The organism is Microtetraspora sp. NBRC 16547 (assembly GCF_030268965.1).
Classification (GTDB): domain Bacteria; phylum Actinomycetota; class Actinomycetes; order Streptosporangiales; family Streptosporangiaceae; genus Microtetraspora.
The window spans coordinates 1-57,115 of the sequence record NZ_BSSE01000039.1 but is presented as its reverse complement, the minus strand read 5'-3'; the positions used below and the strand labels follow the sequence as shown (position 1 = coordinate 57,115).

The 57,115-nt window shown below is 69.8% G+C and carries 48 protein-coding genes, 3 tRNA genes and 2 pseudogenes; 23 read left to right on the top strand and 30 right to left on the bottom strand.

Going from position 1 to position 57,115, the window contains the following annotated elements:
- On the bottom strand, nucleotides 1-2,007 hold a 2,007-nt coding region (locus QSK17_RS32925), incomplete at its 3' end, for a DUF222 domain-containing protein (RefSeq protein WP_285709944.1).
- A 741-nt stretch (nucleotides 2,008-2,748) separates the two neighbouring features.
- On the opposite strand from QSK17_RS32925, the pseudogene QSK17_RS32920 reads away from it, so the two are divergent.
- Nucleotides 2,749-3,052: pseudogene (locus tag QSK17_RS32920) on the top strand (transposase family protein); the annotation flags it as partial.
- A 1-nt stretch (nucleotide 3,053) separates the two neighbouring features.
- Here the strand turns inward: QSK17_RS32920 and QSK17_RS32915 are convergent.
- Complete coding sequence (locus tag QSK17_RS32915) at nucleotides 3,054-3,506, bottom strand: MarR family winged helix-turn-helix transcriptional regulator (RefSeq protein ID WP_285709943.1); 453 nt, start codon at nucleotides 3,504-3,506, stop codon at nucleotides 3,054-3,056.
- Nucleotides 3,507-3,568: 62 nt separating this feature from the next.
- On the opposite strand from QSK17_RS32915, the gene QSK17_RS32910 reads away from it, so the two are divergent.
- Nucleotides 3,569-4,702 carry an FAD-dependent oxidoreductase gene (locus QSK17_RS32910; protein ID WP_285709940.1) on the top strand — a complete coding sequence of 378 codons (1,134 nt, stop codon included), beginning with the start codon at nucleotides 3,569-3,571 and terminating at the stop codon, nucleotides 4,700-4,702.
- 142 nt (nucleotides 4,703-4,844) lie between these two features.
- Nucleotides 4,845-5,123: a hypothetical protein gene (locus QSK17_RS32905; RefSeq protein ID WP_285709938.1), complete on the top strand. Its 279-nt coding sequence runs from the start codon at nucleotides 4,845-4,847 to the stop codon at nucleotides 5,121-5,123.
- On the opposite strand, the gene QSK17_RS32900 is transcribed toward QSK17_RS32905, so the two are convergent.
- From QSK17_RS32900 to QSK17_RS32880, 5 genes are all read right to left on the bottom strand, one after another.
- On the bottom strand, nucleotides 5,101-5,916 hold the full coding sequence (locus tag QSK17_RS32900; protein WP_285709936.1) for an NUDIX hydrolase: 816 nt from the start codon (nucleotides 5,914-5,916) through the stop codon (nucleotides 5,101-5,103). The genes QSK17_RS32905 and QSK17_RS32900 overlap by 23 nt on opposite strands.
- A complete protein-coding gene (locus QSK17_RS32895; RefSeq protein WP_285709935.1) occupies nucleotides 5,913-7,025 on the bottom strand; it encodes a leucine-rich repeat domain-containing protein in 1,113 nt (370 codons plus the stop codon). The genes QSK17_RS32900 and QSK17_RS32895 overlap by 4 nt, the downstream gene beginning before the upstream one ends.
- Nucleotides 7,022-8,359 carry an SDR family NAD(P)-dependent oxidoreductase gene (locus QSK17_RS32890; protein ID WP_285709931.1) on the bottom strand — a complete coding sequence of 446 codons (1,338 nt, stop codon included), beginning with the start codon at nucleotides 8,357-8,359 and terminating at the stop codon, nucleotides 7,022-7,024. The genes QSK17_RS32895 and QSK17_RS32890 overlap by 4 nt, the downstream gene beginning before the upstream one ends.
- 26 nt (nucleotides 8,360-8,385) lie before the next feature.
- Nucleotides 8,386-8,458, bottom strand: a tRNA-Glu gene (locus QSK17_RS32885).
- Nucleotides 8,459-8,470: 12 nt separating this feature from the next.
- Nucleotides 8,471-8,543 (bottom strand) — tRNA-Ala (locus QSK17_RS32880).
- A gap of 83 nt (nucleotides 8,544-8,626) precedes the next feature.
- Between QSK17_RS32880 and QSK17_RS32875 the strand changes: the two genes are divergently transcribed.
- Nucleotides 8,627-9,250, top strand: a complete 624-nt coding sequence (locus QSK17_RS32875; protein ID WP_285709928.1) for an alpha-ketoglutarate-dependent dioxygenase AlkB — start codon at nucleotides 8,627-8,629, stop codon at nucleotides 9,248-9,250.
- 130 nt (nucleotides 9,251-9,380) lie between these two features.
- Here the strand turns inward: QSK17_RS32875 and QSK17_RS32870 are convergent, their stop codons facing one another.
- Entirely contained in the window at nucleotides 9,381-10,394 is a 1,014-nt protein-coding gene (locus QSK17_RS32870; protein WP_285709926.1) for a hypothetical protein, read from the bottom strand.
- A gap of 310 nt (nucleotides 10,395-10,704) precedes the next feature.
- Between QSK17_RS32870 and ybiA the strand changes: the two genes are divergently transcribed.
- Together ybiA and QSK17_RS32860 are read left to right on the top strand one after the other, a co-directional pair.
- Nucleotides 10,705-11,343, top strand: a complete 639-nt coding sequence (ybiA, locus tag QSK17_RS32865; protein WP_285709922.1) for a riboflavin biosynthesis intermediates N-glycosidase — start codon at nucleotides 10,705-10,707, stop codon at nucleotides 11,341-11,343.
- A 104-nt stretch (nucleotides 11,344-11,447) separates the two neighbouring features.
- The gene (locus QSK17_RS32860) at nucleotides 11,448-11,903 is read left to right on the top strand and encodes an RDD family protein (RefSeq protein ID WP_285709920.1); all 456 of its coding nucleotides are present in this window, start codon (nucleotides 11,448-11,450) and stop codon (nucleotides 11,901-11,903) included.
- Nucleotides 11,904-11,957: 54 nt separating this feature from the next.
- Here the strand turns inward: QSK17_RS32860 and QSK17_RS32855 are convergent, their stop codons facing one another.
- The 3 genes from QSK17_RS32855 to QSK17_RS32845 form a co-directional block, all read right to left on the bottom strand.
- Nucleotides 11,958-13,085 (bottom strand): terpene synthase family protein, encoded by a 1,128-nt coding sequence (locus tag QSK17_RS32855; protein ID WP_285709918.1) that lies wholly within the window; start codon nucleotides 13,083-13,085, stop codon nucleotides 11,958-11,960.
- A 550-nt stretch (nucleotides 13,086-13,635) separates the two neighbouring features.
- On the bottom strand, nucleotides 13,636-14,937 hold the full coding sequence (locus tag QSK17_RS32850) for an FAD-dependent oxidoreductase (RefSeq protein WP_285709916.1): 1,302 nt from the start codon (nucleotides 14,935-14,937) through the stop codon (nucleotides 13,636-13,638).
- A gap of 140 nt (nucleotides 14,938-15,077) precedes the next feature.
- Nucleotides 15,078-15,401, bottom strand: coding sequence for a carotenoid oxygenase family protein (locus QSK17_RS32845; protein WP_285709914.1), 324 nt, complete (start codon nucleotides 15,399-15,401; stop codon nucleotides 15,078-15,080).
- A gap of 109 nt (nucleotides 15,402-15,510) precedes the next feature.
- On the opposite strand from QSK17_RS32845, the gene QSK17_RS32840 reads away from it, so the two are divergent.
- The 4 genes and pseudogenes from QSK17_RS32840 (at nucleotide 15,511) to QSK17_RS32825 (ending at nucleotide 19,649) form a co-directional block, all read left to right on the top strand.
- Complete coding sequence (locus QSK17_RS32840; protein WP_285709912.1) at nucleotides 15,511-16,089, top strand: dienelactone hydrolase family protein; 579 nt, start codon at nucleotides 15,511-15,513, stop codon at nucleotides 16,087-16,089.
- 357 nt (nucleotides 16,090-16,446) lie between these two features.
- Nucleotides 16,447-16,575: pseudogene (locus QSK17_RS32835) on the top strand (AAA family ATPase); the annotation flags it as partial.
- A gap of 149 nt (nucleotides 16,576-16,724) precedes the next feature.
- Entirely contained in the window at nucleotides 16,725-18,653 is a 1,929-nt protein-coding gene (locus QSK17_RS32830) for a Xaa-Pro dipeptidyl-peptidase (RefSeq protein WP_285709910.1), read from the top strand.
- Nucleotides 18,654-18,923: 270 nt separating this feature from the next.
- On the top strand, nucleotides 18,924-19,649 hold the full coding sequence (locus tag QSK17_RS32825; RefSeq protein WP_285709907.1) for an HAD family hydrolase: 726 nt from the start codon (nucleotides 18,924-18,926) through the stop codon (nucleotides 19,647-19,649).
- A gap of 38 nt (nucleotides 19,650-19,687) precedes the next feature.
- On the opposite strand, the gene QSK17_RS32820 is transcribed toward QSK17_RS32825, so the two are convergent.
- Both QSK17_RS32820 and QSK17_RS32815 read right to left on the bottom strand, forming a co-directional pair.
- Nucleotides 19,688-20,800 carry a winged helix DNA-binding domain-containing protein gene (locus QSK17_RS32820; protein WP_285709904.1) on the bottom strand — a complete coding sequence of 371 codons (1,113 nt, stop codon included), beginning with the start codon at nucleotides 20,798-20,800 and terminating at the stop codon, nucleotides 19,688-19,690.
- Between the two features lie 159 nt (nucleotides 20,801-20,959).
- Nucleotides 20,960-21,976 (bottom strand): RNA polymerase sigma-70 factor, encoded by a 1,017-nt coding sequence (locus tag QSK17_RS32815; RefSeq protein WP_285709903.1) that lies wholly within the window; start codon nucleotides 21,974-21,976, stop codon nucleotides 20,960-20,962.
- Nucleotides 21,977-22,151: 175 nt separating this feature from the next.
- Here QSK17_RS32815 and QSK17_RS32810 point away from each other — a divergent pair, with 175 nt between their 5' ends.
- On the top strand, nucleotides 22,152-22,649 hold the full coding sequence (locus QSK17_RS32810) for a carboxymuconolactone decarboxylase family protein (protein ID WP_285709901.1): 498 nt from the start codon (nucleotides 22,152-22,154) through the stop codon (nucleotides 22,647-22,649).
- A 14-nt stretch (nucleotides 22,650-22,663) separates the two neighbouring features.
- Complete coding sequence (locus tag QSK17_RS32805; protein WP_285709899.1) at nucleotides 22,664-23,431, top strand: SDR family oxidoreductase; 768 nt, start codon at nucleotides 22,664-22,666, stop codon at nucleotides 23,429-23,431.
- Nucleotides 23,432-24,132: 701 nt separating this feature from the next.
- Here the strand turns inward: QSK17_RS32805 and QSK17_RS32800 are convergent.
- The 3 genes from QSK17_RS32800 to QSK17_RS32790 all read right to left on the bottom strand — a co-directional run bounded on the left by QSK17_RS32800 (nucleotide 24,133) and on the right by QSK17_RS32790 (nucleotide 29,572).
- Nucleotides 24,133-25,236 carry a 3'-5' exonuclease gene (locus QSK17_RS32800; protein ID WP_285709897.1) on the bottom strand — a complete coding sequence of 368 codons (1,104 nt, stop codon included), beginning with the start codon at nucleotides 25,234-25,236 and terminating at the stop codon, nucleotides 24,133-24,135.
- A 283-nt stretch (nucleotides 25,237-25,519) separates the two neighbouring features.
- Nucleotides 25,520-27,952 carry an RICIN domain-containing protein gene (locus QSK17_RS32795; protein WP_285709946.1) on the bottom strand — a complete coding sequence of 811 codons (2,433 nt, stop codon included), beginning with the start codon at nucleotides 27,950-27,952 and terminating at the stop codon, nucleotides 25,520-25,522.
- 723 nt (nucleotides 27,953-28,675) lie between these two features.
- Nucleotides 28,676-29,572, bottom strand: a complete 897-nt coding sequence (locus tag QSK17_RS32790; protein ID WP_285709896.1) for an IS1380 family transposase — start codon at nucleotides 29,570-29,572, stop codon at nucleotides 28,676-28,678.
- Between QSK17_RS32790 and QSK17_RS32785 the strand changes: the two genes are divergently transcribed.
- On the top strand, nucleotides 29,566-30,552 hold the full coding sequence (locus QSK17_RS32785) for a tyrosine-type recombinase/integrase (RefSeq protein ID WP_285709893.1): 987 nt from the start codon (nucleotides 29,566-29,568) through the stop codon (nucleotides 30,550-30,552). The genes QSK17_RS32790 and QSK17_RS32785 overlap by 7 nt on opposite strands.
- Before the next feature lie 25 nt (nucleotides 30,553-30,577).
- Here QSK17_RS32785 and QSK17_RS32780 read toward each other — a convergent pair whose 3' ends face one another.
- Together QSK17_RS32780 and QSK17_RS32775 are read right to left on the bottom strand one after the other, a co-directional pair.
- The gene (locus tag QSK17_RS32780) at nucleotides 30,578-31,195 is read right to left on the bottom strand and encodes a hypothetical protein (protein ID WP_285709891.1); all 618 of its coding nucleotides are present in this window, start codon (nucleotides 31,193-31,195) and stop codon (nucleotides 30,578-30,580) included.
- 215 nt (nucleotides 31,196-31,410) lie between these two features.
- Nucleotides 31,411-31,487, bottom strand: a tRNA-Lys gene (locus QSK17_RS32775).
- Between the two features lie 88 nt (nucleotides 31,488-31,575).
- Here QSK17_RS32775 and QSK17_RS32770 point away from each other — a divergent pair.
- Nucleotides 31,576-32,421, top strand: a complete 846-nt coding sequence (locus tag QSK17_RS32770; protein ID WP_285709889.1) for an AAA family ATPase — start codon at nucleotides 31,576-31,578, stop codon at nucleotides 32,419-32,421.
- Between the two features lie 64 nt (nucleotides 32,422-32,485).
- A complete protein-coding gene (locus QSK17_RS32765) occupies nucleotides 32,486-33,895 on the top strand; it encodes a vWA domain-containing protein (RefSeq protein WP_285709887.1) in 1,410 nt (469 codons plus the stop codon).
- 70 nt (nucleotides 33,896-33,965) lie between these two features.
- Here QSK17_RS32765 and QSK17_RS32760 read toward each other — a convergent pair whose 3' ends face one another.
- Nucleotides 33,966-34,745, bottom strand: a complete 780-nt coding sequence (locus QSK17_RS32760) for a nuclease-related domain-containing protein (protein ID WP_285709884.1) — start codon at nucleotides 34,743-34,745, stop codon at nucleotides 33,966-33,968.
- A gap of 182 nt (nucleotides 34,746-34,927) precedes the next feature.
- Here QSK17_RS32760 and QSK17_RS32755 point away from each other — a divergent pair, with 182 nt between their 5' ends.
- The gene (locus QSK17_RS32755) at nucleotides 34,928-35,527 is read left to right on the top strand and encodes a TetR/AcrR family transcriptional regulator (protein WP_285709882.1); all 600 of its coding nucleotides are present in this window, start codon (nucleotides 34,928-34,930) and stop codon (nucleotides 35,525-35,527) included.
- Between the two features lie 35 nt (nucleotides 35,528-35,562).
- On the opposite strand, the gene QSK17_RS32750 is transcribed toward QSK17_RS32755, so the two are convergent.
- From QSK17_RS32750 to QSK17_RS32735, 4 genes are all read right to left on the bottom strand, one after another.
- Nucleotides 35,563-36,786: an acyl-CoA dehydrogenase family protein gene (locus QSK17_RS32750; RefSeq protein ID WP_285709880.1), complete on the bottom strand. Its 1,224-nt coding sequence runs from the start codon at nucleotides 36,784-36,786 to the stop codon at nucleotides 35,563-35,565.
- Entirely contained in the window at nucleotides 36,783-37,955 is a 1,173-nt protein-coding gene (locus QSK17_RS32745) for an acyl-CoA dehydrogenase family protein (RefSeq protein ID WP_285709878.1), read from the bottom strand. The genes QSK17_RS32750 and QSK17_RS32745 overlap by 4 nt, the downstream gene beginning before the upstream one ends.
- Nucleotides 37,956-38,159: 204 nt before the next feature.
- Nucleotides 38,160-39,371: an acyl-CoA dehydrogenase family protein gene (locus QSK17_RS32740; RefSeq protein WP_285709876.1), complete on the bottom strand. Its 1,212-nt coding sequence runs from the start codon at nucleotides 39,369-39,371 to the stop codon at nucleotides 38,160-38,162.
- A gap of 3 nt (nucleotides 39,372-39,374) precedes the next feature.
- Nucleotides 39,375-40,373, bottom strand: a complete 999-nt coding sequence (locus QSK17_RS32735) for a phosphotransferase family protein (RefSeq protein WP_285709873.1) — start codon at nucleotides 40,371-40,373, stop codon at nucleotides 39,375-39,377.
- A 94-nt stretch (nucleotides 40,374-40,467) separates the two neighbouring features.
- Here QSK17_RS32735 and QSK17_RS32730 point away from each other — a divergent pair, with 94 nt between their 5' ends.
- Complete coding sequence (locus QSK17_RS32730) at nucleotides 40,468-41,049, top strand: GNAT family N-acetyltransferase (RefSeq protein ID WP_285709871.1); 582 nt, start codon at nucleotides 40,468-40,470, stop codon at nucleotides 41,047-41,049.
- 16 nt (nucleotides 41,050-41,065) lie between these two features.
- Here the strand turns inward: QSK17_RS32730 and QSK17_RS32725 are convergent, their stop codons facing one another.
- Entirely contained in the window at nucleotides 41,066-41,743 is a 678-nt protein-coding gene (locus tag QSK17_RS32725) for a TetR/AcrR family transcriptional regulator (protein ID WP_285709869.1), read from the bottom strand.
- Nucleotides 41,744-41,824: 81 nt separating this feature from the next.
- Here QSK17_RS32725 and QSK17_RS32720 point away from each other — a divergent pair, with 81 nt between their 5' ends.
- Nucleotides 41,825-42,970 (top strand): FAD-dependent monooxygenase, encoded by a 1,146-nt coding sequence (locus QSK17_RS32720; protein WP_285709866.1) that lies wholly within the window; start codon nucleotides 41,825-41,827, stop codon nucleotides 42,968-42,970.
- Here the strand turns inward: QSK17_RS32720 and QSK17_RS32715 are convergent.
- Nucleotides 42,945-43,799, bottom strand: a complete 855-nt coding sequence (locus QSK17_RS32715; RefSeq protein ID WP_285709864.1) for a DMT family transporter — start codon at nucleotides 43,797-43,799, stop codon at nucleotides 42,945-42,947. The two genes, QSK17_RS32720 and QSK17_RS32715, sit on opposite strands and share 26 nt — an antisense overlap.
- A gap of 105 nt (nucleotides 43,800-43,904) precedes the next feature.
- Nucleotides 43,905-44,264, bottom strand: a complete 360-nt coding sequence (locus QSK17_RS32710; RefSeq protein ID WP_285709862.1) for a VOC family protein — start codon at nucleotides 44,262-44,264, stop codon at nucleotides 43,905-43,907.
- 151 nt (nucleotides 44,265-44,415) lie between these two features.
- On the opposite strand from QSK17_RS32710, the gene secA2 reads away from it, so the two are divergent.
- The gene (gene secA2 / locus QSK17_RS32705; protein ID WP_502889336.1) at nucleotides 44,416-46,674 is read left to right on the top strand and encodes an accessory Sec system translocase SecA2; all 2,259 of its coding nucleotides are present in this window, start codon (nucleotides 44,416-44,418) and stop codon (nucleotides 46,672-46,674) included.
- Between the two features lie 3 nt (nucleotides 46,675-46,677).
- On the opposite strand, the gene QSK17_RS32700 is transcribed toward secA2, so the two are convergent.
- Nucleotides 46,678-48,474 (bottom strand): SulP family inorganic anion transporter, encoded by a 1,797-nt coding sequence (locus QSK17_RS32700; protein ID WP_285709857.1) that lies wholly within the window; start codon nucleotides 48,472-48,474, stop codon nucleotides 46,678-46,680.
- Between the two features lie 180 nt (nucleotides 48,475-48,654).
- Here QSK17_RS32700 and QSK17_RS32695 point away from each other — a divergent pair, with 180 nt between their 5' ends.
- Together QSK17_RS32695 and QSK17_RS32690 are read left to right on the top strand one after the other, a co-directional pair.
- Entirely contained in the window at nucleotides 48,655-49,206 is a 552-nt protein-coding gene (locus QSK17_RS32695; protein ID WP_285709855.1) for an MFS transporter, read from the top strand.
- A 113-nt stretch (nucleotides 49,207-49,319) separates the two neighbouring features.
- A complete protein-coding gene (locus QSK17_RS32690; protein ID WP_285709853.1) occupies nucleotides 49,320-50,063 on the top strand; it encodes a YcnI family copper-binding membrane protein in 744 nt (247 codons plus the stop codon).
- Nucleotides 50,064-50,163: 100 nt separating this feature from the next.
- Here QSK17_RS32690 and QSK17_RS32685 read toward each other — a convergent pair whose 3' ends face one another.
- The 3 genes from QSK17_RS32685 to QSK17_RS32675 form a co-directional block, all read right to left on the bottom strand.
- A complete protein-coding gene (locus QSK17_RS32685) occupies nucleotides 50,164-52,446 on the bottom strand; it encodes an FdhF/YdeP family oxidoreductase (RefSeq protein ID WP_285709849.1) in 2,283 nt (760 codons plus the stop codon).
- 98 nt (nucleotides 52,447-52,544) lie between these two features.
- The gene (locus QSK17_RS32680) at nucleotides 52,545-53,252 is read right to left on the bottom strand and encodes a nucleoside/nucleotide kinase family protein (protein WP_285709846.1); all 708 of its coding nucleotides are present in this window, start codon (nucleotides 53,250-53,252) and stop codon (nucleotides 52,545-52,547) included.
- Nucleotides 53,253-53,331: 79 nt separating this feature from the next.
- A complete protein-coding gene (locus QSK17_RS32675; protein WP_285709844.1) occupies nucleotides 53,332-53,868 on the bottom strand; it encodes a 2'-5' RNA ligase family protein in 537 nt (178 codons plus the stop codon).
- A 117-nt stretch (nucleotides 53,869-53,985) separates the two neighbouring features.
- Between QSK17_RS32675 and QSK17_RS32670 the strand changes: the two genes are divergently transcribed.
- Together QSK17_RS32670 and QSK17_RS32665 are read left to right on the top strand one after the other, a co-directional pair.
- A complete protein-coding gene (locus QSK17_RS32670; RefSeq protein WP_285709842.1) occupies nucleotides 53,986-54,615 on the top strand; it encodes a GNAT family N-acetyltransferase in 630 nt (209 codons plus the stop codon).
- Nucleotides 54,616-55,084: 469 nt separating this feature from the next.
- A partial coding sequence (locus QSK17_RS32665; protein WP_285709840.1) for a DUF222 domain-containing protein occupies nucleotides 55,085-57,115 on the top strand: 2,031 nt, incomplete at its 3' end.

The window sequence follows — 57,115 nt, the reverse complement described above, 5'->3', positions numbered from 1 at the left end:
AGCGATCACACCGGCCCAGCCGCCCTGGGCGTAGATGTCGGCGTACAGCGCCCGCAGCAGCGACAACGGGAACTGCAACTCGACGATCCCACGACGACGAACCGACGCTGTTTTCGCGCGGGGATCCTCTTCCGGCCCGCTGTCCGACTTCTGGGCAGGATCCACCGCCGTCCCCCGCACGCCCGCGGGACCGGTTTCGGCCGCAGGACCGGGTGCGGAAGAAAGAGCAGGCGTGGAGACCACGCCGTGCGTGGCAGAAGTATCGGCAGCGGGAGGCACTCCCGATACGGGGTCGACAACGGGCAGGGGACCCGGGTCGTGTTCTCGATCGGGGCAGGTGTCCGGGCGCGGGACATCAGCGGGCGAGGCGTTGGCGAGGCGGGGTGTCGGGGCGAGTCCCGGGGCAGGCGTGCGGGATACAGGGGCGGATGCTGGATGGCGAGGCCATCCGGCGGGGCGGCGTCGGGTGATCCCGGCGTAGAGGAGGTGACCGTCCTCATCGCAAATGGCGAACCGCCACTCACCGCCGATCTGTCGTTTGGCAAGCCTGCGGGCCAGATGAGCGTGGATCGGCCCCCACCCGGCAAGCTCGGCGGGCAGGTCGTCCAAGTGCATGAGCGTGGACACCCGAACCCGCAGCTCACCCGCCGCAAACCCCACCGGCTCCACCACGCCCGCGCTCGACTTCACGCTGCTGCCCTGAGCACTCCCAGCGCCACCGTCACCACGGCTACGGCTACGGCTGTGGCCACCATGGCCGCTGTCTCCATCGCCGTCGTCCTTGCTGCCGTCCCGGTCGCCGTCGCCGTCGCCACTCCCACCACAGCCACCGCCGCCACCGTCGCCGTCATCAGGGGCGCCCGCGTGGCTATCGCCACAACCGCCGTCGTCGTCGCCGTCACCGTCGCCGTCATTGGGGTCGTTCGCGCGGCCGTCGCCACAACCGCCAGGCCCACCGTCGCCACCATGGCCACCGCCGTCGCCGTCGCCGTCGCCGTCGAAGTCGTCGCCGGTGTGGTCGGGGTCGTCCCCGCCGCGGGAGTCGGGGTCGTCCCCGCCGTGGGAGTCGGGGTCCGCGCCGTGGGGGTCGGGGTCCGCGCCGTGGGGGCCGGGGTCCGCGCCTTGGGAGTCGGGGTCGTCGAAGGGGGCGTCGGAGAGCTGGTCATCGTAGTCGTCCTCCTCACCGGCCGCCTTGCGGGCGGCGTTGGCGAACAGGACAGCGATGATCGCGTCGTCGTCCAGGCCGGACATGCTCCCCTCAAGCAAGCCGAGAAACACATCCGCCCGGACATGATCGATCGGGGCGTGCAGGCCACTCTTCTTCGCCCGCACCGCGATCGCATCCACCCGCGCGATCGCAGCGGCCGCCTGATCCACCGGCAACTGCTCGCCGGTGATACTCGCCGAACCATCGGCATGCCGCACCCCGATCACCCGCCGCTGGTGAACAGCCCGCTCGTACTTACGGCGCGCCCAGGCCGGATCCGCGGCGATCAACAACTTCTTGATCTTCTCCCGCAGCTCACTCGTCGTCCACTTACCCGCCTTGGGCAGCAGATGATCGGCGACAGCGCGGGCGAGCTCGACGGGGACGTCTTCCAGCCAGTCGCAGAACACCACCGCCCGCGCCTTGTCGATCAAACCCGCCGACAAGGCGTCCCGCACCCGAGGGAGACGGACTTTCAGGTCGTAGGCGAACCCGTATTCCCGCTCGGCAGCCCGGCGGGTGAGCCCCAACGCCGACCTGACCTCATCGGGTGAGTTCTTGTCCGGCTCCGCCATTTTCTCCATGCCGGAGACGGAAATCTCATACAGGCCGACTTCGGCCATCACGGTGGCTTTCCGGGCTTGCATGTGCGCTTCGAGGCGGGCATATGCCTGCATCACGATCACGGCGTCGAAGCCGTCCAGCCTGGCGATATCGATCCCATCCAGCACGGCGGCCAGCTCCACGCCGGGGGCCATCAGCTCCAGGCCCTCGGGGATCGGCTGCCGTTCGATAATCACACCGGAACGCTAACAACCCCCACCGACAAAAACGCTTCCCAGACGACCCCGATAAAGCGCCGGAAAGAATTCACCTGGAATCACAGTTCCACTCCAATAATTATTGGACGCGGCATCCTGCGGGTGCGGGGCAGAGCGGGCGAATCGGCGGTTTGAGGGCCGATCGTGTTGGGGCGGCTTCTCGAATCGGGTTTCTTGGGGGGGGTCGCTGCGCCTGCCGGAACCTCCGGTCCACGCAAAGCCCGCTTCGCTGGGCCTTCGCTGCGGTCCTCGCCCCGCCTGCTCCGCTCTCCTCCGAGCCGGGCGCCACACAATGTGCCGAGAAAGCACAGCCAAGGCCAGCGGCCGGTCCGTGCCCGCCGAGGCGACCGGCGGGTTCCGTGCCGGAGACGGTCCCACCGGAGACGGTCCGCGCCGGAGTTCGCGACCAGCACACCGCCAACCACTGGCGCGACCGCAGACGGCGGAGTGACCGGATGGCCCTGGCAGAGATGGCCGCAGGCGAGAACGGCGGTAAAGCCGCCCGATATGGAGGAGCGCAGAGCCGATGCGAGGGCGGCGGGAAGCGGAGCGGAGGTGGGTGGTTGTGGAGGCGCGCGTAGGACCGTGCCGGCAACCACCGCGCCCGCGAACGCCGCGACAGCGGCTCACCAGAGGCCCGCTATCACGGCGCGCCGGAACAATCACCCACCGCAGCGCAGCGACCCACAACTACGGCGAATCAGACATCTGCCGTAGTGCCACGGGATCAACGTGCAGGTACTCGCTTACCTCATGGGCCGGCCGGTGTGGGCCTCGCCTGCCCTGCCCGGCGCCGTCCACGATGTAACCGCAGCCCGGACGGTCGGCCTGATCGACACCTTGACCGGCGTCGGCGTGATGACCTTCGCCGACAACGGTTACAAGGAGCGGGCGGCAGATCCGCCCCCGTTCAAGGGCCACCGCCCCTGGTTGTCTCGCGCACAGAAGGACGTTCAACCGCTCCCACGCCCGCATCCGGGTAATCGGTGAGCGCGCCGTCGCGACATCGGAAGTGTCGGGATGGTTCAGGTCGCGCCCTCTCGCAGCTCCTTGGTCGCCGATCGATAGGCCTCGGCGACGCGGGTGAACATATCCAACAGCACCGGCACCTGTTCCGGCCCGTAGTGCATGCCGAGCGCCCCCAAGTGCCGCCTGGACGCCTCGCAGGCGGCGTCGTAATCGCCCATGCCGCCTTCGACCAGCTCCACGGTGACCATGCGCCGATCACGTTCGCCGCGCACCCGTCGCACGTAGCCGGCCTTCTCCAGCCTGTCGATCAGCCGGGTCGTCGAAGCGGATGGCAGCCCGAGCTTCTCGGAGATCGCCCCTACCGCGAGTGGTCCGCGCATTTCCAGCAGCATGGCGGCGGCGACGTCGACCGGTTGCAGACCGAGACGGTCGGCGAGCGCCTCGTTGTACAGAAGGACCGCGATCAGGAACTCACGGAAAACAGCCTCTTCTGGATGCTTGTCGACCACCTTCCCAATCTACTCCACCGCGATGTATCTTCGAATTGAAGATACTCCGATCTGGAGGAGATATGGAGATTCTTGTCGTAGGCGCCGGGGTGGGCGGCCTGGCTGTCGCACGCGGGCTGCTGGCCGCAGGTCACCGGGTGCGGGTTTATGAGCAGGCTCCGGCCCGGCGGACGGGCGGTAAGGCGGTGCTCATCTGGAGCAACGGCAATGCCGTATTGAACAATCTCGGCATCAGCCTGGACGGCGTCGGCACCCACATCGACAGGATCGACGCGCTGACCGCCGACGGCCGGCTGCGCACCAGCATGAACATTGCCCACGCGGCCGACCGTTACGGCTTCCCGACCAAGGCGATCCCCCGCCGTCACCTGCTGGAACGCCTGGCCGACGGGCTGCCCGACGACCTCATCCGCTACGACATGAGCTGCCGGAGCGTAACTCAGGACAATGGCCGGGTCACGGCGACCTTCAGCGACGGGTCGACGGCCACAGGAGACCTGCTCATCGGAGCCGACGGCCACCACTCGGCTGTACGGCGCTGCCTGTGGGGCGACGGTGCCGTCCGACCGGCGACCTTCGGCACATGGCAGGGCCTCAGTCCGATCGACATCGACCTCACCCCCACCCATCACCACCTCATGATCACGGGACGAGAGGGCGCGTGCGGGCTCATGCCCGCCGGGGACGGCCTGCTGCAGTGGTGGTTCGACGTGCGCTGGTCACCTACCGATACGCGACCCACCGCACCGCTGACCGAGCTGAGGCACCGGTTCGGGCGGTGGGCGTCGCCTGTCCCCGAGGTACTCGCCGCCGCCTCCGAGGACGACCTCGAGTTCTTCGGGCACCACTGGAACAAGGTCCGCCCGGTATGGGGGGAGGGCCGTATCACCCTCGTCGGCGACGCCGCCCACACCATGCCACCGACCCTGGGGCAGGGCGCCAACCAGACCCTCGAGGACGCGTGGGTGCTCGGGCGCGAGCTCGCCAAGAACGGCAACGATCCGGCGGTACGGCTGCGCGCCTACGAGAAGGCCCGCTACCCGCACATATCTCTGGTTTCCCGGCTGGCCAAGCGCAATCCCGCCAACTGGCGCATCCCACCGCTGATTGGCCGGCTGTTCCCCGAAACGTCCCAGACCACCATGCTCGCCCGCTTCAGCAACCGCCTTACCGCGCCTGCTGTGCAATCCCTCTGACCGCAGCCCCCAAGGAACCCTCATACCGTTCCTACGAGCGGTGATGATCTCCTGGTCCTCGGTACCCAAACCAACTCAGGATGAAAAGGGTTCGCTGATCACATCCAGCATTTTGTCGTAGGCGATCTCTACTCTCGCCGCCATGACGAATGCCGTGCAGGCGTATTCCTACGCCGGACCTTCCACGCTCACCGAGGGCCACCTGGGGTTTTCGACGTCCGGGGGCAGGACCACGCGGGGACTGCTCGAGCATCCCCGGTTCTTCAGTGGGCTGGTCACGCAGGCGGCGCCGGCCGCGTGCGGGCTCCTGGCGGTGGCGGACGTGGCGCTGACCCGCTATCACCAGCCGCGTCCGGGGTGGACCCGCGACCCGGTGGTGACGTGCGACGGCGACCGGCTCAGGTTCGAGTCGAGGATCTGACCGGGCCGAGATCGGCGGCGCCGTCCCAGGCGTGCAGCGCGAAGGGCTCGCCCGCCGCGATCGCCCGTACGGCCGCCGCCGGATAGTCGATCATGTCGGGCGGGAGGGCGTCGAGCGGCCACCAGGCGATCTCCGAGCACTTGTCCGGCTCCGCGTTGTACGGCTCGGGCTCCCAGGCGGCGGCCGTGAAGAACAGGCCGACCCGGTCCGGCGCCCGGTGCATGACATGGGCGAAGGTCAGGTCATCGAGGCGGATCGCCACGCCGATCTCCTCGGCGGCCTCGCGTACGGCGGCGTCGACGACCGACTCCCCCGCCTCCAGGTGGCCGCTCGGCAGGTGCCACATGCCGTCGCCATACCCGGTGCCGGCCCGGCGCGCGAGCAGCACGGCGCCGTCCCGGACGAGCAGCAGGTGCACGTCGACGATGGCGCGGAACCGGGTCCTGTCCACCGCGTGCCCCGGGGACGGAGCGCGCCGGTCGATCGCCTGGATCCACTTGGCGGCCACCGCGGCCACCTGGACCAACTCGGCGCGCAGCGCGGCCTGGTCGTCCTCGGCGAAGGCCTCAAGCACTTCCTCCAGCAGGATGTGCCGCCAGGTCAGCACGCCACGCTCGGTCGCCTCCGCCGTGTCGCGCTTGGCCGCGTCGGCGGCGGCCGTGCGTTCCGGCCCGGTCCCGTCGGGGTGTTCGCCCAGCCCCCACTGCTCGTCCTGGGCGGCCCGCTCCGCGCGGACGTCGGCGAACACCCGGTCCAGCGACCCGGGCACGCCGAAGTCGCCATCGGCTGTCATCTTCCGCTCTCCTCTCGACGTGATGTGCGGTGGACGCTCCGGACCGCGGCGACCTCGGGATGCGGCCGCAGCTCCGGTACGGCCTCCGCCAGCGCGCCGAGCTCGCGCTTCACCCTGGAGGCGATGCCCCCTCCCAGCACGAAACGCGTCGGGACGGCAGCGTTCCGCGCCCCGGCGAGGAGGTGCAACGCTCCCCTGCTGCCGATCCCCGTATGGCGGAGGTTCAGATGGGCCGGCCGGTGCGTGGACGCCGCCAGCGCCTGGGCGACGGCCGCTGCCCCGTCGTCGCCGACATGGTTGTCCTGGGCACCGAGCACGCCTGCGGCGCGAACCCTGCCGAGATCGACCATCTCGGCACCCGCCGCGACGGCGGCGGCGATCAAGGCGGCCGCGGCCACCGGGCCGATGCCGTTGCTCGCCAACGACAACCGGCGCAGCCGCCCGCCTCGCAGGGCCCCGGTGAGGAACTCCGCCCCTCTGTCGCCCAGACCCGCCGCGGAGGCGTAGAGCTCCTCAACACCGTCGGCCGCGATCAGCCGGGCCAGCTCCTCCGCGCCCGAGGGGCCGAGCGGATTGCCGCTGACGAACAGCCGCCCGATCCCTCCGGCGGCGACGATGTGATCGACCAGCGCCGCCAGGCCGCCGGCGTCCAGGCGGGTCTGCACCAGGTCGATCGTGGTCAAGCCCGTGCCGACGACTTCCCCGATGATCAGCCCGCCGTCGGGACCGACGGGGTTGCGCTTGAGCCACAGGCCGCGTACGACGCCGGGCGAGGCGACGAGCCGATCGGCGATCAGGCAGGCACCGGCCCCGCCGATGCCGTTGCATCCGAGGTAGAGGGTCGAAGCGCTGGACGCCGTCGCCGCGTCGGCGGCCGTACCGGCCCCCGCGTCACCGAGCTCGTCCGTGCCCAGCAGCAGGTGGCGCGTCGGCCCGGCGGACGGGAGCGCCTCGGCGACCAGCCTGGCCCCCATCGGGCCGAGCGCCTGCTTGCACAGGTCGAGCCGGCCGTCCGGCATCGCCGTGCCCACCGCGAAGTCGGTGCGGCGCTCGACCGGGCGGCCGGTACGCAACCAGGCGAGCAGCGAGTAGAGATCGCCGGGGGTCACCACGGCGACTCCGCGTAGTCCTTGAGGAAGACTCCGTGCACCGGATCACCGGACTCGCCGCGCACGATCGGGTCGTAGACGCGCGCCGCCCCGTCGATCACGTCGAGTGGAGTCCTGCGGTTCAGCCGCTCGCGTGTCGGGAGGGGGTTCTCGTCAGTGATCCACCCCGTGTCCACGCTGCAGAGGTAGATCCCCTGCTTCGCGAGGTCGGCGGCGCTGGTGCGGGTCAGCATGTTGAGCCCGGCCTTGGCCATGTTGGTGTGGGGGTGCCGTCCGGTCTTGTTGGCGACCGTGAACTGCCCCTCAACCGCCGACACGTTGACGACGTAGCGGCGCGGGGAACGCGTGGCCCGCAGCAGCGGCAGCAGGCGGTCGATCAGCAGGAACGGCGCCACCGCGTTGACGAGCTGGACCTCCAGCACCTCGGCGGCGTCGATCTCGCCGATCCGCGCCGACCACGAGTTGCCCGCCGAGAGGTCGGGGAGCAGGCCGGACACGTCCGGGAGGTGCGGATCCCCATCCAGGGGAACCGGCTCGCCGCCGGGTAGAGCTCCGGCCCGCACCGGAGAGAACCCGGGCGCCGACCACGCGCCCGCCGGGAGCCCGAGCCGCTCCCCCTCCAGCAGGGCCGCGTACGCCGAGGGAGGGCGGCGGAGCGTCTGCGCGGCGTTGTTGATCAAGATGTCCAGTGGGTCGCCCCCCTCCAGGAGGTGGTCGGTGAGGGCGATGACCTGGCGGGGGTCGCGCAGGTCGATGCCGACGATCCGCAGGCGGTCGGCCCAGTCCGCCCGGTCCCCGGCCTCGGCGAAGCGCCGGGCCGCGTCCCGGGGAAAGCGGGTGGTCACCGTGACGTGCGCGCCGTCGCCGAGCATCTTCAGCGCGACGTGATGGCCGATCTTGGTGCGCCCGCCGGTGACCAGCGCCCGCCGTCCGGACAGGTCGGCGCGAGCCGTGCGGCGGGCCCTGTTGAGAGCGGCGCAGGAGGGACAGAGCAGATGGTAGAAGCCGTCCACGTGGACGAACCCGCTCTTGCAGATGTAGCACCTGCGCGTCCGGCGCAGCCGTCCCCCGGCATCTGGACCGGCGTCAGCACCAGGACCGGGACCGACGGGGGCGTCGATCACCCGGTCCACCGCGCCCATCGCGGTCGCCGCGAGCACCGAGGCATCGGCCGCGGCGGCGTCCCGCCGGCGCTCCCGCCTGCGCCGGCGCTGGCCGTCCCGTACGAGGGCGAGGGCGGCGTGCTCGATCCGGAGCCGGTCGGGGTCGCCCAGCGGAAGGTCTCGCGCCTCTCCGATCAGTCGCAGCAGGGCGGCGGCCCCCTCGCGGTCCATTCCCCCTCCTTCTCGTGCTCCTTCCGCGGGCCCGGCCGGATTCGAACCGGCGTCCTCCTTCGTGAGAGGAAGGCGCGACAGCCACTGCGCTACAGGCCCACGCCGAGGGGTGGGGTCCAGCCGGATTCGAACCGACGTCCTCCTCTTTGCCAAAGAGGCGCGACGACCACTGCGCTATGAACCCCGCGCGGCGTAGATCAGCAACCTACCCGACAGATCATCACACCGGAAGCCATGATCGAACACGCGTTTGATTAAGCTGGACGAGTGATTTTCCAGAGCTCACTGCTGGACTGCGGCGACGAGATCGGGCCCGGCCCTCTCGGAGCGTCGGTGAAGCGGACGGTCCTGGACCACGGGGCGTGGATCGACGTCCGGCCGGGCTGGATCTCCGGCGCCGACACCCTGTTCGAGCGGCTGCTCCAGGTCGTGCCGTGGCATGCCGAGAGGCGGCACATGTACGACCGGGTCGTCGACGTGCCCCGGCTGCTGTGCTTCTACGACGAGGACAGTCCCCTACCCGATCCCGCGCTCGACGAGGCGAGGAAGGCACTGGACACGCACTACGCCGCCGAGCTGGGCGAGCCGTTCCGCACCGCCGGGCTGTGCCTGTACCGCGACGGCAGGGACAGCGTGGCATGGCACGGCGACACCATCGGGCGCGGGCGCACCGAGGACACGATGGTCGCGATCATCTCGATCGGGACGCCGCGCGCCCTGCTGCTCCGCCCGCGCGGCGGCGGGCCGGCGCTGCGCCACGACCTCGGCCACGGCGACCTCATCGTGATGGGCGGCAGTTGCCAGCGCACGTGGGAGCACGCGATCCCGAAGACCGCGCGGGCGGTCGGCCCCCGGATCAGCGTCCAGTTCCGCCCGCGCGGGGTCCGCTGACTCGGCTGTTCAGGGGGTTCGGTCCGCAGGACAAACCGTGGACGCGGGCCGGGTGAGGTCGGTCAGATAGGCCACGGCCGCCGCCATGGCGCAGCGGTTGTGCATCGGCAGCGCGGCGTGCCCGTCGCCGTCACGCTGCTCGACCAGCGCCGATCCATTCGATGAGCATGAGGACGATCTTCTGTTCGGAACGGAACGCCAGCCCCTCCACCGCCTCGGCGAACATGTCGGCGGCCAGGCGGCCCTCCGCCTCCAGGCGGCCCTCCGCCTCCAGGCGGCCCTCCGCCTCCAGTCGCCGTACCGACGCCAGCGCCGTCTCGGCCACCGCGAGCGGCACGGAGGAGAGCATCCGGACGTAGTCGGTGACCCGCTCCTCCACCTCATCGAGAGTGGGATCGAGCCGGTCGTGCAACTCGGCCAGCGCCGGGAGGGCCGAAGGCCCGTCGCGCAGCAGCCGCCCCACGACCCGATCCAGGACCTCGGCCCGATCGAGCGCGCCCGCGTCGACCATCCGGGCGATGACGTCGATCTGCGTCCCGAAGAGGGCCGATCCCAGGCCGTCGCTTTCGAAGACGGACGGCATGAGCCGGGCGAACAGCGGATCGTCGATGATCCGCTCCAGACCGCCGCGTTCCAGGTCGCGACCGTAGGCGGCCACACCGAGGGAACGCATCCAGCCGACCACGAAGGCGTCGTTCGGCGGCGGCTCGATCCCCGTCTCCCGGACCAGGCTCGCCACGATCCGCCAGTTCGGAATCTCCGCGCGCACCTGCGGAGCCCGCAGCCGCTCCGCCATGCGGCGGGCCAGATCGGCGCGCCACGGCTCCGGCCGCCGCCGCAGCAGTCCGAGGACGCGCCCGGCGTCGGCCACGTGGTCGGCTCGCCAGCCGAAATCGCGCCGGAACAGCCAGTTGGCCACCGCGGCCGTTCCCGGCAGGCACTCGGCTCCCGCCACGCGCAGGGCCGGGATCTGGTTGTGCCACTCCCACCAGCCGTCCCGCACGCGCTTGAGCTCCGCCAGATGGCGGGGCAGCTCGGCCGCCACGGCCCTCCTACCGATCGCGTCGAGCGCGGTCACGAGGCGCAGGGTGCCGGCGGCGTCACCGGCCTCGATGCGCCCGAGGATCTCCTGCCAGGGAGTCACGCGGTCACCTCCGGCCGGTGGCGAACGTGGGACGCCTCCGGCCGCTGTCTCGTCATGCCGCCCGGAACCCGTGAACTCACGTGGCCCGACGTCAGGTCGAACCCGGAAGAACGGGCGTACGACCGCGCCCGAACCGCACCAGCCATGCCCCGGAACATAGTGATCGACTCCGACAAATCTGATCGGACGCGTTTGATCGGACCGCGAGGCGTGGCCCCTGCCGCACCGCCTCGCCATACGGAATTCCCTTTGACTTCGCGGACTCCGGCAGTGAGGATCGGCGCAGCCGCCGGGAGTGAGGAGGACGGACATGCCAAGCAGAACGGAACGCACGGACGAGGCCGCGTTGCCGCGCTCGGTCGAGGAGGCGGTCGCCGCTGAGCTGGCCGGCCGGCCGGGGCGTTATCTGTTCTTCTGGGGCCACCGTCCCCGGCCGGACGGCACCGCCGGACCCGGCTGCCTCAGCCAGTGGTGGGAGGCGGCGCCGTTCACCGCCGAGGGACACGTCTTCCGGTCGGCGGAGCACTACATGATGGCCCACAAGGCATGGCTGTTCGGGGACGACGCGACGGCGGAGCGCATCCTGGCCGCCGCGCATCCGGGCGAGGCCAAGGCTCTCGGCCGCACGGTCCGCGGCTTCGATGACACGTTGTGGAAGGCGCGGCGTTTCGCGATCGTGGTGCGCGGCAACATCGCCAAGTTCGACGCTCATCCGGAGCTGAAGGAGTTCCTGCTGGGCACCCGGGCCAGGGTGCTCGTCGAGGCCAGTCCCCACGACAGGATCTGGGGCATCGGGCTGACCGCGGACGATGAGCGGGCCCCCAGCGCGTCCACCTGGCGGGGGCTGAACCTGCTCGGGTTCGCCCTGATGGAGGCCCGCGACGCCTTGGCCGCCCGGTACCGGTCGCCACGCGCGCTCGTCCACAGCCGGGTTCGTCCTCGACGGTGAGGTCCCCAGGCCGAGCGTGGCAGTTCGATCGGGTATCGGGGGAACTATCGCTGCTTGTCGCGGATCCTGGCCGGAATGTCGGACGTCACCGCCACAATCGTCGGGTGACCGAAACCCCCCGTCGCGTGGTCCGCCTGTGGATCGCGGCGCCGCATCTCCGTCTCGGAGCCGCCGCCATCGACCTCCTCATCCTGTATGCGATCGCATGGGTCACCGAATCATCGGCGGAGCTGTTCAACACGCGCGGGGATGAGGTGCTCGCGGTGCTGCCGGGCTTCCTCTATTTCTGGCTGCTCCACGCGCGCTGGGGCCAGACCGTCGGCAAGCGCATCGTCGGCATCATGGTGGTCTCGCCGCACACCGGCCTGCCGCCGTCCCTCCGGAGTTCGGCGATCCGAGCCGGTTTCTCTGTGGGAATCCCGCTGATCCCCATGTTCGGCTGGCTCATTGGGTTGATCGACAAGTTTCACCTGTTCCTGAACGGCCGGCGCCAGTGCTACCACGACAAGTTCGCGGACACCGTCGTCGTGCTCGTCCCGCCCAAGGCCGCCACGACCTGATGGCCGACCGGTGGAGCACCCACGACCTCGAGGTGCCACGGCATATTGCACAAACTACCGAGGGGGTACTTCTGGGCGGCTCCCGAAATCGCGGAGAAACGCGTCCCGTTCCCACGTGGACAGCAGGCTCGAAGGGATCGTGAGGTCCCGCGCGGAATCCTGGCGGTGGGAGCCGGCGGCGGGCCGGTACCGATCGGTGTCCCTGTGCCAGCGGTACGAGCCGGCAGCCCAGCCCTGGATGGCCTGGGCATGCCGCAGGACGGCACGCTGAGTCTCAGGATCCGCATGCAGGTCATGCAGCACTTGCGGGAGGTCCGTCTCGACGTTCTCTTCGAGTGTCTTGACTCGACCCGTCAGGATGCGGTCAACGAAGGAGACCGCATCCTTGAGGGAGACACCGAGGAGTTCCTGGGCCACGTGCACGATGTTGTTCCTCGCGACGCCCTCGCGGACTTCCTTGGGATAGGACACGATGTCGTTGTGCAGATCGACCGTGTCCCGGAATGAGTCGATCAGTACAGTGAACGGCCGGGTGCCCCGGATGTCATCGGGGATCTCCCAACCGAGCGAGTGCTCCATCAGTAGTGCGCTGCACCCGGCCGCCCCGTAGTCGCGGCGCATCTCGGCCTGCTCGATGAGGTCGGGAAACCGGTGGCGTTCGAGGTTCTCTGTCTCCCACAACGATGCCTCCAGGAACTGCCGTACGGACCTGGTGTACAGCAGGCGCCACGGAATCGATGCCGAGGGCGCCGTGCGGCGCCACAGGTCGGCCAGGGCACGTTCCACAGGATGCTCGGGGGGTGGCACCAAGCCGGGTGTCATGATCGGCATGAATGCCATCAGCCGCTCGATACGTTGCAGGATCTGCTCCCGGTTATCGAGAGCTTCACACCCGGCGCTGAAGACGTCGTCCAGGCACCAGATGAGGCTGTGCCAGCCAGACAACAGCTCCAGCTCCTCGGCGCAGGCATGGGGATAGGTCCAGGCGGTGAACCGGGTGAAGTCCGCCCTGTCGAAGGTCTCCGCACTCCAGCCGCCGTGGTATGAGTCGGTGCCCAGCGGCTCAAGCAGACCCACAGCGCATGCCCAGGCGCGAACTCGCGGACGGACGGCCTCCAGGTGCGGATTCACCCTGGCCTGGAACGGCATATAGAACAAGGGGAGCTGGAAGGCGTCCGTCAACTCGGCCTCCTGGATGGTGCGTCAGTTCGAGGTCACGCCCGCTGGGGCGTGGAGCGGTGGATTGCCGGCCACTCGGCGGATCAAGGAGCGCGATATCGCCCGTGAGGGTACGGTCGGTCGAGCGCAGGAACTCCAGGTACCGCTCGATCGGTTCGACGACTCGATAGTCCTCACCAGCACGGTTCACGTCGCCCTCCTCCGGGGCGGCAACCCGTTGTGTGAACGCCAAATCACCCTCTGTCGCAGTTCTCGGCGGCAGCACCCTACGGCATCGGATATCTCTCCGCTGACGAACACGGAACTCAGTCAAGATGGCCTGTCGCTCATGTCAGCGGCGCTCCTTTTCTATACGGGATAACAAACGCTTCCGCTCGTGGACGCGTGGTGAGCCGCAGGCGGAGTGGCGGGCAGCCAGTGCCGCCGGCTCCTGGCGTTCACCTGGCTGATCATGTTCCTTAACGAGGATCACGCCCGCCCGCGCAACCCTCCCGGAACTCTGGAACGCCAGGCGGTCCGGCTGCTCGCCCTCCTCGATACGCCATAGAGGCGCTCAACCGCGCAGGATGCGCCACATCACGGCGGGGCGGACCAGAGCCGAGGGCGGGTCGATCAGACCGCTCACCCGGCTGAAGGCGACCGCGACCCGCGAGTCGCGCGCGGCGACCCGCTGCAGCCTGCTGAGGTACGCGTTGAGGACGCGGCTCGCCACGGTCCGCTGATCCTTGGCCTCGCGCAGGGCCAGATCCGCGCCGGTGGACATCTGCCAGGCGGAGTCGAGCGCTCTGGCTACTGCGGCGAAGTAGCGGCCCGCCAGATCACGGGTCCCGTCGCGCAGGCTGTCGCGCAGCGCGAGCGCGTCAAGCGCCCCCACCGTCATGCCCTGGCCGTAGACCGGGTTGAAGTTGCAGACGGCGTCCCCGGTGACGAGGAGCCCTTCCGGGAACCGGTCCAGCCTCTCGTATCTGCGCCGCACGCTCGTCGGAATCCTGGCCACGCCGATCTCGCCGAGCGGCTCGCCCCGGCGTACGGCGGCGGCCACGTCGGCCGGAGCGACCTCGTCCAGCCAGGCCAGGAAGCCCTCGGGGTCGGCGGGCGGGCGCACGCCCGCGCTGCCGCCCAGGGTCACCAGCCAGCGGTCCCCCTCCACCGCGCAGAGCGCCGCGCCCTTGAGCCTGCCCGGGTAGGTGCCGACGATGATCATCCGGTCGCCGGCGACCTCCGCCTCGGGAAGCCGCAGGTACCAGGTGGCGTACGCGACCTCGACCTTGACCGTCTCCTCCTGGGGGCGGTCGAACCCCATCGCCTCCAGCCACGCGGGCGTCCGCCCGCCCCGGCCCATCGCGTCGACGACGAGATCGGCGCGCAGTTCCCGCGGCCCGTCCTCCCCCGCGACACCGACCCCGACGACCCTGTTCTCCTCGGTGAGCAGGCCGGTGACCTGGCTGCGGTCCGCGATCACGAGACGATCGAGCTCCCGCGCCCGGCGGAGGATGTGACTCTCCAGGAAGGGCCTGGTCGCGGACACCCCGCTCTCGCCGGTCGGTATCCGCGCGAACTCGAAGCCTCCCATGATCATTCGGACGTGCACGATCATCTCGTACGGCACGGCACCGCCGGCGATCATGCCCTCGGTCAGGCCGGGGTACAGCTCCTCCATGATCTGGAGTCCGCGGGGCAGCAGCGCGTGCCCGTGAAACCCCTGCGGCACGCCCTTGCGGGGCTTGTCACCGTTCAGCACGTCGCGCTCGATCAGGGTCACCTGGTCGTAGAAGTCCGTCAGCACGCGGGCGGCCAGCAGCCCGCTGATTCCCGCCCCCAAAACGATGGCATGTTCACCGACCCGTCGCGTCACGGGACGAGTTTGCCGGAAAAATCATGAAAGATCGAGATTCTTAATCCGCCGCCACGACCACACGCGGACGTGAATGACCGGCGATCGTCAAGCCGGTCGCATAACGCAGAAAACCCGGCCCGGTGACTCCGACCTGGGCGTCATCGGTCCTCCATCCAGGAACCGTGAAAACCGGCCGGAACCCGACGCTGCAGCCGTACGGACGCCACGTGGGACAGGTCCGCCGCGTCGAGGACCAGCAACTCCGCCCGCGATCCCACGATCGTGAGCAGCCAGCCGTCATCCTCGACGCCGCCCGCCTCGGGGTCTCTGGGCACGAAGACCGCCTCGCCCGGGGAACCCTCAGTCCGGTACGTACGGCTCACTCCGGTGACGACGTCGTACTTCACGATCTCCTCACCGGTCACCGCGTACAGGTGCCGGTTGGCCAGGCCGGTGCGCCGGTCGTCGATCGTCGTAACCACTCGAACCTCTTAAGGATCTTTGCGGCGCTGCACTAGGCACATCAAGAGCGGCGGATTGCCGGGAAAGCGGCATCTGGTCAGAGCTTAGGCCCGGTGGTAGACAAACCGCATGACTGAGATCGTCCTGTTCCACTCCGCTCAGGGCCTTCGACCCGGCGTCTCCGCCGCCGCCGACATCCTCCGGTCGGCGGGCCACACCGTACGCACGCCTGACTACTACGACGGAGAGATCTTCGACGACATCGAGGGCGGCCTGCGCAAGCGCGACGCGCTGGGCTTCGCCGAGATCGAGCGCCGGGCGCGGGAGATCCGCGCGGACATCCGGGGGCCGGCGGTTTTCGCCGGGTTCTCCCTCGGCGCGTACGCCGCCCAACTCCTGGCCGCCACCCATCCCGCGGCACGCGGCGCGGTCCTGCTGCATGGCGGTGTGACCGCGGACGAGGTCACCTCCGGGCCGTGGCCGTCGACCGTTCCGGTCCAGGTCCACTACATGGAGCGCGATCCATGGATCGACGCCGCCGAGATCGCCGAGCTGGGCCGCGCGGTCACCGCCGCCGGCGCCCACTTCGAGGCGCACGTCTATCCCGGCGAGACGCACCTGTTCACCGACCCGGACCTCCCCGGATACGACCCCGACGCCGCGGCGCTCGCCTGGAAGCGGGTCATCGATTTTGTCAAATCACTATGACTTGACATCACAAAGCGAGTCATTGCAATTACTTCGAGTATTTGGGTCACGCTTTCCGGTACTCCTCCCCCTAAACCCTCGCCCGACCGGAGGAATCGGCGAAAGGGGTTTCCCATGAAGATCGAGATCAAGAAGGTCGAAGAAGTCGAGACCACAGGAAACAGCAACAGCTGCTGACTGTCCCGTGGGGCCGCCGATGCGGTGGCCCCACACCGTCTTCTTCCAGGAGCCCAGCCGATGTCTCGGGTTCAGGTGAATCCGGCTTTCCCTCTATTTCTCGACGATTTCCAAGGACGGGCCAGGCTCGGAGACTTTCCTCCGACCGGCCCGAACATCCTCTTCGACAAAACCCCGGCCGCCGCGGATCTGATCGTGATCGACGAGGCGTCCATGCTTGACCTGCACCTGGCCACCCGGCTCTGCTCGGCCGTCCCCTCGGGCAGCCACCTGCTGCTCGTGGGCGACCAGGACCAGCTTCCGAGCATCGCCCCCGCCCCAGACTCGCCGGGCCGTCCCCGCTGAGCTATGTCACATAGCAGAACCAAGGTGATGTCAAACACATAAAGGGATCTTGTCGCATATGCGGACACTCCTGGAGATTTACGGATGATTCCCCCAGTCTCTGGAGGCTCTCCGTGCCGCACTTACGAGCAGCCCTCGTCGCCGTCGCCGTGGTCGTGATCGGCGCCACCCCGGCCCACGCGACCACCGACCCCGCCGTCACCATCGAACAGGGGCGCAGCCAGCCCGTCTTCTCCTACACCGACGCCATCCGCGAGCACGTCTACGTCGAGTCGAGCGTCGACAGCGACTCCGACGGGCGGCTGGACCGGGTCCGCGTCGACATCATCAGGCCCAAGGAGTCGGGTTCCGGGCTCAAGGTGCCGACGATCATCGATGAAAGCCCGTACTACGACAACTCCGGCCGAGGCAACGAGTCCGAGCGCAAGGTCTACGACTCGGCCGGAAACCTCGCCAAGTTCCCCCTGTTCTACGACAACTACTTCGTGCCCCGCGGGTACGCGGTGCTCAACGTCGACATGATCGGCACCACCAAGTCCGACGGCTGTCCCGACGTCGGCGGGCGGGCCGACGTGCTGGGCGGCAAGGCCGTCATCGACTGGCTGAACGGCCGCGCCACCGCCTACCACGCCGACGGCACGCAGGCGTTCGCCGACTGGAGCACCGGCAAGGCCGCGATGATCGGCAAGTCGTACGACGGCACGCTGGCCAACGCGGTCGCGGCGACCGGCGTGGAGGGCCTGGAGACCATCGTCCCGATCTCCGCGATCAGCTCCTGGTACAAGTACCAGCGCTCCAACGGCGTGGTCTACAACTACAACTACATGTCCTACCTGGCGAGGGTCATCGACACCGACCCCGTCGCCAAGTGCGCCGCCGTACGGGCGCGCCTGGACGCCGAGGCCGACGACAGCACCGGCAACTACAACGCCTTCTGGGCCGAGCGCGACTACATCGCCGGCACGCTGGGCGACGCGTCCAAGGTGCGGGCCAGCGTCTTCGCCGTGCACACGGTCAACGACCTGAACGTCAAGCCCGACCACTTCTCCACGTGGTGGGAGGCGCTGGCAGACAGGAACGTGCCGCGCAAGGTCTGGATCGGCCAGTACCAGCACGTGGACCCCTTCGACTTCGAGGGGCGCCGCGATCTGTGGGTCGACACGCTGCACCGCTGGTTCGACCGCTGGCTGCTCGGCGTGCAGAACGGCATCATGGACGAGCCCCGCGCCGACGTCCAGGTCAGCCCGACCAACTGGATCACTCAGCGCGACTGGCCGACGCCGTCCGCGTCGACCAAGTTCTTCCGCCCGGCGATCGACGGCTCGTTGAACCTCAGCCCGGGCAAGAACGGCGAGACCGCGACCTTCACCGACGTCCGCCAGTCCGAGGACGCGATGGTGGCCGACGTCGGCACGACCAAGCCGGGAAGGGTGGCCTTCACCACCGGCGAGCTGCCCCGGGACCTGCGCATGTCCGGCACGCCTGAAGTGGACCTGCGGGTCGCGCTCGACAAGCCCACCTCGAACCTGACCGCGCTCCTCGTCGACTTCGGCACGGACACCAGGGTCGACTGGCGGCGCGGACAGGGCATCACCACCCTCACCGAGAGGAGCTGTCACGGTGAGAGCACGCCCGAGGACAGCGCCTGTTACAAGAAGGTCGTCACCAACCTGGCCACCCGGCCACTCGAGATCGTGGCCCGCGGCTGGATCGACGCGCAGAACCGCGACTCGCTCAGCGAGTCCTCGCCACTTACCCCGGGTACGTACGCCCAGGTCAAGTGGAAGACACTGCCGCAGGACTACGTCTTCAAGAAGGGACACCGGATCGGCCTGGTGATCGCCGGAACCGACTCGACGTACAGCGGTGAGAAGGCCACCGGCACGCAGGTCACCATCGACCTGCACAAGAGCAGGGTGCAGATCCCGCTCGTGCTCGGCGTCGGCCACTCGCTGAGCGACGGTGACATCCCGAAGGACAAGGGCAAGTGGCACGGCCCGCAGCAGATCGACCTGCCGGTGCCGGAGAGCAACCTTTACTGATCCGTTGAACCGCGCCGGGATCTTCCTGGCGCCGTATCCGGGCCCGGCGGCATCCCCGCCGGGCCCGCCCGCCTATGTACGCCTCAGACGGACGAGACGACGTACAGGCTCCACGAGCTCGCATTCGACGTTCAACGGCTGCGAGAAACCGGAGGTGTTGTACAACCGAAAGGCCGACACCGTTGACCGACTGATCGGGACGCACCGCCAATCGTCTCTGGAGCCAGTGGTGCTTGCGCATGGCTTTCCAGCCAGGCGAGGATCGCAGACATGATCAAGGGTGCCATGTTCGACTTCTCCGGAACCCTCTTCCGTGTCGAGCCAACCGAGACCTGGCTCCGCATGGTGGTCACGGAAGCCGGCTACGACATGCCGGAGGACGATCTCACCGCCTGCGCCGCCCGGCTCGAAGAGGCCGGAGCACTTCCCGGCGGCCCTCTTCCGCGCCGCGTTCCCCCGGACCTGGCCACGCTGTGGAGGGAACGCGACCTGAGCGCCGAACGGCATCGTGCCGCATATACCGCGCTCGCGCGGGAGGCGGCTCTCCCCTGTCCGGACCTGGCCGATGCGCTCTATGACCGCACTCTCACACCGGCAGCCTGGCAGCCCTATCCCGACACCGAGAGCACGCTCAAGGAGCTGCGCGGACGAGGGATTCCCGTCGCCGTCGTCAGCAACATCGGCTGGGACCTGCGTCGCGTCTTCCGCCACCACGGAGTGGACGACCTCATCACGCACTACCTGCTCTCCTGCGAACAGGGAACCAAGAAGCCCGACCCGGCGATCTTTCAAGCCGCTTGCACCCTGCTCGGCCTCGCACCCGACGAGGTCGTCATGGTAGGTGACGACCGCGCTGCCGACGGCGGCGCAGCGGCCCTGGGCTGTGCGGTCCACCTGGTCGACCACCTACCGGTGGACCAACGTCCGGCAGCCCTGACCGCCGTCCTCGACCTCCTCGATCCCTCTGCCACCGAAAGCGCCCTGCCGCCAGCATGAACCACCCGCGACGCGGCGAAGCCCGCATGCTTCGCTGGTCACGGCCAGCGCACCTCCGGGGTGCGTTCCACGAACTGCGCGTACTGCTCGAACGCCCGCTCAACCTCCGCCCGGTCGCTTCTGTGGAGCGGTACGAGCGGCTGAACGGCGATCCGTACCTGGCTCTTCGCGAGGGTGCGTTTCCAGGTGGCCACGACCCGGCCGGCGCGTACCACGGTGGACTGGAAGACCCCGTTGTTACCGGGGATGATGGCCGCCTTGTGCTCGTCGGCGACCATGAGCGAGCGGTCCTTGTAGCCCAGCAGGTATTCGTCGAACCCCGGCAGCACGAGCACCTCGTCGTCGCCGGCCGGGGGAGGGGCGGTGTCGAGGAGCGCGGCGTCGAGGTACGTCTCCACCCCGTGGACGGTCACCCGGGCCAGCGCGTCGCCGGCCACGGCGATGCCGCGTTTGGCATCGGCCGCGGTCAGGCCGGTCCAGCCCGCGAAGTCGTGCCGGGTGGTCGGCCCGCGGCCGCGGAAGTAACGCAGGGCGACGGTGCCCAGCGCCTCGTCGCGCTCTGGCCGGTGCGGGTCGGGAACCCACTCGTCGAGCAGCACGAAGCTCTGCTCGTTGCCGATGTTGGGGGCGATGCACAGCAGACCCCGCTGGCTGGCGTACCACAGCAGGTGGTAGCCGCGCTGGCCACCGGTGTCGATGCCCTTGCCGGCCAGCAGGGCCAGGCACTCCGACCGGCTCAGCCGCCCGCCGCCGGCCAGGGCCGCGCCCAGCACCTCCATGGCCGCAACGGCGGTCTCCTCCGAGAGGCCGAGTTGTTCGCGCCGCCTCGCCGCGCCGTTCAGCACCCGGACGCCCATCAATTCGAGCATCCAGCGGGCGTCGCGGGACGGGACAAAATGGATGGTGCCGCGCATCGGCCACGTGCGCAGCGCCTCACGCCGCTCCAGCGCGGCGGTGACGTCGGCGGCGGTGGATCCGGGCAGTCGCGCGCCGAACGACCACAGACCGCTGGCCAGGTCTTGCGCTTGCATCGCCCCGAGCCAGGTCACCACCTCGGCCACGCCCGTCGCCCGGCCGGCGCCGCCGGGCGACGCTCGTAGCAGCAGGCTGGATATCCGCAGGCCGAGCACCTGTTGGGGGGTGAGTTCCACTGATTATCGCCTCCTCGCGGTCACCGTAGCCTTCGCCGCCGACAATCCCGCCGATGTGATCGCCTGCTGGTGAGCCCGGGTGGGCCGGGCGCTTCGAACTCCTAACAAAAAGGCTCCCCGCTCGACGACGAGTCCTTGAACCCTTCGGTGCCTCGACTCTCACCAGCCAGGTCGTTCCTTGGCATGGTGGCTCGTGGCAGTGGCCGCGTGTGATCTCCGGGGCGCACCGGGCTGTTGGTCGTTCCGGCCTGAGCGGCTCACGGCGGTCTCCTGTTCCATACGCGACAGCTTCTCGGGATTGCGCACGTGGTAAGCGCCGGTGACGTAGCCGTTCTCCACTCGCACCGCCACCACGCCGTCGATCTCCCCATTGACGCGGACGAGCAGCCCCGGGCCGCCATTGATCTGCACCAGCTCGACCGACCTTTCTGCGTCGCGCTTCCACCAGCCGACGGCCAGCAAGCGAGCAACGTTGTCAGCCCCCACAATGGGCCGCAGCAGGGCATGCTTGACACCGCCGCCGTCGCTGAGGGCGACGACGTCCGGCGCGAGGATGTCGAGCAGGCTCTGCAGCTCGCCGGTCTCGACCGCTCGCTGGAAGGCCTGGAGTGCGGCTCGGTGCTCGGCGGGGGAGCCGGTGCCGCGTGGCCGGCGCGCGGCGACGTGTGCCCGTGCTCGGTGGGCGATCTGGCGTACGGTAGCGGGGGTCTTGTCGACGGCTTGGGCGATCTCGTCGTAGTCCAGTTCGAACACCTCGCGCAGCACGAACACGGCCCGCTCGGTCGGCGTGAGCGTCTCCAGCACCAGCAGCATCGCCATCGAGACGCTGTCGGCCAGTTCGACGTCCTCGGCCACATCCGGGGTGGTCAGCAGCGGCTCGGGTAGCCACGGCCCGACGTAGGTCTCCTTGCGCCGGTCCAGTGTGCGAAGTCGTTTCAGCGCTTGCCTGGTGGCGATCCGGATCAGGTACGCGCGCTGGTCCAGCACCGGGCCCAGGTCGACGCCCACCCACCGCAGCCAGGTCTCCTGCAGGACGTCCTCGGCGTCGGCGGCGGAACCGAGCATCTCGTAGGCGAGGGTGAACAGCAGGTTGCGGTGGGCGACGAACGCCTCGGTGGCCGAGTCCATGCGACTGCCACGAGCTGTGGCCGTCGGTTGCTCAGTTCGTTCGCTCATCGCTGGTTCCTGCCTGTTCGTTCGCGACTGCCATATCCGTACGATCCCGGTCCCCGCCGCTTTGTGACACCGACGATCGGTGGGCTATGTCACATAGGTCCCGCTGTCACAAGGAGCGGGTCGCCGGGATCTCTTGCTCGTAATGACGCAACACCACGAGTAAGGAAGTCCCAGCATGTCCACACCCACGACGACCAACCTCCGGTCGCGCATGCCCAACCCCCTCCCGTTCGTCCCCGAGATGGCGGTAGTCGGCGAAGGCCTGCACAAGGTCATCAAGAACGGCTCGATTCCGCAGGTCACCATCCACCTGCTGCAGCTGCGCGCCGGGCAGATGCTCGGCAGCACGTACTTCACCATCAGGGAAACCGGCAACCTCCGCCAGGCAGGGGAATCAGAGGCGCGCATCACCGCCGTGGCGACCTGGCGGGACGCCACCTACTTCACCGAGGCCGAACAGGTCGCGCTGGAGCTGGTGGAGGCCGTCCTGTCCCCGAACCCGTCCGGGGAGCGAGTCCCCGACGAGCTGTACGCCAAGGCGTCCGCGCACTACGACGACAAGGCGCTCTGGACGCTCATCATGGCGATCGCCCACATCGGCTTCTTCACCCCCGCCGCTCTCATCGCCAAGCCGATCCCCGGCATGCCCCCCGGCCAGAACTACAGCGAGTAAGAAAGGGATAAAGCATGAGCATCACCAAGTTCGCGGTGGCAGGAGCGACCGGGCGGCTGGGACGCCACGTCGTCGACGTCCTCACCGAACGGGGGCACCAGGTCGTGCCGATGTCACGAGCCACCGGCGTGGACATCATCACCGGTGAGGGCCTGGCCGAGGCGCTCACCGAGGTGGATGTCATCATCGACGTCGCCTCGTGGCACGCCTCCGAGCAGGAAGCGGCGACGGAGTTCTTCCGCACGTCGGCCCGCAATCTGCACGAGTACGGCCAGAAGGCAGGAGTCGGCCAGATCGTCGTCGTATCCATCATCGGCACCGACAAGGCCACCGCCGGTTTCATCGCCGCCCAGCAGGTGCACGAGGAGGCCAACCTGTCCGGCCCGCTGCCCGCTCGTATTCTGCGGGCTGCGCAGTTCCACGAATTCGTCGGTCAGCTCCTGGACTGGCAGCAGGGCGACGTCGCCTACATCCCAGCCTTGCCCACCCAGCTCGTGGCCTGCCGCACCGTGGCCGAGGAACTGGTCGACCTGGCCACCGACCCCGACGCGCCCGCCCAGCCCGCTCCCGGAACACCGATCCCCGAGATCGCCGGACCCCGCAAGGAGACCATGGCCGAGGCGGCCACACTCCTCGGTGCCCGCCGAGGCATCAAGGTCGTCGGCGTCGACGGCTCCGGCATGCCCGATGCCGAGACCGCCGCCAGCGGCGGGTTCCTGCCCAGCCCTCACGCCAAGCTCGCCGGCCCCACCTTCCAGGAGTGGCTCGACACCCAACCCTGACACGGTCGTACGACCCGCCATCGAGTGCCAGACTGCAGCACGAGAGCAGCCCGACAATCGAGCTGTTCCGCCACGATCTCGATCCATCGGACGGGTAGACCGTCCAGCATCCTCGCGCACTCGCTCCGGCTGACGCTCGGCATGGGCCACATTGATGGCCGGCCAGCCGGTCAGCTTGTCCGGCGTCCGCGACCGAGCACTCCCGAAACAGCCTGTCGTGAAGGGAAACGTCACCCAGGTACACGCCCCGGTTCTCGGAAGTGCTGAGCTGGCCGTATGTCACGGCCTGGCCCTCGTTCTCGGAAGCTCACGGCCCGGGAGCTTCCGAGAACACGGTCTTCTCGGAACCTCGCCGACCTCGCCCAACGCCACATGATGCGCCGTGAGGAGATCGCGGACGAGCACATCGACCGCCTGCTCGACGAGGTTCTCTGATGCCCGGCCTCACCCGTCTCAACCGGCGCTGAGCGGCAACGCCGCCGCCGACGCGCCGCACCGTGCCGCGCAGGTCCCGACCATGTGGGGCCCGAGTCCGGCCCCGGCCCTTCTCCGGTGCCGGGGTCAGTACTTGGACCCCACATGCGCATCCATGAGTGGGACCGAGAGCACCAAGACGGACCTCCAGAACGGGCTCCCAGCCCACCGCATATTCCGCGGAAGCCTCTGTCCAGCCTCCGCGCGCAGAGGAATGCCCGGCGTGGTCAGCATGGATCCGGCCAGACGCCCCGCTCGGACAGGTGGAGAACGAGGGCGGCGATGTTCCAGGCGTCGTCCTCGCCACGGTGGTGACGGCCTTCGAGCCGCTGTCCGGCGATCTCCAATGCCTGTGCCATGCCAGGGCGTTTGCGCAGGCCGTATGCCTCGGTGAAGGCCGCTTTGGCGTTGGTGTGGTGCCGGCCGAAGGGATAGGGCGCCCGGCTGGCCTGGCACTGCCGGGTGAACTGGTGGCGGTCGTAGTCGCCCCAGCTGGCCCACGGGCGCGTCCCGGCGTGGTGTTCGGCCGCCAGCAGCCGACACGCCTCGGCGAAGCCGACGCCTCCGTCGACCTCGTGCTGGGTGAGGCCGGTCAGCTCCGTGCAGAACTCACTGACCGTGGACCGGACGGGCCGCACCAGGATCCGATGGCGGGCGAGGCGCTCCCCCATGTCCAGATCGACGACGGTCAGCCCGATCTCGATGATCTCGCTGACCATGCTCGGCGGTTGGTAGCCGGCCCAGCAGGTGGCTTCGACGTCCACGACGTTCAGGAGGCGCTCGGCCCCGGTGCTGTCCATGGCGGGAAGCGTAGGGAGGAGCGGCAGCTCAAGCACCTGGTTTTGCCTGGGGGTGCGAGCGGCTCGCCCACCAAGCCGACCTCCGTGGACGAGTGCCAGATCGTTGTCATCCTCGTGACGGCAGCCATACAGGCCCGACAGGAGGCCCAGTCCGATCTCCAGCGCAGCCGCGTTCTCACCGATCTTCACTCGACGGGACAGGTCGTCCAGATAGGGCTGGATGACCTCGGCCGCCATCTCGGACGCGGCGTCCACCGGATCGACGTACCCGCCGCCCCACTGTGGACCCGCCCGATCGGCGAGGTCCCGGATGTGGAGCAGACGCAGCTGCCTGGCCACCGAGTCCGCCACCTCTTCACGATCCTGACCTTTCAGCATGGCCTCGGCCAGCCGTTCCGCCTCCGCCAACAGCACGGGCAGACTGGACACATGGGGATCGATCAGGTGACGCTGGCCAGGCTCCGCCACCAGTACGGGGACAAGGAAGCCGACCATGCCGAGGCCGCGATCAATGTGATCGTCGGTGAACACGGCCTGGAGGCGGTCACCGCGCGCCGGTTACAGGAATTCCTCTGGCACATCCTGCCGGTCACGTGGCTCATCGACCACCCCGAGCAGGTGACCGTCGCACTGGCTCACCTTTTCACCTTGGCCGGGCTCGACCGCTACGCCGACTTGGCCTCCTCCGCCCGGACCAGGGAGATCCACTCCGTCTACGCCACAAAGGGGAACGATGGCGATCAGCGAAAGGCCCCGGCATGTCCCGGGCGGTGTGCGCGGGACATGCCGGGGCCGGCTGCCAGATCCGTGAAAGTTAGCAGCCCGGCGGGCTGGTCGGCGGGCGCCAGCCGTCACACCAGTTCGCCGGCGGTCCCCAGATCTGCCCGACCGAGGGAAGGCCAGTTCCGGTGGTCAGGTCCTTCACCTCGTAGGTGACGAGGTAGACCTGGTTACCGATTTTCGGGTAGTAGACTCCGCCGACAATGGGTCCCCAGAACATCCAGCGCTCATTTTTGCCGGCGCTTGAGGGCTTGCTGGCGTCGTAGTAGTGATCATGGGTGAATACCGTCAGGTCCCTGAAATCGTAGCTGACGACCTGCAGATGCATCGTGACCGCGCACTTGGGGCCGTTGAGATATCCGGTGGCGAAGAGGAAGGCACCACCGATGGGCCCGCTGCCGGGCCTGGCGGATGCTTGCTCCCAGTCGCCCTGGAATCTGCACCTGCCGTTGCTGACGTCGACCAACCGCTTCGGATGGGTCACCGAAACCCACTGGCCGGCCGCCGCCGCCGCGAGCGCCGTCTTCCCCACCGGGGCTGGGCTCGCCGCGGTGCCTGCCATGGTGGCCGTGGATGTGCTGGTCACCGAGGTCGTTGTGTCCGGGCCCGGCGAGTAGGTGGTGGCGGTATGCAGGGTCCACGATTCGTTGGGGAGGTTACGGGCCACGACGGCGACTGCCTTGGCGCCTGCGAGGGTGCTGGCGTTGGAAATGGAGAGCACACAGGTGCTACAGAAGCTGATGGCGCTCTTGAGCTGGATCTCTGAGCTGGCCGGGCCGACCTGCTGGATCCACTGCTGCTCGGCGCCGGATCCACAGGGCGCTTGGAAGGCCTGCGCACTGCTGGGGGTGTTGGTCGTGCCGATCGACAGGCACAGCCCGCTGTTGGTGTTCTTGAGTTGCCGCCCTGTGGTCCCGTACCAGGTCCACTGTTGTTCGGTTCCGCTGGAGCAGGGCTGCTGTACGGCAAGGGCGCCGGCGGCGGTGCTGGCTCCGGCGATCGCCAGGCAGCTGCCGCTGTTGGCGTTGCGGATCCGGTAGCTGGGCGCTGCCGGGTCGGCAAGCGCCCGGTCACCGCCGCCGCAGGCTTCCGGTGCCAGAGGAGTGAAGCCATAGGTCTCGATGAGCCCGGTGTTCCGGCAGATCAGCGAGTCTTTGCCGGTGAAGGCCTCCCGCCACGGGCTCACCCGCTGCTTCTCCGCGGGGACCACGTTGTACAACCGGTGCACCAGCGGCCGGCCGTAGCCGGTGTTGAGCACGAACGGCCGCTTCACCACCCCGCCGCCCTGGACGAGCCCGCCCAGCGTGAGTGCGTTGCGGTTATCCGGGACCGCCACGCCGTTGTCGTACCCGAGCATTTGACGGATGTACTCGGTGATGGAGTAGGGCATGATCTGGTTGCCCCACTCCTGGAAGGACCCTGTATTGGGCTGGATCGGGAAGCTGCCGTGAGTGGTGGTGCTGATACACGGGTAACGGCCCGCGGACATGTCGGCTTCGGTGATGCCCATCATCTTCAGCCACGCCGTCCGGACCGGGCTCGCGACTGGCAGCAGCGGATACACCGCTTTCCCGTCGACCTGCGTCATCCGGCACTGGTAGATGTCCTTCAACTCACCGAGGGTCAGGTCCCGCTGGTACTGACTGCGGATGGTGTAGCTGACCCCGTCAGGGAACGCCGCCGTGTTGGGCACCACAGGACCCTGCCCATTGGTCTCCGGTGCCCCGATGATGTTCCCCAGCCGGTAGTTCCACGTGTGCTTCGCCCACTGCCCGATCGAATACGGCACGATCGCGTACTCGTCCGATGTCAGCACGCTGGGGTCATTCTCGGAGATCGGACGCCCATTGAGGGTGGTGTCCTTGACGCACGGGTACTTCCCGTTGCTCAGGTCCGCCTCGCTGATATTGAGGGCCGCCAGCCACTCACTGCGCAGCTGCGACCCCGATGCCGGAAGCAGAGGATGGTACTGCGTCGTAGTAGCCGCACAGGTATAGATCGCGCGCAGGTAATCCAAGCTCGGCTCGTGCAGCGGGCTCCTCTGGTCCACCACATACGTGATCCCGTCCAACGCGTACGGCAGGTAGGTCACATTGGCGACCGGGGAGTTCAACTGCGGGGTGGTGGGCTCGCCTGCCAGCCGGGCGAAATCAAGACACCCGTCGGCCACCGCCATCGAGTAGCCCAAGGCGCCCAGCCCGCCGGCGTCGCCCGCCGGGCGGTTCAGCGTGCAGTACGGATTCGTCGTGGGGCTCTTGGTGGTGAACGTGCTCGATAGCTGGCTGCTGGCCGCCTCGTAGGAGGCCAGCACCTTCTGCCCGTTCACCGTCACCGCGTCCGCCATCGCGTTCATCAGTTCCTGTGTCGTCGCCGACCCGCCGCCGGCGAGCGCTCGGTAGGTGGGTGCTCCGGTCGGATCCGCATGTGCGCTCTGGACGGGCATCGCGCTCATCAAGGTCGCAAACATGGTCACGCCCAGCGATGCGGCCAACAATCTGAACCGGCCGGTCTTCCTACTTTTCCGCCATAAGCTATTCAAGCGCTTTCCCCTTATGTTCACATGTCGGACGGAAACCAGCCATCAACGAAAATGATCTTGGCGTTGAGGAGGCCGGAGCGGTTGAGCGTGACCACGCAGTTGGAGCTGCCGTCGTAGGCGAGCTAGATCGTCGCCATGAGGCTTCCCCGCCCTGCGTTCAGGTCGTGGTGGTCGATGACGGAGTAGCGGGAACCGCACACCGTCGCGGGGTTGCAGGGGCTCGTCGCCGCCTGGGCGGGGGTGGCGGCGAACAGGGCGCACGCGGCAGCGCCGGTGAGCGCCGGCGTCTGAACGATCTTATTTATTCGGGCCGCCCCTTCTGGACGGTGAACGGAAAATGATCACAAGTTGATGAGAGAATGACGTTTTCTCACCGAGATCGACTCGGACAGTAGCGCTTTCCTGGGCAGGAACAGGCACGCTCAGCCTGGATGCACCGCGTGATTTCTCCTGATTGATTTCTGGTCCAATTCCTCCGCGAGGGCCGTTTCCACAGGTGAAGCGCTGTTTCCGCGCATGTGGGAGCCGCTGCGTGCGGGTCGCAGCCTGTCCACATGTCCGCTGGGCTCGGGGGCGGGGTTCGTGCGCTGATGGCGCGGGTGACCGTGGGGGGTCGTGGCGGTGCGGGCGGTGACCGGGGGTTCGGGCGGGTCAGGCCGCTCGGGCTGGTGGTGGGTCGTGGACGGCGTCGAAGATGTTCATCCACGCGTGCTGCCAGCGCCAACGCTGCGGCAGGTGGAGGGTGATGTGACCGCGTCCGTGCCGAGCCAGGCGGGCTGGGACCGCGATCAGATGCCGACGGAGTGTGGCACCCTGTGCCTTGGCGTGGACGGGGCCGGCCAGGCAGCCGGTGGCGCGTAGCAGGTTGTGGGTGATCGCGGCGCAGGTCAGCCAGGCGGCGTTCGCGGCGAAGTCGCCGGAGGGGAGGTGCGCGAGGGGGCCGTAGACGAGGTCGGCGAAGACCTGCTCGACGATCGCGTGGTCACGGTGCTGTTCTTCGGCCTGAGGCAGGTGGAACGGGCTGTCGGTGAACACGGCGTGGTACCGGTAGACGCTGAACAGCTCGTCCTGACCGGTCGCGACCTTGGGGTTGAGGCGTTTGACCCGGCGCACGATCAGCCGGGCCGTGACCGCCTGGCCCTTCTTCGAGGTGAACGCCGTGTAGCGGGTCTCGGCGATCTCGGCGTCGGACACCCAGCAGCCGGCCTGCTCATCGAAGATCGCGTCCGGGTACTCGATCGCCTGCCAGGCGTCATCGTCGATGGCGGCGATCGCTGCTTTGATCTTGGGGTCCATCTTCGCGGTGATGGAGAAGTGTGCGCCCGCGCGAAGGCAGGCGGCTATGACCGCGCCGGTGTAGAACGCCGAGTCGCCGCGCACGAGGAGGATGCCGGTGGCGCCCGCCGCCCGCGCGGTGCTGATCGACTCGGCCACGAACGATTCCGCGCCACGGGCTGAGTTCGCTTTCCCACCGCCACATCCGGCTCTACTACCTTCCCCACATCGGCAGGATCCGTCTTGATCGGCTCCAGGTCTCCGACGTGGCAAGCGTCTTCGACGCCATCGACGAGCTCAACGACACCATCGAACAGGCCCGAAGGACCGGCGACACGGCCACCCGAGCCTTGGTCAAAGGGCGCCGACCGGCGGGAGCAGCCTCCAAACAGCGGATCCGCGCGACACTGCGGGCCGCGCTCAACGCCGCGATCAAGCAGCGGCTCATCGACATCAACGTCGCCGCCCTCGTGGAGCTCCCGTCCGGGAAGCGCCCGAAGGCGCTGGTCTGGACTCCCGAACGCGTACGAGCCTGGCGGAGTGACTACGCGCAAGGGCTCGCCGCCGAGCATCAACGGCCCTACGGCAAGCGTCCACTTGACGTCTACATCTCCACGCCACGCCCCTCGGCCGTCATGGTCTGGACGCCCGAACAGACAGGAGCCTTCCTGTCCGTCGCGCGCAGCCACAACCTGTACGCGCTCTACCACTTGATCGCCCTCCGAGGCCTGCGACGCGGCGAAGCATGCGGACTCCGGTGGAGCGACGTCGACCTCAAGGCCGGGATCGTCACCGTGCGCGGGCAGATCACTCAGCTGGGTTGGGCCACGGATCAAGGACAGCCGAAATCGGAAGCAGGCGAACGCCACGTCGCCCTCGACAGCGAGACCATCAAGGTCCTCCGCGCCCACCGGAAAGAGCAGCGCCGGAAGCGTCTTGCGCTGGGAGGCGACTGGGTGGAGAACGACTTCGTGTTCACCCGGGACAACGGCCAGCCGCTCCACCCTGCCCGCGTGACAGACCAATTCGAGCGACTCGCCCACCAGGCCAACCTTCCCCCCGTACGGCTGCACGACCTCCGCCACGGAGCAGCGACCCTCATCCTCGCCGCTGGTTGCGACCTCAAGGTCGTTCAGGAGACCCTCGGCCTGTCCTCCATCACGATCGCCGCCGACACCTACACCTCGGTCCTCCCCGACCTCGCCCGCCAGGCCGCCGAAGACGCAGCCGCCTTGATTCCCCTCAGGCGGTGAGCCTTTTCCTTCTCGTGTGGTGCCGTCAGTCGAACCAGACGACCAGTCGAACGCCGTCAGGCCCGAACCGGTGCGCCAACGCCCGCATCACCTCGAAGACGTGCTCCCACCCGGTGCCCGGTCCCAGCACGTCGAGTCGTGTCACCGGGCCGTACTCGAGTGTCGCCCCGGCAACCTCCCAGCGACCTGCCAGCGCCTCGATGGGCGAGGCTCCCAACGGCGGTATGCCGTACTGCTCGACAACCTCATCGGGCCACTGGTCGTCGATCCGGTACTGATAGACCGGCGAGTCGTGTCCTGGTCGGATCTGGAGCATCCCCCGTGCGGCCGGACGGACTGCCATGTCCAGCTCACGCAGCTCCGCCCACGACACCCACGTGCAGCCCTGCAGGGCGGCATCGAGCTCGTTCGCATAGTCGGCACGGATCGGTTCCGACACGTCGGCTGGTAGGCCCCGGCCGGCCGCGACGGGAGTCCAGCCGAGCCAGTTACGGACGCCGAAGAGGCAACCGAAGGCCGCGTAGTCACGGCCGTCATAGAGCGGGTAGAGAGGCATGGACACCAGCCACGACTCCCCCTCATACCAGTACTCACCGGCGGACGGGTGACGAACCTCGATGAAGCCGTAGATGTCGGTTCCCACGGCGACAGGGTAATCGGACCACGATCACTGCCGGCCGTCCATGTGATCACGACCGACAGAGCCATGAACCGCAGATGGATCATGACGGAAACAAGATCACGACAGACGAGCAACCACGGAGCAACCATCATGATCAGGATGGGGCACAGGGCGCCGTTGGGGTGGGCTCCAAATGAAGAAAACCCAGGTCAGACGTACCGACCTGGGCTTCTTGCTGGTGCGCCGCCAGGGACTCGAACCCCGGACCCGCTGATTAAGAGTCAGCTGCTCTAACCAACTGAGCTAGCGGCGCGTGAGCAGTTAGAGGTTATCGCACCACACAGACCCGTCAAAACCGGGCTAAACTAGAACAACATTCGGTTCGATCAAGAGGAGCGTCGATGTGGTTCGCCTCGCCTGACGAGGTCCGGGGGCGGCTCGCCGCCGTGGACTACCTTGCCGACGACGGCATCGCGACGTCCGTGTTCCTCGCCGGGGCGCTCGGAAAGCCGCTGCTGACCGAGGGGCCGGCCGGGGTGGGCAAGACCCAGCTGGCCAAGGCCATCTCTCAGGCCACCGGCGCCCGGCTGATCCGGTTGCAGTGCTACGAGGGCCTGGACGAGGCCCGCGCCCTCTACGAATGGAACTACAAGAAGCAGCTGCTTCGCATCCAGGCCGACGATGAGGCGTGGGAGGACATCTTCTCCAAGGAGTTCCTCCTGGAACGCCCGCTCCTGAAGGCGATCAGGAGCGACGAGCCGACTGTGCTGCTCATCGACGAGACCGACAAGGCCGACGTGGAGGTCGAGGGGCTGCTCCTGGAGATCCTCTCCGACTACCAGGTCACGATCCCCGAGCTCGGCACGATCATCGCGACCCGCCGGCCGTACGTCGTGCTCACGTCGAACGCGACCCGGGAGCTGTCGGAGGCGCTCAAGCGACGCTGCCTCTATCTGCATCTCGGCTACCCGACGCCGGAACGCGAGCGCGACATCGTCCTGGCCCAGGTGCCAGAGCTTCCCGGCCAGGTCGCCGAGCGCCTCGCCCGTACGGTCGCCACGCTGCGGAGCCTGGAACTGAAGAAGTCGCCCTCGATCGCGGAGACCATCGACTGGGCACGCACCCTGCTGGCGCTCGGCCGTACGGACCTGGACGAGGGGCTGATCGGCGCGACGCTCGGCGTGGTGCTCAAGCACGACTCCGACCAGAGCCGGGCCGCCAAGGAGCTCGGGCTGCCCCGGCCATGACCCAGCGAAGCGAGCGCATCGACGACCACTGCGCGTCTCCCGAGCCGCCAGGCGAGGAGGCGACATGAGCGAACCGCTGCTCGACCGGCACGTGGCGTTCGTGCACGCGTTGCGTGGGGCGGGGCTGCCGGTCTCCTTGGCCGAGGGCCTCGACGCCGCGAAGGCGCTCACCGTGATCGACCTGGCCGAACGCGAGACGCTCCGGGAGGCGTACGCGGCCACGCTGGTCAAGCGCCACCAGCACCGTCCCGGCTTCGACGCGCTGTTCGACCTGTGGTTCCCGCCCGTGATCTCCGACGGGTACGGCCCGCCGGTGCACAGCGGCGACCGCACGGGGCGCCCCGCACAGCCCGCGCCACCCGACATGCCCGCGCCGCCCGAGCCGGCCGAACTCGCCGAGTTACGGGACCGGCTGGCCGACCTGCTGATGGGCGATCCGGACGATCCGGCGTTCCGGGCGTTCGCCCGGGCGATGGTGGAGCGGTTCGGCAAGGTGCCGGCCTCGGGGCACCGGCAGTCGTGGTTCTCGTACGTGGTGCTGCGCGCCCTCTCCCCGCAGACGCTGATCGCGCGGATGCTGGACCGGATGCTTCCCGAGCGGGGCGGTGTCCCCGAGAAGCTCGCCCGCGAGCGGATAGCCCGGAGCATCCGGAAGTTCGAGGAGGCCGTCGCCTCCGATGTCCGGCGCAGGATCGCCGAGGAATCCGGCATCGAGAAGATCGCGAAGGCGACCGTGGGGCCGCCGATCGACCGCGTGGACTTCCTCCGCCTGACTAAGGACGAACTGGCCCGGCTGCGCCGGGAGGTGTACCCACTCGCCCGCCGCCTCGCCACCCGGCTCACCGCCAAGCAGAAACGGGGACATCGGGGACGGCTCGACTTCCGGCGCACGGTGCGGGCCTCGCTGTCCACGGGCGGGGTGCCGCTCACCACGCATCTGCGGCCGCGCCGCCCGCACAAGCCGGAACTCGTGATCCTGTGCGACGCGAGCGACTCGGTCGCCGCGTTCTCGCATTTCACGCTGCTGCTGACGTTCGCGCTGCGCGAGCAGTTCACCAAGGTGCGGGCGTTCGCGTTCGTGGACCACGTGGACGAGATCACCGCGTTCTTCCGGCCCGGCGCCGACGTGCTGGACGCCATCACCCGGATCACGAAGGAAGCCGACATGGCGAGATTCGGGCGGACGAACTACGGCCACGTCTTCACGAAGTTCGCCGAGCGGTACGGCGACGCGATCGGCCCCAGGACGTCGCTGCTGATCCTGGGCGACGCCCGTTCCAACTATCAGCCGCCCGCGCTCGACGTGCTCGGACGGCTGGCCGGGGAGGCGCGGCACGCCTACTGGCTCAACCCCGAGCCGCACCCGCAGTGGGACACCGGTGACTCCGTCGCCACCGCGTACGCCGGGATCGTCCCGATGTACGAATGCCGAAATGTCGCTCAACTCGTCACGTTCATCGAGGATCTCGCCTAGAACGCGGCGGCGGGAGACATGGCGCAGAACCCGGAAGCAGAGAATCCGGAAGCGCGGCAGCGGAGCAGGTTCAGAAACGCAGCCTGGAGCCGCGCAGGATGCGGGCGGCGGTCCGGGCGAGCAGTTCGACCTGCTCCTCCGTCAGCGATCCGTTCGGCTCGGAGCGGATCCAGCGGGCGACCTTGTGCGGGTAGGCGACGGTCAGCCCCTCACCGGTGACCGTCCCGCCCCGGCCCTCGATCTTGCCGCTGTGGACGGCCAGCACCGGCGAGATCGTGACGTCGATCCCCGTCTCGCGGGCCAGCAGCGCGGCCAGCGCCGAGGCGGCGCCGATCAGTCCCTTCGCGACCGAGGTGCCGAACTTCTCGTCGAAGAACAGGCGGTCGCCGTACCTCGCGATGTAGGTGTCCGGCGACCACGCCTCGTTGTCCACGATCCACACCCCGCCGGGCCCGATGACGAGGTGGTCGATCGACGCCTCTCCGGGTACGGCGCGGCCGTCCATGACGCGGTAACCGTGCCGGGTCAGGCCGCGGCGCAGCAGCCGGCCGGTGCGGATCTCGCCGCGCCTGCTGCCCCGCCACACGGCCGTACGGGCGAAGGACCGCCACGCGACCAGGAAGTCGGCGAGCGCGGCCAGGCCGCCCGTCACGAGCCCGGCGAGCAGGGTGTCGGACCAGCCGAACCGGGCCGCCAGCAGGCTGCCGCCGGCGAACCCCGCCACGCCGATGACCCCGCGCGTCCAGAGGCGGCTCTTGCGCCCCGCGAACCAGAAGGTCACGTAGAGGTTCTGCGGCGACGCGCCGGTAAACTTCTCGTCGCGCGGCACGTAGATGGACCCGCTTGGCACCGGATGCCCCCCGAGATCAGGACTGCTCTCCCAACGCTAACCGAATGGGGGCTCCAGGTCTCGAAAACGGAGCTCCAGGTCGCAAAGAGTCGCATTTCCGCAACAAAGACATATACCCGGAAGAATTCTCAGAACCGACCAGTCGGTATGCTGGGTGCCCATCACATCAGGGAGGGGTCACCATGGCGCGCAGCGGAGTCACGGTCGAGGAGCCCGTACGGCATCGCCTGCTCGCCGAGGCCACGCGCCTGTTCGCCGACCGCGGCTTCGAGAGCACGTCCGTCCAGGAGATCGTCACGGCGGCCGGGGTCACCAAGGGCGCCATGTACCACTACTTCGCCTCGAAGGACGACCTGCTCCACGAGATCTACGCCCGGCTTCTGCGTATGCAGATGGAGCGCCTGACGGCGTTCGCCGAGGCGGAGGGCCCGGTCGCGGAGCGCCTGCACGCCGCCGCGGTGGACGTGGTCGCGACCACGGTCGACAACCTCGACGACTCGAAGATCTTCTTCCGGTCGATGTACCAGCTCGCCCCGGACACCCGCAAAATGGTCCGGGCCGAGCGCCGCCGCTACCACGAGCGTTTCCGCGACCTGGTCACCGAGGGCCAGCGAACCGGCGTGTTCCGCGCGGACATCCCGGCCGAGATGGTGGTCGACTTCTTCTTCGGCTCGGTCCACCACCTCGGCACCTGGTACAACCCCGACGGACCGCTCACGGGAGCGGAGGTCGGCCGCCACTTCGCCGACCTCCTGCTCGCGTCGCTGCGGCCGGAGTCCTGACAGCCGGAGTTTCGACGACCGGAGTTTCGACGACCTCAGGCCGGTGCCGGGACGTCCACGAGACCCGCGAGGGCGGTCCGATGCTCTCCCGGAGTGCCGAAGGCGATCTGATCGGCCTTCGCCCGCTTGAGATAGAGGTGCGCGGGATGCTCCCAGGTGATCCCGATCCCGCCGTGTAGCTGGACGCACTCCTCGGCGGCGTGCACCGCCACGTCCCCGCAATGGGCCTGCGCCACCGCGACCGCCACCGCCGAGCCCCCGGGACCCCCGGGACAACCGGCCCCGGGACCACCGAGATAACCGGCCGCGAGGGCGCCGGCGGCGTTGCGCGCGGCGGCACGGGCGCCGCCGATCTCCAGCCACAGATCCGCCAGCCGGTGCTTGAGCGCCTGGAACGACCCCACCGGGCGGGCGAACTGCTTGCGCTCCTTGACGTACTCCACCGTGGCGCTCAGGCACCACTCGGCCAGCCCGAGCTGCTCCGAGGCGAGCAGTCCCGCCCCGAACGCGATGGCGTCCCGCACGATGGACTCGCTCCGAGTGGACTCGCTCCGAGCGACGATCCGCCCCCTGGCCGAGCCGAAAGACACCATGGCCACCGGGCGGGTCAGGTCGAGCGACGTCATGGGGGTGATCGCGACGCCCTGCTCCCGGGTCTCGACCGCGATCAGCGCACTCTCCTCCCGCCCCGGCAGGCTCGCGGAGACCAGCAGCACGTCCGCCGCCTCCGCCCCGGCCACGCCCGTCACCCGCCCGCTCACCACCACATCACAGGCGCCGGTCTCGCCCGTACCCGGCTCGTACGTCACCTCGGCGCCCACCGGCCGGTACGGCGAAGCCGCGAAGGACACCGCGAGAGCCGCCGTGATCTCCCCGGAGGCGAGCCGTTCCAGCAGCTCGTCGGCCACCCCGCTCCCCCCGGCCACCCCGGCCGTACGGGCGGCGAGCAGGGCGCGGGTGGCGACCACGGCGCTGGTGAGGAACGGGACGGGCGCGACGGCCCGGCCCAGCTCCTCCAGCACGACCGCCGCCTCGCGGGCCGACGCGCCCGCGCCGCCGAGCTCCTCGGGGACGAGCAGCCCCGCCGCGCCGATGTCCCGCGCGAGTGCCTTCCACAGATCCCCGTCGTACGGCGTGGCCGACTCGATCCGGGCGAGGACCGCCGCGTGGGGGCACGCGTCCGCGAGCAGGGCGCGGACCGCCGCCCGGAGCTCCTCCTCGACCTCCGTGTAGAGCAGTGAGACCGGTGGCGTCGTCATCGCGGCAGGTCCTTCCAGGGGATGTCCTTGTCGGCTCGCGGCTCGGCGGGCAGGCCGAGCACGCGCTCGGCGATGATGTTCCGGAGGATCTCGGAGGTGCCGCCTTCGATGGAGTTGCCCTTCGCCCGCAGGTAGCGGTAGCCCGCCTCGCGCCCGACGAAGTCGACCGTCTCCGGCCGGCGGAAGGTCCAGTCGTCGTAGGACAGGCCGTCCTCGCCCAGCAGCTCGACCTCCAGGCCGGACAGCTCCTGGTGCAGCCGCGCGAACGACAGCTTCATGCCGGATCCCTCGGGTCCGGGGCGGCCCACGGCGAGCTGCTCGCGAAGCCGCGCCCCGGTGAGGCGCAGGACCTCGGCGTCCACCCAGAGCCGGAGCAACCGCTGGTGCAGGTCGTGCGTGCGCAGCTCGGGGCGGCTCCGCCAGGTCTCGCAGACAGTGTCGATCATCGTGCGGTGGCCGGACGCCCCGCCGATGGCGACCCGCTCGTTCATCAGCGTGGCCTGCGCGACCCGCCATCCGTCGCCGACCGCGCCGAGCCGGAGGGAGTCCGGGAGCCGGACCCCGGTGAGGAAGACCTCGTTGAACTCGGCCTCGCCGGTGATCTGCCGGAGCGGCCGTACCTCGACACCGGGCGCCTCCATGTCACAGACGAAGTACGTGAGCCCGCGATGCTTGGGCACCTCCGGGTCGGTGCGCGCGACGAGGATCGCCCACCGGGCGTTGTGGGCGCTGGACGTCCACACCTTCTGCCCGTCCACGATCCACTCGCCGCCGTCCCTGACCGCGCGGGTGGCGAGCGTGGCGAGGTCGGATCCGGCGCCGGGCTCGCTGAAGAGCTGGCACCAGACCTCCTCCCCCGTCCACAGCGGGCGCAGGAAGCGCTCCTTCTGCTCCTCGGTGCCGAAGCCGAGGATCGTCGGCGCCGCCATGCCGAGGCCGATGCCGATCCGGCCCGGCCGGTTGTCCGGGGTCCCCCGCAGCTCGCTCTCCACGGTGGTCTGGAGATCGCGCGGCGCTCCGAGGCCGCCGAGCCCCTCGGGGAAGTGCACCCAGGCGAGCCCTGCGTCGAACCTGGCCCGCAGGAAATCCAGCCGGTCCATGGCCGAGGGGTCGTTGGCGGCGAGGAAGGCGCGGGCGCGCTCCCGCACCATCGTTTCACTCCATGTCATGAAATATCCCTCCACAACGCGACGGTGCCGTCCCGGGCTGCGCGAGTGCCGTGACCGGCAAGGTTTGCCCGGAAGGAGCGGTGTCCAGGGTGGTGCATGGCAAGGCGGAGGAGGAGGTCGTAGCGGAGCCTACGAGCGACGACGACAACGCGGCGAGGTGCCGCCCTGGGCGACGCGACGGGGCAAAGATTGCCGGGAGGGGCACTAGACCGCGCCCATGTGCTTCTTGAGCTCCCGGTACGCCAGGGAACGCTTGTGCACCTCGTCCGGGCCGTCGGCGAACCGCAGACTCCGGGCTCCCGCCCACAGGGCCGCCAGCGGGAAGTCCTGGCTGACGCCGCCGCCTCCGTGCGCCTGGATGGCCTTGTCGAGGATCCACTCCACCGTGACCGGCGTCGCGATCTTGATGGCCTGGATCTCGGTGTGGGCGCCGCGGTTGCCCACGGTGTCCATCAGCCAGGCCGTCTTCAGCACGAGCAGGCGCAGCTGCTCGATCTTCACCCGGGACTCCGCGATCCAGTCCTGGACCACGCCCTGCTGGGCGATCGGCCTGCCGAAGGCGGTCCGCGCCAACGTGCGGCGGCACATCATCTCGACCGCGCGCTCGGCCATGCCGATCAGGCGCATGCAGTGGTGGATCCGGCCGGGACCGAGCCTGGCCTGGGCGATCGCGAACCCGCCGCCCTCCTCGCCGATCAGATGGTCGGCGGGCACCCGTACATCCTCGAAGAGCACCTCGGCGTGGCCGCCGTGGTCGGCGTCGTCGTAGCCGAAGACCGTCATCCCGCGCCGGACCGTCAGCCCGAGCGCGTCGCGCGGGACCAGGATCATGCTCTGCCTGCGGTGCGACGGCGCTTCCGGGTCGGTCTGCCCCATCACGATGAAGACCGCGCAGTTCGGGTTCATCGCCCCGGTGATGAACCACTTGCGGCCGTTGATGACGTACTCCCCGCCGTCCCTGGTGATCGACGTGGAGATGTTGGTCGCGTCGGAGGAGGCGACGTCGGGCTCCGTCATCGCGAACGCGGAGCGGATCCGGCCGTCGAGCAGCGGCTCAAGGTACTGCTTGCGCTGCCAGTCGCTGCCGAACTGGGCGAGCAGTTCCATGTTGCCGGTGTCCGGCGCGGCGCAGTTGGTGGCCGGGGGCGCGATGGCCGGGGACCGGCCCATGACCTCGGCGAGCGGGGCGTACTGGAGGTTCGTGAGGCCCGCGCCCTCCTCCCCCGGCAGGAAGAGGTTCCACAGGCCACGGCGGCGGGCCTCGGCCTTCAGCTCCTCCAGCACCGGCGGCGGGGACCAGCCGCCGGCGGCCGCCTGCTCGGCGAAGACCGGCTCGGCGGGGTAGACGCACTCGTCCATGAACGCCGTCAACCGCTCGCGCAGCTCCAGCGTGACATCGTCGAACCCGAAATCCATCGGTCAGACCTCCATGAGTCCACGGGCGACCAGCGGGGCCACCTGGTCTCCGATCTCGGCGAAGCCCTCGCCGACCGTGAGCCCCTTGACGTATCGGAAGTGGATGCCCTCGGCGATCACCGCGAGCTTGAAGCAGGCGAGCCCGATGTACCAGCCGAGCCGGGACAGGTCACGGCCGGACACGGCCGCGTAGTGGCCGGCCAGCTCGGGCGATCCCCCCGGCTCGGGTGAACCTGCCGACTCGGCCGGCTCGGCGTCGTGCCCGCCGTCCAGCGCGGCGAATCCACTGTCCAGCGCGGCGAACTCGCCGTACAGCAGGAACAGCGCGAGGTCGGTGAGCGGGTCGCCGAGCGTCGACATCTCCCAGTCGAGGACCGCCCTGACCTCGCCGTCCGCGATGAGCGTGTTCCCGAGCTTGAAGTCGCCGTGGACGATGGCCGGGCGGCCGGACTCGGGGACGGCGCGCGCGAGGCGGGCGAAGAGGTCGTCGATGCCCGGCACCTCCCTGCTGCGGGAGGCGTCGAGCTGCCGCTTCCACCGGCCGACCTGGCGTTCGAGGAAGCCCTCCGGCCTGCCGAAGTCGCCGAGGCCGACGTCGTCCGGCTCGATGGAGTGCAGCGTGGCCAGTACGCCGACAAGGTCGCGGGAGATCTTCGGGGTGACCGGCGGGTGGCCGCCCTCGACGTACTCCATGACGTAGAAGGGCGCGCCGATGACGTCGGGGTCCTGGCAGAGGTGGTAGGTCACGGGCACCGGGACGCCGGTGTCCCCCAGCGCGGTCATGACGCGGTGTTCCCGGCCCATGTCGTGCGCGGTGGCGAGGACGTGTCCCAGTGGCGGCCGGCGCACGACGAGCGTCCGTTCCCGGTCGCGCACGACGTAGGTCAGGTTGGACTTGCCCCCGTGGATCACCTCGCCGCGCAGCGGGCCGCTGGTCAGGCCCTCGCGTTCCAGGTGGTGGGAGAGGCGGGCGAGGTCCAGTCCGGGCGGGTCAGCGTTCACGCCTGGCAGCGTACCGACCAGACGGTATGCATGTCGACACTGCTCTCCCGAGGCCGCCGCGCGGCAGCGTGGCCGGCATCGCTAACCTCCACGCATGACTACGAAGATGCCCGAACCCGTCGTGCTCGACGGCGATGTCGTCCGGCTCGTGCCACTCGCCCTCGACCACGCGCCCGACCTGACGGCCGCACTGGACAGCGACGAGGAGGTCTGGCGGTGGCGGCCGAGCCGCATGCCCGCGTCGGAGGCCGACATGCGGCGGATGATCTCGGGGCTGCTCGGCGATCCGGAGACCACCCAGTTCGCGGTCATCCTGAAGGAGACCGGGCGGGCGATCGGCTCCACCGGCTTCTGGGACGTGAGCGGCTTCGACGGCAGCGTGGAGATCGGCTCGACGTGGTACGGCCGGGCGTACTGGCGCACCGGGGTGAACACCGAATGCAAGGTGCTCCTGCTCGACCACGCCTTCGGCCCGCTGGGCCTCAACCGCGTCGTGCTCAAGACCGACATCCTCAACCTCCGGTCACAGGCGGCCATCGAGCGGATCGGCGGCGTGCGCGAGGGGATCCTCCGGCGGCAGTGCCGCCGCGCCGACGGCACCTGGCGGGACAGCCCCTGCTACTCGATCCTCGACGACGAGTGGCCCGCCCACCGAGCCCGCCTCACCTCGCGCTGAGACTGCGCTGAGGCTGCTACGGCGTCCCTCTCGTTAGGACACCCCGGAGGAACTCGGTGAAGGCCGCGCGCAGGTCATCGAGGGAGGGCGCGGCCCCCGCGCCCACCACCGCGTCGAACAGGATGCCCTCCACGAAAGCCACCGCCTGGCGGCCGTGCCGTACCGGATCGGACGACCCGGCGGCGGCGAGTAGCGTGACCGCGGGCGCGCGGAAGCCGCGCCCGGCCTGGTCGTAGATCTCGCGCAGCTCGGGCCTGCGGGTCGCCTCCAGCGCCAGCTCGTAGCGCGCGATCGTGACGTGCCGGTCGCGGTTCAGCGCGCGGTGCATCACCTGGGCCAGCACCTCCACCAAGATGCCCGGCTCCATCGCCCTGCCCGCACTGCCATCCGGGCCGCCGCCCGGACCGCTATCCGTGCCGCCATCCGGACCGCCGTCCGGGCCGCCGTCCGGGCCGCCGTCCAGGCCGCCGTCCCTGTCCGGCGTGAGGTCGGCGAAGACCTCCCGCTCCAGCTCGGTGAGCCGGGCCAGGGTGAGCCCGAGGAGCGCGGCGCGGGTGCGGGCGTGGTTGGACGTCGACCCCGGCGGCAGCCCGGCCGCCTCGTCGACCGCCCGATGGGTGAGCCCGCGCATCCCCCGCTCGGCCAGGATCGCGATGGCCGCGTCCCCGATGAGCATCACACGCTGGTTGAGCATGCCTGGATACTACAGCCGTAGTGACGGTCACTACATCCGTAGTACGCTCCTCACTACAGACGTAGTGACACGGGAGGCGTCATGGCACGGGCATTGGTGATCGGTGCGGGAATCGGCGGGCTCACGGCGGCGGCCGCGCTCCGGCTACGCGGCTGGGAGGTGACGGTGTGCGAACGGGCGTCCTCGATCGAGCCCGTCGGCTCCGGCCTGGCGGTCGCGCCGAACGCGCTCCGGGCGCTCGACACACTCGGCATCGGCGGCCAGATCAGGAAGCTGGCGGCGTTGCAGGGCACGGCGGGCGTCCGGCGGGCGTCCGGCGGGTGGCTGTCGCGGACCAGCGCCGAGGCCGCCCAGGCGCGCTACGGCGACCCGACCGTGCTGCTCCTGCGGTCGACGGTCGTGGACCTGCTCGCCGACCTGCTCCCGCCCGGCGCCCTGCGCCTGAACACCACCGTCCACGGCGTGGACACCTCAGGCCGGGTCACCACCGACGCCGGCGATCTGGACGCGGACCTGGTCGTCGCCGCCGACGGCATCCGCTCATCGGTGCGCCGCGGTCTCTTCCCCGCTCACCCCGATCCGGTGTACTCCGGCGTGACGGCCTGGCGGTTCGTCGTCCCAGGAAGCGAGGTCACCGGATCGGAGTCCTGGGGCCGCGGGCTGATCTTCGGCGTCATGCCGCTGGCAAACGACCAGGTGTACTGCTATGCCACCGCGGTCGTCCCTCCGGGAGAGGGCCACGGGGACCCGGAAGCCGAGAAGGCGGAGCTGCTGCGGCGGTTCGGGAGCTGGCACGCCCCGATCCCCGCGCTGCTGGCCCGCGTCGACCCCGCGAAGATCCTGCGGAACGACGTCTTCTTCCTGGACACGCCCCTGCCCGCGTTCCATCGGGGCCGGGTCGCACTGCTCGGCGACGCCGCCCACCCGATGACGCCGAACCTGGGCCAGGGGGCCTGCCAGGCGATCGAGGACGCGGTGGTCCTGGCGCACCGGGTGAGCGAGGGCGCGTCCGTCGTGGAAGGCCTCGCCACCTACACCCGCGACCGGCTGCCGCGGACGTCGCGGATCGTCCAGCGGTCGGCCGCCATCTGCCGCCTCACCCGGTGGACGAACCCGCTGGCCGTCGCCGCGCGCGACGGCGTGATCTCCCTCGCGGGGAGGGTGGGCACGACCGCCGCCCTACGTCAGGCGGACACGCTGTTCAATTGGCGGCCGCCGACGAGCTGACCGGAACGGAGGCGGGCGCCTTGCGGGAATGATCCGGGGACAGCCGGCCCAGCGTCACCGTTCCGCCGATCAGGACGGCCGCGGCCAGCAGCGCGGGGATCGCCTGACCGGTGCCGGTCGGCAGCGACTCCCCGAGGAGCACCGCCCCCGCGGCCACCGAGGTGATGGGGTCGACCACCTGGACGCCGGCATACGCGATGCCGAAGTAGCCCACGGCGTACGACTTCTGCAGCAGGACCACGGCGCAGACGAGCAGCACGGGGATGGCCAGGGTGAACCAGTGCAGCAGCCGGGAGAGGTCGCCGTGCAGCCCCCCGCCGACGACGCGGACGAACGTGGACACCGTGGCGGTGACCGATCCGGCGCCCACCGACATCGCCAGGGCCTTGCCCGGTCCGCGCAGGAACCTGGCGATGCCGAAGCTCACCGCAACGATGAGGGCGACGCACCCGATCAGGCCGAGCGCGGCCCCGTCGGAGAGCGACGGCGTGACGTTGTGCGCGGGCACCAGCAGCATGAGGCCGAGCAGCCCGGCCGCCACCGCGACGGAGCCGAGGATCTCGGCCCGATGCGGCCGGCGGCCGTGCAGCATGGCGGCGAACGGCACCGCGAAGACGAGCGTGGCGACGCTGATCGGCTGCACCACGACCAGCGGCGCGACGCTCAGCGCCACCGCGTGCAGGCTCGCGCCGATGAAGCCGATGATCCCGCCGATCCACCAGCGCGGCCGTTTGACCAGCTGGAGGGTGGCTCCGTCTCGAACGGCCTCGAACTGCTGCAAGGCCGCGCCCAGCGCGTATCCGAGCGCACCGACCAGGGCGATGGCCACTCCCGCCAAGATCATGGGCGCCGGCCGGGGAATCGTTCGTCGTGGGATCTCACCACGTCAGCTTAGGGAAAGAATCTACTGTCCCTGCCACCGCCGCCGCTGAAATCACGACCTTTCGGGGCAGACGCAGAACAGGTGGCCCTCCGGGTCGGCGAGAACGGTCCAGCCGTCGCCCGGCTGGAACTCCGGCTTGGTCGCCCCCAGCTCGATGTACTCCTCCACGGCCTTCGCCACGTCGGGGACGCGGAAGTCGAGGTGGAACTGCTTGTCCGGGCCGGGCCAGGAGCCGGGCTTCCGGTCGGGGACCCGCTGGAAGTAGATGCTGGTGGTCCCGTCGCCGATCCCGGCATACTCCTGCTCGGCGTACTGGACCTCGAAGCCGGTGATCTGGGAATAGAACTCAGCGAGCCGCTTCGGCTCGGCGCAGTCGATGGTGAAGGCGATCAGTTTCGCGATGGTCGTCATGGGCCCTACTCTGCCCGCCATACCTGTCAGGTCGTGTCATGAATATTTCGCACTCAAAAGATCGTTGGGTTTGAATGGCTCGGGGAACCGGACAGACGAAACCCAGTCCGGCAAACAACTTGTTGGAGCTGGCATGGCCTGGGTGCCGCAGATGATCAGACGCCTCCTCGAAAAGCCGGGAAGCGTCGACCTGGCGCGGTTCCAGGCGACCGTCGCCGAGGCCGCGCGGCTGGAGTCCGAGGTGGAGGCGCGGCCCGACCTGCCGGCCCCGACCGGTCCGGCCGTCGGCACCGCCGAGTTCTGCGCGGTGGTCCGCGAGGCGGCCAAGCGCACGCTCGGGCAGCGGCCGTACGACGTGCAGCTCGTGGGCATGCTGGCTCTACTGGACGGTCACGTCGCCGAGATGGCGACCGGCGAGGGCAAGACCCTGTCGGGGGCGCTGGCCGCCGCCGGGTACGCGCTGCGAGGCCGGCGGGTCCATGTGATCTCGGTCAACGACTACCTGGCCCGCCGGGACGCCGAGTGGATGGAGCCGCTGTACGCGTCCCTCGGCCTCACGGTCGGCTGGATCGGGCAGAGCTCCACCCCCGCGGAGCGACGCGAGGCGTACTCCCGGAACGTGACGTACGCGGCGGTCAGCGAGCTCGGGTTCGACGTGCTCCGCGACCGGCTGTGCACCGACCCGGCCGACCTGCAGGTCCCGGCGCCGGAGGTCGCGCTGGTCGACGAGGCCGACTCGGTGCTGGTGGACGAGGCCCGCGTGCCGCTGATCCTCGCGGGAGCCGCCGATCCCGGCCAGGCCGCGCCCGAGATGGCCGCCCTGGTCCGGCGACTGTCCAGGGGCTACCACTTCGAGATCGACGAAGAGGGGCGCAACGTCTTCCTCACCCCCAAGGGCACCGACACGGTGGAGAAAGCCCTGGGCGTCGACCTCTACGACCACCCGCACACGGTGACGGAGGTCAACCTCGCGCTGCACGCGCACGCGCTGCTCACCCGCGACGTGGACTACATCGTCAGGGACGGCCGGGTCCACCTGATCAACCCCTCGCGGGGCCGGGTCGCGCTGCTGCAGCGCTGGCCGGACGGCCTCCAGGCGGCGGTCGAGGCCAAGGAACGGCTGGCGCTGTCGGAGACCGGGGAGATCCTCGACTCGATCACGATCCAGGGCCTCCTCACCCGTTATCCCGAAATATGCGGCATGACGGGTACGGCGGTCGCCGTCGGCGAACAGCTCCGCGAGTTCTACGACCTGAAGGTCGCGGTGGTCTCGCCCAACCGCCCCTGCGTCAGGGTGGACGAGCCGGACCGGATCTTCGCCTCCGCCGACGACAAGGTCGCCGCGATCGTCGAAGAGATCGCCGCCCAGCACGCCACCGGCCGTCCGATCCTGGTCGGCACACTCGACGTCGCCGAGTCCGAGCGCCTCGACCTGCGGCTGCGCGCGCGGGGCCTCGCGCCCGTCGTGCTCAACGCCAAGAACGACGCCGAGGAGGCCGCGATCATCGCCCGGGCCGGGGCGCGTGGCGCGATCACCGTGTCCACCCAGATGGCCGGGCGCGGCACCGACATCCGCCTCGGCGACGCGGGGACGACCGACGACCGCTCGGAGCAGGCGGTCAAGGACCTCGGCGGCCTGTATGTGATCGGCACCGGCCGGCACGACAGCAGCCGGCTCGACGACCAGCTCCGGGGCCGCGCCGGACGGCAGGGTGACCCGGGCGGCTCGGTCTTCTTCGTGAGCGGCGACGACGAGCTGCTCACCGCCTACGCTCCCGACCTGGCGCTGCCCGTCGCCGACCCCGACGGCGTCGTACGGAGCCAGCACGCCGGGTGGACGGTGGGGCACGCGCAGCGGGTCGCGGAGGGAGCCAACCTGGAGATCCACCGGAACACCTGGCGGTACACCCGGCTGCTCGAACGACAGCGAGCCGAGCTCCTGGAGCAGCGCGACCGCGTCCTGCACGGCGACGCGGGCGCGCGGGCCCTCGCGACCGCCTGTCCCGAGCGGTACGCCGAGCTGTGCGGATCCGCCGGGGAGGCCGCCGTCGAGCGGGCCGCCCGCCAGATCGTGCTCTTCCACCTGGACCGCTGCTGGACCGAGCACCTCGCCCACATGGCGGACATCCGCGAGGGCATCCACCTGCGGGCGCTCGGCCGGCTCAACCCGCTCGACGAGTTCAACCGGGAGGCGGTCCCGGCGTACCGTCACCTGATCGACGAGATCGGGCGGCGGTCGAAGGAGACGTTCGAGACCGTGGACGTCACCCGCGACCTGGCCGGCCAGGGGCTGGGCCGCCCCACGGCGACCTGGACGTACCTGGTCCAGGACAACCCGTTCGGCTCGGAGTGGGACCGGGTGCTCTCACGCGTCGCCGCCGCGCTGAAGGGCCGCCGCCCGAAGCGGTGATCCTCACGGCGCGATCGCCGTCTCCGCACGATCCCCCGGAGCAGACGATGCGGCGGGCGGGGTCAGCAGCGTACGGGCATGGGCGATCGCGGCGGGCGTGTCGGAGAAGACCAGGCCGTCCCTCCGGAGATGGTCGGCGATCCCGAGCGCGGCGAGGACCTGGTCGTGCCCGGGCCGGATGCCGGACAGCAGGACGGCGACGCCCCGCCGCTCCAGCCGCGTGATCACGTCGCCGAGCACGCCGGCCCCTGTGGCGTCGATGGTCGACACGCGGGACATGCGGAGGATGACCACGCGGACGTCCGCGACCTCCGACAGCTCCAGCAGGAAGCGGTGCGCGGCACCGAAGAACAGCGGCCCGTCGAAACGGTAGGCCACGATGTGCTCGCCGAGCAGCCGCCGCTCCTCGGCGTCGTGATCCGCGGCACCGTGATCCGCAGCACCGTGATCCGCGGCACCGTGATCCGCAGCGTCACCGCTCACGGCGGCGTCCTCGCCTTCCAGCGGCACCCGCTCGACCCGGACGCTGCGCGCCACCGCCCGCAGCGCGAGCACGATCGCGACGCCCACGCCCACCGCGACGGCGGTGACCAGGTCGAACAGGACCGTGACGGCGAAGGTCAGGACCAGCACGACGGCGTCGCTCCGGGTGGATCGGGCGATGGCCCGCAGGGAGCCCACCTCGACCATCCGTACGGTGGTCGCGATCAGGACCCCGGCCAGCGCCGCGAGCGGGATCTTCGCGACCAGGCCGCCCGCGGTGAACACGATCATCGCGAGCACGGCGGCGTGGGTCAGCGCCGAGACGCGCGAGCGGGCGCCCGACCGGACGTTGACCGCAGTACGGGCGATCGCGGCGGTCGCGGGAATGCCGCCGAACAGCGGCGCGGCCAGGTTGGCGATCCCCTGCCCGAACAGCTCCCGGTCGGGGTCGTGCCGCTCGCCCACGCTCATCGCGTCCGCGACCGACGCGCACAGGAGGCTCTCCAGCGCGGCGAGCGCGGCCACCGCGAGGGCCGAGGGCAGCAGGACGGTGACCGCGCCGAGATCGACGAAGCCGAGGGACGGCGCGGGCAGCCCAGGGGGCAGCGCCCCGATGCGGACGACGTCGAGCCCGCCGGCCTGCGCGACCGCGGTGGCCGCCGCCACCGCGATCAGCGAGAAGGGCACCGTCGGCCGGTATCGCGCTCCCAGCAGCATCACCGCCGCGACGGCGAGCGCCATCAGCGGCGCCGCCGGGTGCGGATCGGCCGCGAACCGGGCGACGGCGTCGGCGGCCACCTGCCAGACCCGCTCGCCCGAGGCGCCGGCGACACCGAGCGCCGCGGGAACCTGCTGGAGGGCGATCACCACGGCGATCCCCGCCGTGAACCCCTCGATGACCGGCATCGGCATATAGCGGGCGAACCGGCCCACCCGGGCGATCGCGAGGGCGACGAGCACGAGCCCGGCGAGCAGCCCCACCATGAGGACCCCGTCCGCTCCGTACTGCCGCATGATCGGCAGCAGGACGACCGTCATCGCGCCGGTCGGGCCGGACACCTGGAGGTTGCTGCCGCCGAAGACGGCGGCCAGCGCGCCCGCCACCACGGCCGTGGCCAGGCCGGCCTGCGCGCCGAGCCCGGAGCTGACGCCGAACGCGAGGGCCAGGGGAAGGGCGACTACGGCGACCGTGAGCCCGGCGACCAGGTCGCGTCCCGGACTGCGGCGGGCCTGCCTCCAGTCGGCGCGCGTGGGGAGCAGCCCGCGCAACCTGGCCCGAATTGAAAGTGCGGCCGTGTGGGAGTGGAGCACCGGCATGTAGTGGTCCTCAATTGAAGAATTTTGCACATCAGCATACGTTCACCAGCGGACTCGGCCGACAGGCGGGCCACCCGCCGTCGCCGGCGGAAGGCCACAAACAGGACCACTGCCGGTTACGAGATGGAACCTTCGAGGAAGAGACGGGCCAGGGACTCTCTGTGAGAGCATTTGGGCGTCATGCGTGCCCGCCTCCCCCTGCGCCTCACCCGCGCCGCCGCCTTCTCGGCTGTCTGCGTAGGTCTCGGCGTTTTCGCGCACAGGTTCGCGGGAGGGGCCGGGCCCACACCGGGCGCGCTGGCCGTCGGCGGCACGGTCATCATGGCGGCCGCGGCCGTACTGGCGGGACGGGAGCGATCCCGCGGGACCATCACCGCCCTCCTCGCCGGAGCGCAGCTCTTCCTGCACCTGCTGCTGAGCCGGAGCGCCGAGGTGGACGGGCTCGCCGTCCCCGCGCACTCGCACCGCCTCGGAGTGGAAGCCGGGATGGTCGCCGCGCACCTCACCGCCACGCTGGTCACCGGGTGGTGGCTGGCCCGCGGCGAAACGGCGTTGTGGTGCCTGCTCCGCAGGCTCGGCGCGTCCGCGCTGCGCCCGCTGACCGCCGGGCACGTGCCCCCCGCGCCGGTCGTCCCGTTCGTCCGGATCACGGCCGCGCCCGTCCGCCTGACCGGCCGGACGCTCAAGCACGCGCTGGTAGTGCGTGGCCCGCCCGTTCTCTCCGCCTTCTGACGATCCACGCGCGACCGCGCGCTCCCGGACCGGGTCCTTCTCCCCGTCCTTGGAGACACGACCAGACGGTTCGCGCTCTTTCGGTATCCACGCAGACGACTGGAGAACCTCCCATGACATTGACCACCGCCGCCCGCCGCACCGCAGCCGTCACCGCCGGTGCCCTCGCCGTCACGCTGGGCCTCGCCGTGCCCGCCCTCGCCCACGTCACGGTCAACCCCGGAACCGCGGTGAAGGGCTCCTGGTCCAAGCTCGCCTTCCGCGTCCCGAACGAGCGGGACAACGCCTCCACCACCAAGATCGAGGTGGAGTTCCCGACCGACAACCCGCTGCCCTTCGTGTCCGTCCGTCCGGTCCCGGGCTGGGACGTGAAGGTGATCGAGGGCAAGCTCCCCGCTCCCGTGGTGTCCGACTCCGGCGACACCATCACCGAGTCGGTCCTGAAGATCACCTGGACCGGCGGCAAGATCGGCCCGGGCCAGTTCCAGGAGTTCGAGGCGTCGGTCGGCCCGCTGCCCACCAAGGTGGACGAGCTGACGTTCCCGACCACCCAGACGTACTCCAACGATGAAGTCGTGAAGTGGGCCGACCCCGCCAAGCCGGACGGCTCCGAGCCGGACCACCCGGCGCCGACCCTCAAGCTGGTCGCGGCAGACGACGACACGGCCGGCGGCCACGGCGCGACGGCCTCCTCCGCCGCTCCGTCCGTCGCCGCCTCGAACGCGGAGGCGGCCTCATCGGACACCGGCGGCTCGTCGTCCGACGGCACCGCACGGCTCATCGGCGCGATCGGGATCGTCGTCGGCCTCGCCGGCACCGCCGTCGGAGTGGCCGGGCTGCGCCGCCGGTCCCAGTGACCGGCCCAGTGACCGACACCGTGACCGATACCGTCGCCCGATCGCAGTGACACGAAGGCCCGCGTGGACTCCGCCACGCGGGCCTTCGCCGTGATCCCGGTCAGGCGGTCGCCGTACCGGACCGGCTGAGCCGGACGACGACGCTCTTGGACGTGGGAGTGCCCGACGTCTCGGCCACCGAGTCCAGCGGCACGAGCACGTTCGTCTCGGGGAAGTACGCGGCGCAGCAGCCGCGCGCGGTCGGGTAGGCGATGACCCGGAACGCCTCGGCCCGGCGCTCCCCGTCGGGCCACTCGCTGGTCAGGTCCACCAGGTCGCCGTCGGCCAGGCCGCGCTCGGCGAGGTCGTCCGGATGGACGAAGACCACGCGCCTGCCGCCGCGCACGCCGCGGTAGCGGTCGTCCATGCCGTAGATCGTGGTGTTGTACTGGTCGTGGCTGCGCACGGTCTGCAGCAGCAGCCGGCCCTCGGGGACGCGCAGCACCTCCAGGGCGTTCACGGTGAAGTTGGCCTTGCCGGTCGCCGTGGGAAAACGCCGCTCGTCGCGCGGCGCGTTCGGCAGCGCGAAGCCCTCCTCGGCCCGGGCGTTGAACTCGTCGAACCCCGGGATCACCCGCTCGATCCGGTCGCGGATCGCGCCGTAGTCGGCGGCGAACTCTGCCCACGACACCTTGTCATCCGGCCCGAACAGCTCGCGGGCCAGCCGGCAGACGATCTCCACCTCGGACAGCAGGTGCGGCGAGGCGGGCCGCAGCCGTCCGCGCGAGGCGTGGACCATGCCCATGGAGTCCTCGACGGTGACGAACCTGTCGCCGTCCCGTTCCGTACGGCCCAGCGTGGGCAGGATCAGCGCCTCCTCGCCGCACACGGCGTGGGAGCGGTTCAGCTTGGTCGACACCTGGACGGTGAGCCTGGCGCCGCGCATCGCGGCCTCGGTCACCTCCGTGTCCGGCGTGGCGGCGACGAAGTTGCCGCCCATCGCGAAGAACACCTTGGCCTGCCCGTCGCGCAGCGCCCGGATCGCCTCGACGGTGTCGAACCCGTGGTCGCGGGGCGGCTCGAACCCGAACTCGTCCCTGATCGCGTCGAGGAACGCCTTCCCGGGCTTCTCGTAGATGCCCATGGTGCGGTCGCCCTGGACATTGGAGTGCCCGCGCACCGGGCAGACACCCGCGCCCGGCCGGCCGACGTTGCCGCGCAGCAGGAGGAAGTTGACCACCTCGCGGATCGTGGGGACCGAGTTCTTGTGCTGGGTGAGGCCCATCGCCCAGCAGACGATCACGGACTTCGCCGCGAGCACGTCCTTGGCGGTCTCCTCGATCGCGGACCGGTCGAGGCCGGTGGCCTCGTCCACCTCGGCCCAGTCGAGGTCGCGCAGGCGCGCCGCCCACTCCTCGAAGCCGTGGGTGTGCTCCTCGACGAACTCCTTGTCGATCACCGTTCCGGGGGCGGCCTCCTCGGCATCGAGCAGCAGCCGGGACAGCGCCTGGAAGAGCGCGAGGTCGCCGTTGAGCCGGATCTGCAGGAAGCGGTCGGCCAGCGTCGTGCCGCGCCCGACCACCCCGGACACGCGCTGCGGGTTCTTGAACCGCAGCAGCCCGGCCTCGGGCAGCGGGTTCACCGCGATGATCCGCGCGCCGTTGCGCTTGGCCATCTCCAGTGCCGAGAGCATGCGGGGGTGGTTCGTTCCGGGGTTCTGCCCGACGACGAAGACGAGGTCGGCGCGGTGCAGGTCGCCGAGCGACACCGTGCCCTTGCCGATGCCCAGGGTCTCGTTGAGCGCGGAGCCGCTGGACTCGTGGCACATGTTGGAGCAGTCCGGCAGGTTGTTCGTGCCGAACCTGCGGACCAGCAGCTGGTAGACGAACGCCGCCTCGTTCGAGGTGCGGCCGGAGGTGTAGAACAGCGCCTCATCCGGGCCGGCCAGCGCGCGCAGCTCGCGCGCGATGACGGCGAACGCGTCGTCCCAGCTCACCGGCGTGTAGTGGTCCGACCCGGCCGGCTTGTGCATCGGCTCGGCGAGCCGCCCCTGCTGGCCGAGCCAGTAGTCCGTACGGCCGGCCAGCTCGCTCACGGAATGCGCGGCGAAGAACTCGCGGGTGACCCTGCGGGTCGTGGCCTCCTCCGCCACCGCCTTCGCACCGTTCTCGCAGAACTCCGCGGGGCTGCGGTGGTCGCCCTCCGGCCAGGCGCAGCCGGGGCAGTCGAACCCGTGCTTCTGGTTGACCCTGGCCAGGGTGAGGAAGGTACGCCCGGCGCCCATCTGGTCGTACGACATGCGCAGCGACTTCGCCACCGCCGGGATCCCGGCGGCCCACTCCTTCGGCGGGCCGACCTCGAGGTCCTTCTCGGTGACGTCCTCGTCCGGTGCCTTCCTCGCCACGTCGCCCTCCTTGCCACGCCCACTGCCGGTCACCCGATTGCCCGACGTTTCGCCCATTGTCTACTAAGTCCCATATGAGGGCCAAGCGGTCCCGGTGATCAGCCGTCCAGGCGTATGCGCAGGTCAGCTCTTCCCGCGGTGGGCCCGATCAGGGCCGCGTTGCGCTCGTCACTGCCGGTGGCCCACGCCCGCGCCTCCTCCGGCGGCTTGCCGAACGCCGCGTGCCTGGCGGTGAGACGGTCGAGCCGGAGCTCGTCCGCGACCTCCACGTACCACACCTCGTCGAGGAGAGCGCGGATCCGGCCCCACGGCTCCTCGTCCAGCAGCAGGTAGTTGCCTTCGGTGATCACCAGCCGCGCGGTCCTGGGGATGGGGACGGCCCCGGCGACCGGCTCCTCGATGGCCCGGTCGAATGTCGGCGCGTACACGACGGGTTCCCGCCCGCCCCTGATCCGCTCCAGCAGGGCGAGATATCCCCAGGCGTCGAACGTCTCCGGCGCGCCCTTGCGGTCGCGGAGCCCCAGCCCGGCGAGCACCTCGTTGCTCAGGTGGAAGCCGTCCATCGGGGCGAGCACCACGGCCCCCGGCAGCCGGAGGTTGAGCGCCTCGGTGAGCGCGGCGGCGAGCGTCGACTTGCCCGCCCCCGGCTTGCCGGCGATCCCGAGTACCGCGGGGCGGCCGCCGTCGGCGGCCCCGGCCGGCGTCACGGCCAGCGCCACGGCCAGCGCCACGGCCCGGCGCACCAGGTCGGGCCGTCCGTCCGCGCCCATACCGCTCATGCCGTCCGGCTGCGCAACGAGGTCCATCGCCGCTCCTCATCTCCGGGTCGTCGGGGACTTGCAGGCTAGCCGCTTGAACCCGGCCGGGACGTGGACGGACCAGCGGTCACGGCTCACGCAGCGGGAACACGGCCTCCTGGTGCCACCGGTCGCCGTCGAAAACCTCCAGCGACACCGAACGGGCGTACGCGACGACCGGGAGGCGGGCCGCGATCTCGACCTCGATCGCGTCGAGATCCTCGCCGTCGGCGACCGTCATGTGCGGGATCACGTCGTCGAACTGCCCCCGGTACGGCGGAGCCTCCGGCCAGCGCGCCGCGACAGCCTCGGTGAGCGCGACGAACCGCCCCTTCGGCTCGGGAACGAGGTAGAGGATGCCGGGAAAACGCCCGCACCGGCCGAACCGCGCCTCGAACGACGCGTGCCCGGCGAACAACTCCCGCAGTTCCGTCACCACCCGCCCGTCGATCCGCGCGTGCTCCAGGAACGGGTACAGCACCGTGACGTGGGCGGGCACGCCGTACGCCGCCGCGGGGTCGAAGCGCTCGCGCCAACGGCTGACGATCGGCTCCGCCTCGGGCATCTTGACGATGAGGGAGGTCTCCCCCGCCGCGAACGGTGAGGGCGTCCTGCTGGTGGTCACATCGATCCTCGAAGGTACGGCGGTGCGCTTGGCACTCCGAAAGCAACGATAGAAAGAAATGCGGGCGCCGTCATGTCACGGGTGCCGTCATGCCCGCTGTCAGGAACAATCCCGGGCATGCGTCACTGGCCACTCCTTGATCTCCGCCTGACGACACCTCGTCTCGAACTCCGCCTGCCCACGCTCGATGATCTAGATGAACTCGCGGACTGCGCGCTCCAGGGCGTGCACGACCCGGGATTCATGCCGTTCCTCGTCCCGTGGACCGACGTGCCGGGCGACGAACTCTCCGGGCAGGTGATCCGCCACCACCTCGCCTGCCTGGCGAACTGGACGCCCGGCAGCTGGCGCTGCAACTTCATGGTCGTCCACGAGGGAAAGGTCATCGGCACTCAGACGCTGCGTGGGACCGACTTCGCGACGACCCGGGAGGTAGGCAGCGGCTCCTGGCTTGGCCGGGCTCACCAGGGCAAGGGCATCGGCACCGAGATGCGCGCCACCGTACTGCACCTGGCCTTCGCGGGGCTCGGAGCGGAGAGCGCGATCACCGCGGCGTTGACCGGCAACGAGGCGTCGCTCACCGTCACGCGCAAGCTCGGCTACCAGCCCAACGGGTTCGATTATGTGGCCGTACGCGGCGAGCGGGTCGCCGATCAGAAGTTCCGGCTGCTCAGGGAGGACTTCGTCTCCCCCGTGCCCGTGGAGATACATGGCCTGGACGCCTGCCGTACGGACTTCGGGCTCTGATCCGTAGATCCGTCGCCGAGCCGCCAAGTCATCCGTGAAGATCGAGCACGTTGCTCGACGGTGTTTCGATCACCACGGAGAGCTCTTCCATCGACACGTCCCGGACGTGTGATTCGCCGTACGTAACCTGTCGCTGCGCTGCGGTGGGTGGTTGTTCCGGCGCGCCGTGATAGTTGCGTCCTGGTGATGCCGCTCTCGCGGCCATCGCGGGCGCGGTTGTTGCTGGCACGGTCTCACGCGCGCCTCCACAACCACCCACCTCCGCTCCGCTCGCCGCCGCCTCCAGTTCGCCGCCGCACGACCCCTGCCTCGTCACTGCCCAGCGCCAGCGCTCGCTTCGCGCTGCCTGCTATCCGTCGCGCTCCCAATAGTTATTTGGGGAACTGTGATTCCAGGTGAATGTTTTCCGGACCTTTATCGAGGTCGCCTGGGAAGCGTTTTTGTCGGTGGTGGTTGTTAGCGTTCCGGTGTGATTATCGAACGGCAGCCGATCCCCGCCGGCCTGGAGCTGATGGCCCCCGGCGTGGAGCTGGCCGCCGTGCTCGATGGGATCGATATCGCCAGGCTGGACGGCTTCGACGCCGTCATCGTCATGCAGGCATACGCCCGCCTCGAAGCGCACATGCAAGCCCGGAAAGCCACCGTGATGGCCGAAGTCGGCCTGTATGAGATTTCCGTCTCCGGCATGGAGAAAATGGCGGAGCCGGACAAGAACTCACCCGATGAGGTCAGGTCGGCGTTGGGGCTCACCCGCCGGGCTGCCGAGCGGGAATACGGGTTCGCCTACGACCTGAAAATCCGTCTCCCTCGGGTGCGGGACGCCTTGTCGGCGGGTTTGATCGACAAGGCGCGGGCGGTGGTGTTCTGCGACTGGCTGGAAGACGTCCCCATCGAGCTCGCCCGCGCTGTCGCCGATCATCTGCTGCCCAAGGCGGGCAAGTGGACGACGAGTGAGCTGCGGGAGAAGATCAAGAAGTTGTTGATCGCCGCGGATCCGGCCTGGGCGCGCCGTAAGTACGAGCGGGCTGTTCACCAGCGGCGGGTGATCGGGGTGCGGCATGCCGATGGCTCGGCGAGCATCACCGGCGAGCAGTTGCCGGTGGATCAGGCGGCCGCTGCGATCGCCCGGGTGGATGCGATCGCGGTGCGGGCGAAGAAGAGTGGCCTGCACGCCCCGATCGATCATGTCCGGGCGGATGTGTTCCTCGGCCTGCTTGAGGGCAGCATGTCCGGCCTGGACGACGACGCGATCATCTCCGTCCTGTTCGCCAACGCCGCCCGCAAGGCGGCCGGTGAGGAGGACGACTACGATGACCAGCTCTCCGACGCCCCCTTCGACACCCCCGGCCCCCAAGGCGCGGACCCCGACCCCCACGGCGCGGACCCCGACCCCCACGGCGCGGACCCCGACTCCCACGGCGGGGACGACCCCGACTCCCGCGGCGGGGACGACCCCGACCACACCGGCGACGACTTCGACGGCGACGACGACGACGACGGTGGCAGTGGCGACGGAGACCGGGACGGAAGCAAGAGCGACGGCGACGGCCGCGCGGACAACCCCGACGACGGCAATGGCGGCGGCGGTGGCCGTGGTGACGGTGGCCCTGGCGGTTGTGGCGCTGGCGGCGCGGACGACCCCAATGACAGCGACGACGGCGATGGCGGCGATGACGGCTGTGGCGATAGCCACGCGGGCGCCCCCGATGACGGCAACGGCGGCGGCGGTGGCTGTGGTGGCGACGGCGACAGCGGCCGGGACGGCAGTAAGGACGACGGCGATGGAGACCGCGGCCATGGTCGCGGCCGTAGCCGTGGTGACGGTGGCGCTGGGAGTGCTCAGGGCAGCAGCGTGAAGTCGAGCGCGGGCGTGGTGGAGCCGGTGGGGTTCGCGGCGGGTGAGCTGCGGGTTCAGGTCTCCACGCTCATGCACCTGGACGACCTGCCCTCAGAGCTTGCCGGGTGGGGGCCGATCCACGCCCATCTGGCCCGCAGGCTCGCCAAACGACAGATCGGCGGCGAGTGGCGGTTCGCCATCTGCGATGGCGACGGTCACCTCCTCTACGCCGGGATCACCCGACGCCGCCCTGCGGGGTGGCCCCGCCGCCCGACCCCTCCACCGCCGTCACCTCCCGCATCCCGCCCGGCCGCCGGTCGCGAACAGGACTCCGGCCCCGCGGGCGGCCGCGGTTCCCCGCCGGCGCTTAGTCCGGCTTCAGCCGCGCCGTACGCGTCCGATTCCTGTGAGGTGCCCGGCCCCGGCCGCGTGCCTGGCATCTCATCCACGCCCCGCCCCGCAGCTGATACCGCTTCCGCAGACATCGGCGGGACAAGGGCGAAGCCTGCCCGCGAGTCGGACCAGGAGCCAGAAGGGGATCCCCGCGCGAAAACAGCGTCGGTTCGTCGTCGTGGGATCGTCGAGTTGCAGTTCCCGTTGTCGCTGCTGCGGGCGCTGTACGCCGACATCTACGCCCAGGGCGGCTGGGCCGGTGTGATCGCT

What these genes read in the sequence shown, in the direction of transcription:
- QSK17_RS32910 (WP_285709940.1), top strand. Translation starts at nt 3,569, where the DNA reads ATGGAGATTCTTGTCGTAGGCGCCGGGGTGGGCGGCCTGGCTGTCGCA.
- QSK17_RS32770 (WP_285709889.1), top strand. Translation starts at nt 31,576, where the DNA reads ATGTGGTTCGCCTCGCCTGACGAGGTCCGGGGGCGGCTCGCCGCCGTG.
- QSK17_RS32795 (WP_285709946.1), bottom strand. Translation starts at nt 27,952, where the DNA reads ATGTTTGCGACCTTGATGAGCGCGATGCCCGTCCAGAGCGCACATGCG.
- QSK17_RS32670 (WP_285709842.1), top strand. Translation starts at nt 53,986, where the DNA reads ATGCGTCACTGGCCACTCCTTGATCTCCGCCTGACGACACCTCGTCTC.
- QSK17_RS32725 (WP_285709869.1), bottom strand. Translation starts at nt 41,743, where the DNA reads ATGCTCAACCAGCGTGTGATGCTCATCGGGGACGCGGCCATCGCGATC.
- ybiA (WP_285709922.1), top strand. Translation starts at nt 10,705, where the DNA reads ATGCCAAGCAGAACGGAACGCACGGACGAGGCCGCGTTGCCGCGCTCG.
- QSK17_RS32765 (WP_285709887.1), top strand. Translation starts at nt 32,486, where the DNA reads ATGAGCGAACCGCTGCTCGACCGGCACGTGGCGTTCGTGCACGCGTTG.
- QSK17_RS32710 (WP_285709862.1), bottom strand. Translation starts at nt 44,264, where the DNA reads ATGACGACCATCGCGAAACTGATCGCCTTCACCATCGACTGCGCCGAG.
- QSK17_RS32720 (WP_285709866.1), top strand. Translation starts at nt 41,825, where the DNA reads ATGGCACGGGCATTGGTGATCGGTGCGGGAATCGGCGGGCTCACGGCG.
- QSK17_RS32825 (WP_285709907.1), top strand. Translation starts at nt 18,924, where the DNA reads ATGATCAAGGGTGCCATGTTCGACTTCTCCGGAACCCTCTTCCGTGTC.
- QSK17_RS32750 (WP_285709880.1), bottom strand. Translation starts at nt 36,786, where the DNA reads ATGACGACGCCACCGGTCTCACTGCTCTACACGGAGGTCGAGGAGGAG.
- QSK17_RS32755 (WP_285709882.1), top strand. Translation starts at nt 34,928, where the DNA reads ATGGCGCGCAGCGGAGTCACGGTCGAGGAGCCCGTACGGCATCGCCTG.
- QSK17_RS32690 (WP_285709853.1), top strand. Translation starts at nt 49,320, where the DNA reads ATGACATTGACCACCGCCGCCCGCCGCACCGCAGCCGTCACCGCCGGT.
- QSK17_RS32810 (WP_285709901.1), top strand. Translation starts at nt 22,152, where the DNA reads ATGTCCACACCCACGACGACCAACCTCCGGTCGCGCATGCCCAACCCC.
- QSK17_RS32900 (WP_285709936.1), bottom strand. Translation starts at nt 5,916, where the DNA reads ATGACAGCCGATGGCGACTTCGGCGTGCCCGGGTCGCTGGACCGGGTG.
- QSK17_RS32730 (WP_285709871.1), top strand. Translation starts at nt 40,468, where the DNA reads ATGACTACGAAGATGCCCGAACCCGTCGTGCTCGACGGCGATGTCGTC.
- QSK17_RS32840 (WP_285709912.1), top strand. Translation starts at nt 15,511, where the DNA reads ATGACTGAGATCGTCCTGTTCCACTCCGCTCAGGGCCTTCGACCCGGC.
- QSK17_RS32905 (WP_285709938.1), top strand. Translation starts at nt 4,845, where the DNA reads ATGACGAATGCCGTGCAGGCGTATTCCTACGCCGGACCTTCCACGCTC.
- QSK17_RS32890 (WP_285709931.1), bottom strand. Translation starts at nt 8,359, where the DNA reads ATGGACCGCGAGGGGGCCGCCGCCCTGCTGCGACTGATCGGAGAGGCG.
- QSK17_RS32805 (WP_285709899.1), top strand. Translation starts at nt 22,664, where the DNA reads ATGAGCATCACCAAGTTCGCGGTGGCAGGAGCGACCGGGCGGCTGGGA.
- QSK17_RS32680 (WP_285709846.1), bottom strand. Translation starts at nt 53,252, where the DNA reads ATGGACCTCGTTGCGCAGCCGGACGGCATGAGCGGTATGGGCGCGGAC.
- QSK17_RS32815 (WP_285709903.1), bottom strand. Translation starts at nt 21,976, where the DNA reads ATGAGCGAACGAACTGAGCAACCGACGGCCACAGCTCGTGGCAGTCGC.
- QSK17_RS32740 (WP_285709876.1), bottom strand. Translation starts at nt 39,371, where the DNA reads ATGGATTTCGGGTTCGACGATGTCACGCTGGAGCTGCGCGAGCGGTTG.
- QSK17_RS32745 (WP_285709878.1), bottom strand. Translation starts at nt 37,955, where the DNA reads ATGACATGGAGTGAAACGATGGTGCGGGAGCGCGCCCGCGCCTTCCTC.
- QSK17_RS32695 (WP_285709855.1), top strand. Translation starts at nt 48,655, where the DNA reads ATGCGTGCCCGCCTCCCCCTGCGCCTCACCCGCGCCGCCGCCTTCTCG.
- QSK17_RS32700 (WP_285709857.1), bottom strand. Translation starts at nt 48,474, where the DNA reads ATGCCGGTGCTCCACTCCCACACGGCCGCACTTTCAATTCGGGCCAGG.
- secA2 (WP_502889336.1), top strand. Translation starts at nt 44,416, where the DNA reads ATGATCAGACGCCTCCTCGAAAAGCCGGGAAGCGTCGACCTGGCGCGG.